At 33.1% G+C, this 57,671-nt stretch carries 48 protein-coding genes and 2 tRNA genes (1 of these 50 cut by a window edge); 20 read left to right on the top strand and 30 right to left on the bottom strand.

Features of this window, described 5'->3' with window-relative positions:
* Positions 1–281: the start of a hypothetical protein gene (locus ACNRYB_RS05545; RefSeq protein ID WP_129745932.1), read on the bottom strand. 328 nt of this gene lie to the left of the window's left edge; only the first 281 of its 609 coding nucleotides appear in the window; its start codon is at positions 279–281; the stop codon falls past the left edge of the window.
* A 323-nt stretch (positions 282–604) separates the two neighbouring features.
* Here ACNRYB_RS05545 and ACNRYB_RS05540 point away from each other — a divergent pair, with 323 nt between their 5' ends.
* Positions 605–1,543 carry an L-threonine 3-dehydrogenase gene (locus ACNRYB_RS05540; protein WP_473729469.1) on the top strand — a complete coding sequence of 313 codons (939 nt, stop codon included), beginning with the start codon at positions 605–607 and terminating at the stop codon, positions 1,541–1,543.
* Positions 1,544–1,624: 81 nt separating this feature from the next.
* Here ACNRYB_RS05540 and ACNRYB_RS05535 read toward each other — a convergent pair whose 3' ends face one another.
* From ACNRYB_RS05535 to ACNRYB_RS05515, 5 genes are all read right to left on the bottom strand, one after another.
* Positions 1,625–1,888 carry a hypothetical protein gene (locus ACNRYB_RS05535; RefSeq protein WP_473729468.1) on the bottom strand — a complete coding sequence of 88 codons (264 nt, stop codon included), beginning with the start codon at positions 1,886–1,888 and terminating at the stop codon, positions 1,625–1,627.
* Positions 1,889–1,890: 2 nt separating this feature from the next.
* A complete protein-coding gene (locus ACNRYB_RS05530) occupies positions 1,891–2,337 on the bottom strand; it encodes a hypothetical protein (RefSeq protein WP_308067657.1) in 447 nt (148 codons plus the stop codon).
* Positions 2,338–2,346: 9 nt separating this feature from the next.
* Positions 2,347–2,895: a Panacea domain-containing protein gene (locus ACNRYB_RS05525; protein WP_308067658.1), complete on the bottom strand. Its 549-nt coding sequence runs from the start codon at positions 2,893–2,895 to the stop codon at positions 2,347–2,349.
* A gap of 147 nt (positions 2,896–3,042) precedes the next feature.
* Positions 3,043–4,923 carry a M1 family metallopeptidase gene (locus tag ACNRYB_RS05520; protein WP_473729467.1) on the bottom strand — a complete coding sequence of 627 codons (1,881 nt, stop codon included), beginning with the start codon at positions 4,921–4,923 and terminating at the stop codon, positions 3,043–3,045.
* 64 nt (positions 4,924–4,987) lie between these two features.
* Positions 4,988–6,622, bottom strand: a complete 1,635-nt coding sequence (locus ACNRYB_RS05515; RefSeq protein WP_473729466.1) for a S8 family peptidase — start codon at positions 6,620–6,622, stop codon at positions 4,988–4,990.
* Positions 6,623–6,926: 304 nt separating this feature from the next.
* Here ACNRYB_RS05515 and ACNRYB_RS05510 point away from each other — a divergent pair, with 304 nt between their 5' ends.
* Positions 6,927–12,971, top strand: coding sequence for a T9SS type A sorting domain-containing protein (locus ACNRYB_RS05510; protein WP_473729465.1), 6,045 nt, complete (start codon positions 6,927–6,929; stop codon positions 12,969–12,971).
* A 3-nt stretch (positions 12,972–12,974) separates the two neighbouring features.
* A complete protein-coding gene (locus tag ACNRYB_RS05505) occupies positions 12,975–13,676 on the top strand; it encodes a glycoside hydrolase family 78 protein (protein ID WP_473729464.1) in 702 nt (233 codons plus the stop codon).
* A gap of 84 nt (positions 13,677–13,760) precedes the next feature.
* On the opposite strand, the gene ACNRYB_RS05500 is transcribed toward ACNRYB_RS05505, so the two are convergent.
* Both ACNRYB_RS05500 and ACNRYB_RS05495 read right to left on the bottom strand, forming a co-directional pair.
* A complete protein-coding gene (locus tag ACNRYB_RS05500) occupies positions 13,761–14,618 on the bottom strand; it encodes an MBL fold metallo-hydrolase (protein ID WP_129745925.1) in 858 nt (285 codons plus the stop codon).
* A 74-nt stretch (positions 14,619–14,692) separates the two neighbouring features.
* The gene (locus tag ACNRYB_RS05495) at positions 14,693–15,613 is read right to left on the bottom strand and encodes a coiled-coil domain-containing protein (protein WP_473729463.1); all 921 of its coding nucleotides are present in this window, start codon (positions 15,611–15,613) and stop codon (positions 14,693–14,695) included.
* A 333-nt stretch (positions 15,614–15,946) separates the two neighbouring features.
* On the opposite strand from ACNRYB_RS05495, the gene ACNRYB_RS05490 reads away from it, so the two are divergent.
* The 4 genes from ACNRYB_RS05490 (at position 15,947) to sufD (ending at position 20,060) form a co-directional block, all read left to right on the top strand.
* On the top strand, positions 15,947–16,276 hold the full coding sequence (locus tag ACNRYB_RS05490) for a HesB/IscA family protein (RefSeq protein WP_008466073.1): 330 nt from the start codon (positions 15,947–15,949) through the stop codon (positions 16,274–16,276).
* An 85-nt stretch (positions 16,277–16,361) separates the two neighbouring features.
* Positions 16,362–17,810 (top strand): Fe-S cluster assembly protein SufB, encoded by a 1,449-nt coding sequence (sufB, locus tag ACNRYB_RS05485; RefSeq protein WP_008466071.1) that lies wholly within the window; start codon positions 16,362–16,364, stop codon positions 17,808–17,810.
* Between the two features lie 120 nt (positions 17,811–17,930).
* Positions 17,931–18,677, top strand: a complete 747-nt coding sequence (gene sufC / locus ACNRYB_RS05480; protein WP_029271512.1) for a Fe-S cluster assembly ATPase SufC — start codon at positions 17,931–17,933, stop codon at positions 18,675–18,677.
* Positions 18,678–18,743: 66 nt separating this feature from the next.
* Positions 18,744–20,060, top strand: coding sequence for a Fe-S cluster assembly protein SufD (gene sufD / locus ACNRYB_RS05475; RefSeq protein ID WP_129745923.1), 1,317 nt, complete (start codon positions 18,744–18,746; stop codon positions 20,058–20,060).
* Between the two features lie 61 nt (positions 20,061–20,121).
* On the opposite strand, the gene ACNRYB_RS05470 is transcribed toward sufD, so the two are convergent.
* The 4 genes from ACNRYB_RS05470 to ACNRYB_RS05455 are packed head-to-tail and all read right to left on the bottom strand — an operon-like array spanning position 20,122 to position 23,948.
* The gene (locus ACNRYB_RS05470; RefSeq protein ID WP_129745922.1) at positions 20,122–20,505 is read right to left on the bottom strand and encodes an ASCH domain-containing protein; all 384 of its coding nucleotides are present in this window, start codon (positions 20,503–20,505) and stop codon (positions 20,122–20,124) included.
* A 3-nt stretch (positions 20,506–20,508) separates the two neighbouring features.
* Positions 20,509–22,026 (bottom strand): PIN domain-containing protein, encoded by a 1,518-nt coding sequence (locus ACNRYB_RS05465; RefSeq protein WP_129745921.1) that lies wholly within the window; start codon positions 22,024–22,026, stop codon positions 20,509–20,511.
* The gene (locus tag ACNRYB_RS05460) at positions 22,026–22,547 is read right to left on the bottom strand and encodes an ATP-binding protein (RefSeq protein ID WP_129745920.1); all 522 of its coding nucleotides are present in this window, start codon (positions 22,545–22,547) and stop codon (positions 22,026–22,028) included. Before ACNRYB_RS05460 ends, ACNRYB_RS05465 begins: the two co-directional genes overlap by 1 nt.
* 51 nt (positions 22,548–22,598) lie before the next feature.
* Entirely contained in the window at positions 22,599–23,948 is a 1,350-nt protein-coding gene (locus tag ACNRYB_RS05455) for a serine hydrolase domain-containing protein (protein ID WP_473729462.1), read from the bottom strand.
* Between the two features lie 219 nt (positions 23,949–24,167).
* Here ACNRYB_RS05455 and ACNRYB_RS05450 point away from each other — a divergent pair, with 219 nt between their 5' ends.
* The 7 genes from ACNRYB_RS05450 to ACNRYB_RS05420 all read left to right on the top strand — a co-directional run bounded on the left by ACNRYB_RS05450 (position 24,168) and on the right by ACNRYB_RS05420 (position 28,855).
* Positions 24,168–25,382, top strand: coding sequence for an aminotransferase class V-fold PLP-dependent enzyme (locus ACNRYB_RS05450; protein ID WP_473729461.1), 1,215 nt, complete (start codon positions 24,168–24,170; stop codon positions 25,380–25,382).
* 14 nt (positions 25,383–25,396) lie between these two features.
* On the top strand, positions 25,397–25,822 hold the full coding sequence (locus ACNRYB_RS05445) for a hypothetical protein (RefSeq protein ID WP_473729460.1): 426 nt from the start codon (positions 25,397–25,399) through the stop codon (positions 25,820–25,822).
* Positions 25,823–25,824: 2 nt separating this feature from the next.
* A complete protein-coding gene (locus ACNRYB_RS05440; RefSeq protein ID WP_012023259.1) occupies positions 25,825–26,250 on the top strand; it encodes a SufE family protein in 426 nt (141 codons plus the stop codon).
* A 174-nt stretch (positions 26,251–26,424) separates the two neighbouring features.
* Complete coding sequence (locus ACNRYB_RS05435) at positions 26,425–26,787, top strand: GxxExxY protein (RefSeq protein ID WP_473729459.1); 363 nt, start codon at positions 26,425–26,427, stop codon at positions 26,785–26,787.
* A gap of 132 nt (positions 26,788–26,919) precedes the next feature.
* On the top strand, positions 26,920–27,243 hold the full coding sequence (locus tag ACNRYB_RS05430; protein ID WP_008466058.1) for an SUF system Fe-S cluster assembly protein: 324 nt from the start codon (positions 26,920–26,922) through the stop codon (positions 27,241–27,243).
* Positions 27,244–27,315: 72 nt separating this feature from the next.
* Entirely contained in the window at positions 27,316–27,825 is a 510-nt protein-coding gene (locus ACNRYB_RS05425) for a DUF2480 family protein (RefSeq protein ID WP_008466057.1), read from the top strand.
* A gap of 79 nt (positions 27,826–27,904) precedes the next feature.
* A complete protein-coding gene (locus ACNRYB_RS05420) occupies positions 27,905–28,855 on the top strand; it encodes a DUF3078 domain-containing protein (protein WP_008466056.1) in 951 nt (316 codons plus the stop codon).
* Positions 28,856–28,998: 143 nt separating this feature from the next.
* Here the strand turns inward: ACNRYB_RS05420 and hflX are convergent, their stop codons facing one another.
* From hflX to ACNRYB_RS05385, 7 genes are all read right to left on the bottom strand, one after another.
* Positions 28,999–30,231 carry a GTPase HflX gene (gene hflX, locus ACNRYB_RS05415; RefSeq protein ID WP_129745914.1) on the bottom strand — a complete coding sequence of 411 codons (1,233 nt, stop codon included), beginning with the start codon at positions 30,229–30,231 and terminating at the stop codon, positions 28,999–29,001.
* 165 nt (positions 30,232–30,396) lie between these two features.
* Positions 30,397–31,254 (bottom strand): hypothetical protein, encoded by an 858-nt coding sequence (locus ACNRYB_RS05410; protein ID WP_129745913.1) that lies wholly within the window; start codon positions 31,252–31,254, stop codon positions 30,397–30,399.
* A gap of 137 nt (positions 31,255–31,391) precedes the next feature.
* Positions 31,392–32,726, bottom strand: coding sequence for a DUF5689 domain-containing protein (locus tag ACNRYB_RS05405; RefSeq protein ID WP_473729458.1), 1,335 nt, complete (start codon positions 32,724–32,726; stop codon positions 31,392–31,394).
* Positions 32,727–32,745: 19 nt separating this feature from the next.
* Positions 32,746–35,565 carry a TonB-dependent receptor domain-containing protein gene (locus ACNRYB_RS05400; RefSeq protein WP_473729457.1) on the bottom strand — a complete coding sequence of 940 codons (2,820 nt, stop codon included), beginning with the start codon at positions 35,563–35,565 and terminating at the stop codon, positions 32,746–32,748.
* Between the two features lie 216 nt (positions 35,566–35,781).
* A complete protein-coding gene (locus tag ACNRYB_RS05395; protein ID WP_129745910.1) occupies positions 35,782–37,002 on the bottom strand; it encodes an MFS transporter in 1,221 nt (406 codons plus the stop codon).
* A gap of 486 nt (positions 37,003–37,488) precedes the next feature.
* Positions 37,489–38,532, bottom strand: a complete 1,044-nt coding sequence (locus tag ACNRYB_RS05390) for a Gfo/Idh/MocA family oxidoreductase (protein ID WP_473729456.1) — start codon at positions 38,530–38,532, stop codon at positions 37,489–37,491.
* Between the two features lie 217 nt (positions 38,533–38,749).
* Positions 38,750–39,820: an NADH:flavin oxidoreductase/NADH oxidase gene (locus ACNRYB_RS05385; protein ID WP_473729455.1), complete on the bottom strand. Its 1,071-nt coding sequence runs from the start codon at positions 39,818–39,820 to the stop codon at positions 38,750–38,752.
* A gap of 201 nt (positions 39,821–40,021) precedes the next feature.
* On the opposite strand from ACNRYB_RS05385, the gene rseP reads away from it, so the two are divergent.
* The 3 genes from rseP to ACNRYB_RS05370 all read left to right on the top strand — a co-directional run bounded on the left by rseP (position 40,022) and on the right by ACNRYB_RS05370 (position 41,635).
* Positions 40,022–41,365 (top strand): RIP metalloprotease RseP, encoded by a 1,344-nt coding sequence (gene rseP / locus ACNRYB_RS05380; protein WP_473729454.1) that lies wholly within the window; start codon positions 40,022–40,024, stop codon positions 41,363–41,365.
* 83 nt (positions 41,366–41,448) lie between these two features.
* Positions 41,449–41,522 (top strand) — tRNA-Asn (locus ACNRYB_RS05375).
* A gap of 39 nt (positions 41,523–41,561) precedes the next feature.
* Positions 41,562–41,635, top strand: a tRNA-Asn gene (locus ACNRYB_RS05370).
* A gap of 523 nt (positions 41,636–42,158) precedes the next feature.
* Here ACNRYB_RS05370 and ACNRYB_RS05365 read toward each other — a convergent pair.
* A complete protein-coding gene (locus ACNRYB_RS05365; protein WP_473729453.1) occupies positions 42,159–42,839 on the bottom strand; it encodes a hypothetical protein in 681 nt (226 codons plus the stop codon).
* A gap of 118 nt (positions 42,840–42,957) precedes the next feature.
* Positions 42,958–43,236 (bottom strand): hypothetical protein, encoded by a 279-nt coding sequence (locus ACNRYB_RS05360; RefSeq protein ID WP_473729452.1) that lies wholly within the window; start codon positions 43,234–43,236, stop codon positions 42,958–42,960.
* 179 nt (positions 43,237–43,415) lie between these two features.
* Here ACNRYB_RS05360 and ACNRYB_RS05355 point away from each other — a divergent pair, with 179 nt between their 5' ends.
* From ACNRYB_RS05355 to ACNRYB_RS05345, 3 genes are read left to right on the top strand one after another with little or no spacing between them, the layout of a single operon-like run.
* A complete protein-coding gene (locus ACNRYB_RS05355) occupies positions 43,416–43,805 on the top strand; it encodes a helix-turn-helix domain-containing protein (RefSeq protein ID WP_473729451.1) in 390 nt (129 codons plus the stop codon).
* 53 nt (positions 43,806–43,858) lie between these two features.
* The gene (locus ACNRYB_RS05350) at positions 43,859–44,128 is read left to right on the top strand and encodes a hypothetical protein (protein WP_473729450.1); all 270 of its coding nucleotides are present in this window, start codon (positions 43,859–43,861) and stop codon (positions 44,126–44,128) included.
* 16 nt (positions 44,129–44,144) lie between these two features.
* Positions 44,145–46,304 (top strand): hypothetical protein, encoded by a 2,160-nt coding sequence (locus ACNRYB_RS05345; RefSeq protein WP_473729449.1) that lies wholly within the window; start codon positions 44,145–44,147, stop codon positions 46,302–46,304.
* 167 nt (positions 46,305–46,471) lie between these two features.
* Here ACNRYB_RS05345 and ACNRYB_RS05340 read toward each other — a convergent pair whose 3' ends face one another.
* The 9 genes from ACNRYB_RS05340 to ACNRYB_RS05300 all read right to left on the bottom strand — a co-directional run bounded on the left by ACNRYB_RS05340 (position 46,472) and on the right by ACNRYB_RS05300 (position 57,325).
* Complete coding sequence (locus ACNRYB_RS05340; protein WP_091128896.1) at positions 46,472–47,668, bottom strand: C1 family peptidase; 1,197 nt, start codon at positions 47,666–47,668, stop codon at positions 46,472–46,474.
* A gap of 213 nt (positions 47,669–47,881) precedes the next feature.
* Positions 47,882–49,042: a BamA/TamA family outer membrane protein gene (locus tag ACNRYB_RS05335; RefSeq protein ID WP_473729448.1), complete on the bottom strand. Its 1,161-nt coding sequence runs from the start codon at positions 49,040–49,042 to the stop codon at positions 47,882–47,884.
* Between the two features lie 47 nt (positions 49,043–49,089).
* Positions 49,090–50,055, bottom strand: a complete 966-nt coding sequence (locus tag ACNRYB_RS05330) for a SphA family protein (protein WP_473729447.1) — start codon at positions 50,053–50,055, stop codon at positions 49,090–49,092.
* Positions 50,056–50,120: 65 nt separating this feature from the next.
* The gene (locus tag ACNRYB_RS05325; protein WP_473729446.1) at positions 50,121–51,296 is read right to left on the bottom strand and encodes a helix-turn-helix domain-containing protein; all 1,176 of its coding nucleotides are present in this window, start codon (positions 51,294–51,296) and stop codon (positions 50,121–50,123) included.
* A 127-nt stretch (positions 51,297–51,423) separates the two neighbouring features.
* Positions 51,424–52,002: a DUF4136 domain-containing protein gene (locus tag ACNRYB_RS05320; protein ID WP_008466016.1), complete on the bottom strand. Its 579-nt coding sequence runs from the start codon at positions 52,000–52,002 to the stop codon at positions 51,424–51,426.
* A 272-nt stretch (positions 52,003–52,274) separates the two neighbouring features.
* Positions 52,275–53,654: a DUF2252 domain-containing protein gene (locus ACNRYB_RS05315; protein WP_473729445.1), complete on the bottom strand. Its 1,380-nt coding sequence runs from the start codon at positions 53,652–53,654 to the stop codon at positions 52,275–52,277.
* A 44-nt stretch (positions 53,655–53,698) separates the two neighbouring features.
* Positions 53,699–54,502, bottom strand: a complete 804-nt coding sequence (locus ACNRYB_RS05310; protein ID WP_129745896.1) for a hypothetical protein — start codon at positions 54,500–54,502, stop codon at positions 53,699–53,701.
* 63 nt (positions 54,503–54,565) lie between these two features.
* Positions 54,566–55,579 (bottom strand): HAD family hydrolase, encoded by a 1,014-nt coding sequence (locus tag ACNRYB_RS05305; RefSeq protein WP_473729444.1) that lies wholly within the window; start codon positions 55,577–55,579, stop codon positions 54,566–54,568.
* Positions 55,580–55,645: 66 nt separating this feature from the next.
* Entirely contained in the window at positions 55,646–57,325 is a 1,680-nt protein-coding gene (locus tag ACNRYB_RS05300) for an arylsulfatase (RefSeq protein ID WP_473729443.1), read from the bottom strand.
* Between the last annotated feature and the right edge of the window lie 346 nt (positions 57,326–57,671).

Genomic DNA, 57,671 nt, shown 5'->3' with positions numbered 1-57,671 from the left:
GAAATAGCTGCCGACTTCTTCTGAAATGCACCAATGGTCTTTCTAGGCTTTTCTCCAATTTCTTTTATAAATTCACGCCACTCGTTCCAAGAATTCAATTGCGATTCTGAGATTTCATTGATAGGTTCATCTAGAAAAGTCCAGCCTTTATTTATATTATTAAAAATAGCTTCTTTCTTTTTCGCTTCTTTTGCATTTTCTGCAAGGCGTTTTTCATTTTCATTTTGGCAAGAAAATAACACAGTTGTCAAAAGCAGAAAAAGAGATATTTGGTATTTCATTGATAAAATATAGTTAGGCTGCAAAGTTACGAAGTAAATTTACAATTATGAATTCTGTTTTTTGCTAAAGATTCTATAAATCAAGGTTATTTTTTTGTCTTTTCATGATAATTTGAATTACAATTTTAAATATTTCATTTGGTGGTTTTTCCAATAAAATAGCGCTTTTTCACGGATTTTCAAAAAAGGCACAAAGACACACTTTTAAAAGAGAATAATATAACAAACAAACTTTTTAATTATTGAATTTATAATTTATCCTTTAAAAAAGCGCAAGTAATTGCGAAAACGTTATATTTGTGTCTCTAAAAAATCATCAAAAAATGAATCCTAAAATATTGATCATTGGCGCCTGCGGTCAGATTGGAACAGAACTGACGCAAAAACTGCGTAAATTATACGGAACTGATAATGTTATCGCTTCTGATATTAGAAAATTAAATACTGATGTTGTTAATTCAGGCCCTTTTGAAGTGGTTAATGCTTTAGATTTTAATCAGATTGAGCATTTGGTTGAAGTGCATAAAATTACAGATGTATATCTGATGGCGGCACTTTTATCTGCAACTGCCGAAAAAAACCCAGCTTTTGCTTGGGATTTAAATATGAATTCGCTTTTTCATGTTTTGAATTTAGCCAAAGCAAAAAAAATTCAGAAGATTTTCTGGCCTTCAAGCATTGCTGTTTTTGGACCAACAACTCCAAAAGAAAATACTCCGCAATATACTGTAATGGAACCTTCAACAGTTTACGGAATCAGCAAACAAGCGGGCGAAAGATGGTGCGAATATTATCATAATATTTATGGCGTTGATGTTCGCAGTATTCGTTATCCAGGCTTAATTAGCTGGTCTACTCCTCCAGGCGGAGGAACTACAGATTATGCTGTTGATATTTTCTACAAGGCAATTGCCGATAAAAAATATGAGTGCTTTTTATCTTCTGAAACCAAAATGCCAATGATGTATATGGATGATGCCATTGATGCAACGATTAATATCATGAAAGCACCGGCTGAAGAAATCAAAATACATTCTTCATACAATCTGGCTGCAATGAGTTTTACTCCAACTGAAATTGCTGCCGAAATCAAAAAACATATTCCTGAATTTGAGATTACTTATAATCCAGATTTCCGCCAAAAAATTGCAGATAGCTGGCCAGCAAGTATTGATGATACTGAAGCAAGAAAGGATTGGGGATGGAATCATAAATTTGATCTTGAAACTATGACAAAAGATATGCTGGAGCATTTGAGTTAAATCTTCGATTATCATAAAAAAATCCCGTTTAGAAATAAATTCTAAACGGGATTTTTTTTATACAAACAACATGTATTATGATTACTTATTCGCATTAAAATATTCAATAAAAGAAGTAATTATTTCTTTATTTATTTCTCTAATTTGTTCGATTTGTTCTAAATTACAATTGTTTTCTTTGATATATTTATTTCCCAAATCTTTTAATACAATATCAGCTTCTTCCAAGACATCCCGAAAAATTATCAACCTCGTTTTATATTGACTTACTGTTCCATTATGAACAGGCATCAAATCTTTCTTATTCTTAACTGCTTTGTTTGCTATTTCTCTGTAATCTTCCATAATCAACTAAAATATAATTCAATCTCTTCGACTGTCAAAACACCTGACGTTTTTAATGCTAATGTAATTTGTGCGAGATCCTTTGCACAAATTTTTCCGATAACCTTACAAGATTTATCTTGTATTTTACTTTGGATATTCTCAGAAGATGATTTTATCGGAGAATTACATGATGCAAAAGAATCATGATGTAAAAATGGATTATCTGACTTTAGTATTGGAATTTGAAGGTCTAATAATTTTTTATCCTTAGCAATAAAAGGATGAATACTAGAATTTATATATACCGAACATGTGTAAACAATATCCTGAGAAATTCCTATTACAATGAACATTTTTAAATGATCAATTCCTGGAAAATCATGTAGAAAAACATCTCCTTTACTCAATCCTGCATTAAATATTTTCTGCAATTCATCACCACCAAATAAATCTCTGAACTTACTCATTAATATTATCTATTGAAGATGGTTTTTTAACAAGTTTTGCTCTTTCAGGTAATCAATATAGCTTTCATCAGATTCAATTTCCTTTAAAATATCTACAAATGAAATAGCTGAATTATTAACTGTATTAATCCATGCTTCACCATGCGATAACTCTCTAATTTCGTTCCATGACATATTTCCATATTTGTCTAAAGAAATATTCAATTGTTGCAAATCTGTTTGAGATAATTTATTTAGATTTGGCTCCGATTCTTCCTTTAATAAGCAACCTTCAACTACAGAAAAATATTTTGAAAAATGTCCATTATCCTTAAAATAGCCATTACCTTTTACTGATTTAAAAATATCGTACAAATAAGAAGGAACTGGTCCATCATTCATCGCAATATAATTATCTCCTGTAATAGTTCTTCCGTACTTTAAAAGATGTTCTCTATCGGCAAAAAAAAGAATTTTAAAAATTTTATGAAAATCTTTTCTACTTAATTTTGTAAGAATGTAAAGAACTGCATTGATAGCTCTATCCTCATCAAATACTATTTTGAAATCTTTTATCATTTTACAAAGTTAATAATTTTTTAGAATTTTAAAAAGCAAGATGTTATTTGAAAGAAAAAGATTATGTTTTATATTAAGTTATTAGGAATAAAAAAATCCAAAGCCAGAAACTAGCTTTGGATTTTTTTATTTGAAATTTTTGAATCTTTACTTCACTTCAAAAACATTATTTGTTTGTTTTACATCAGCCATTAATCCGCTTGGATCGATAGTGATTTTTTTGATTGACGTTTTGTTTTTGTCAATTGTAAAACTATAGTTTTGCTGTGCCCAAGCCCAATCTTCTAGAACTGTTCTTTTTTCGTTCGGATTTGGATTTGGTTTAATGAAGTTCATCATTCTTAACGGAATATAGAATGCCTCAGATGTTCCGTCTGTATAATCTACTTTTAAATCGATTGGCATTGGCATTCTTCCAATCCTTTCTAAAGAAATTGTTGTTTTTCCTGCATTATCAGCAACGTCTTTAATTCCGTAATCGATCGTATTTGTAGTTTGTGTCCAATCAATTAAATACCAGTCTAACTCTGCTCCAGAAACTCTTTCAGCTGTTCTTTTAATGTCGTTTGGAGTTGGATGTTTGAATTTGAAATCGTTGAAATATCTTTTTAAAGTCGCATCAACATTCTCTTTTCCAATTACATATTCTAACTGAGAAAGGAAAAGACTTCCTTTTACGTAAGAAGAAATGCTGTAAGGACGATTTTCATCATAACGATCTCCGTGAGTTGTCTGTGGCTGTTCTTTTCCAGAATTTACTAAACTGTAATATGCTTTATAATTTCCAGCAAAAGGGTTTACTTCTTTTTTGTCTCCTTTTAATTCATTCAAAGCACTGTCTTCGATGTAAGTTGTAAAACCTTCATCCATCCAAGGGTGTTTTGATTCGTTTGAAGCCAGAATGTGTTGGAACCAAGAGTGTCCTAATTCGTGCGTTGCAGTTCCTAGAATTCCTTCTAGAGTTCCGTTTCCTAACATTAAAGTACACATTGCGTACTCCATTCCACCGTCTCCACCTTGAATAAATGAATATTGTTTGTATGGATAAGCTCCAACTCTCTGGTTGTAATATTCCATTACCCTAACCATTAACGGCTCTAATTGTTTCCAGTTTGCCGTTGTTTTTTCGTTGTTCTTGTAGAAGAAATGCAAATCAACATCATTTGGTCCTTTTATAATATCATGTGTATATTCCTTGTCAGCAGCCCATGTAAAATCGTGAACATTTGGCGCAATAAAATGCCATGTAATTGTTTTAGCTTTTTTAGGATATGTAACCGTTACACCTGCATCTTGGTAACCATGCCCAATTGAATTTTTGTCTTGCAAATATCCTGAACCACCAATTGTATAATCTTTATCGATTGTAATTTTTACATCAAAATTACCCCAAACGCCATGAAATTCTCTTGCGATGTAAGGATCTGCGTGCCATCCTTCAAAATCAAATTCAGCTAATTTTGGATACCATTGTGACATAGAAAGTTCAACTCCTTCAGAATTGTTTCTTCCTGAACGACGAATCTGAACTGGAACTTGTCCGTCAAAATCTAATGTAAAAATCGTTTTAGAATTTGGAAGGATTGGTTTTGCCAAAGTCACTTCTAAGATTGTTCCTGAAACTCTCGTTTGAGCAGTAACACCATCTTGTTTGAAGTTTGTGATTTTTAAATACCCAATTTCGTTAGGTTTTAAAGTTTCAATACGGCTTTGTTTTACTTCTTTTCCGTCAGCTTGTTTTACTTTGTTTACCATTCTTCCGTCTGGATCTTTAATAAAATGAAGACGCGCATCCATTTCGCTTCCTGGTTGAAAAGCATTTGGATATAAATGATAGAATACTTTTTTTAGAGTATCAGAAGAGTTGTTGGTATAAACCAATTCTTGTTTCCCTTTGTACTGATAGTTTTTTACATCCATCGAAACCTCCATTTTATAGTCAGCGTGCTGCTGCCAATATGGGGCGCTTTGTGCAAAAGCCGAATTAAAACCTAAGCTTAGGAAAGAAAGTAAAATAATTTTTCGCATGTTAATATGTAATAGAAAATGGAAGAGCTCTCGCCCTTCCATTGGATTAATAGTGTATTATTGTTTATTTTTTAGACATCTTTTCAGCCATTAATAAAGCGTTGTAAGCATTTACCATCTTAGCCGTTTTTGATGATTCTACAGAAGAAACTGGTTTTGGACTTTCATCTGGATTTTCGCTTTCACCCAAAACAACCATTGAAGGAAGTGCTACTCCAGAGTCCATCAAAATCTTTTTAACCTGAGCGGCTTTTAATTTTGGATAGTAAGAACGAATCAAAGCGGCTACACCTGCTGCATTTGGAGATGCCATTGATGTTCCTTGCAAATATTTGTATTTGTTGTTTGGCACTGTCGCATAGATTTCTTCACCTGGAGCAAAAACGTCTACGTTTATTTTTCCGAAGTTTGAGAATGGTGCCACAACGTTTTCTCCATAAGATTTATTAATAGCTCCGATAGTAATTAAATTGTCCGCAAACTCTTTTACGTTGTCTTTAGAATCGTTCGGATAATTGATGTTTTTAGTTTCATCAATATTGTAACCATCGTTACCTGCTGCATGAACAATTAAAACGTCTTTTTTAGCTGCATAGGCAATAGCATCATAAACCCATTGTTTATGCGGAGAAAAGCTTTTTCCAAAACTTCCGTTGATTACTTTTGCTCCATTGTCTACTGCATAACGAATTGCTAAAGCAATATCTTTATCGTACTCGTCTCCATCTGGAACTGCTCTAACAGTCAAAATTTCAACGTTTGTTGCTACTCCGTCTCCACCTAAATTATTTCCTCTAATTTGAGCAATAATTCCCGCAACGTGCGTTCCGTGAAGTGCTTTTTCTTTATCTGGACCAAAAACTACATTATTACCGTAATGATTGTTTTTAATGTCTTCTGGATTATCACCAACTATTTTTCTTCCGTCAAAATCTTTGTTCAAGTTATAGTTTAACTGATCGTCAACTTGTTCTTTGTATTCTGTGAAATCAGCTTCGGGATCAAAAGTTGGCCCTGCATTTGTAAAAATCTGAGTCATAATTGCCTTACTTCTTGCCACTTTCGGATCTGTAGAAGTAATTGCACTTAAGTCTTCTATTTTATATGTTGACTTATTAAGCTCTTTTTTAATAGTATTATGAACCTCAAGCAAAAAGTCTACTTGCTGTTTATCTTTTAAAGCTTTTTCATATTTCTCTGTGTATTGCGCCAAAGCTGCTTTATATTCTGGAGAACCATCATCAGCTTTTTTTACGATACGTGTCATTTCTAGATTTTCATGAACAGCATCTCCAAGGAAGTTCCATCCGTGAACGTCATCGATAAATCCGTTTTTATCATCATCGATTCCGTTTCCTGGAATTTCTTTTTTATTTGTCCAAATCATTCCCTGCAAATCTTCATGCTCGATATCGACACCAGAATCTACAATTCCAACAATTACTTTCTGCCCTTTTTTACCTTGCAGTAATTCAGCATAAGCTCTGTCAACACTCATTCCCGGAATAGAGTCTTTTATTAAATCTAGATGGCTCCATCTTTTTAATTCATTTTCGCTAACAGGCACTTTTTTTACAACTGCCGCAGGCGCTGTAATAAACTCTTTTGAAGTAGAAACCTGCGCTTGAACTGTAGCGCTGCATCCTGCTAAAACAAGCATTGCAAAAGCAGATAATTTAAGGGGTTTTATATGACTCATGTATGTTTAAATATTAAGTAAAGTTAAAAGATGGGTCTAAATTATGCTTTTTTGTTACAAAAAGCTAACTGTTAACAATGTGTTATGAAATTTTGATGAAAAATACTGAAAACTATAACATCTGCAAACATTTACCTATCAATTCATTATAAATATAAATGCCATAAATTAGAAATATACTTAAATGCAATTATTTGTGTGCGAATGGTAAAAAATAAACAAATAATATAGTCTTTACGGCTTCACGTAAGGTTTGCCCATTTTATTAACCTATACTTGCGCAACCTAATTCTAAACTTATTCTATGAAGACAAAACTACTCTTGTTATTCTTATTGACGAATTTTTCTATTTATGCCCAAATTAATTTGGTCCCAAATGGCGGACTTAATTCTTGGGCGGGATTTACACTTCAAGACTGGACCACGGAAAATAGTGTCTCCAGAAGAAGTGCCAATTATGAAGGGGCTTTTAGTGCAGAATTATCATATATAAGTGCTTCTCCTAAAATTACTGCGCAAGTGCCATTACAAGCAGGTGTTACTTATACAATCAAATTTAAGTACCTGTACGCAGATAACAATTATAATGGAAGCCATCCTATTTCATTAAACATCTCAAAAAACGGAAGTTCTAGTACTTTATCGTCAAGCACTATTGCTACCAACAATTTATGGAATGAAAAAGAAGCAACTTTTACCCCTGATGCAAATCTTTCATATGATTTATCAATTTCTACTTTTAGTTTTGATAATGCTCCTTTCACTGTTTTGATCGACCACGTTCAGGTATATGTAGCGGGAACAGAACAATACACAAAAATTCCTGATATAAATTTTGAAAATAAATTGATTTCCTTAGGCATTGATTCTGGAGCGCCTGATGGAAAAGTACAAACAAGCAATATTAATACAATAACATCATTGGATGTTTCAACCAGTAATATTACTGATTTAACAGGGATTGAAGACTTCGTTTCGTTAACTCAGTTATATACAATGTCGAATAAATTGACAACATTGGATTTGTCTAAAAATGTAGAGTTAACAACCTTAAGATGTGATTCAAATTATAGTATAACAAGTTTAAACGTCTCTAAAAATACTAAACTTATCAATTTATATTGCGCCGACAATAAGCTCTCTAGTTTAGATGTTTCTGCTCTTCCAGACTTAATAGATTTATATTGCAGTAGTAACCAACTAAGCAGTTTAAATCTTTCTTCTAATACAAAATTACAATATCTGTATGTAAATGGAAATCTTTTGACGTCTTTGGATTTAAGTAAAAATACGCTTTTAAATACTATACAATCTCAAGACAATAGCAGACTTGAAACCTTAAATCTTCAGAATGGGCAAAACACTCTGATAAAAAAAATAAACTTAAACTATACTCCAAGCTTATATTGTATTCTAGTTGATGATGTAGCATATTCTACTGGTAACTGGGAATCATTTAAAGGAAGCAATGTTGATTACTCATTAACTTGCCAAACTCCCGAATACATTATAATACCTGATCCAGAATTTGAAAAAGCTTTAATGACTAATAGTTTGGACGGTGTAGTAGACGGTAAAATTCTAAAATCTAAAGTTTTAGCTACCGAAAAACTAAATCTTAACATCGAGAATGTAACCGATGTAACAGGTTTAGAATCTTTTAAAAACTTAAAAAAATTAGAACTTACGGCATTCTCGAAAGCCAGTACAATAACTAAATTTGATATTACTCCTTTTACTCAACTTACATCTTTCATTTGCCGAACTAGAAGCCTATCTGAAATTAATGTATCGCAGAATGTAAATCTTACAGAATTAAATTTAAGCAATAATAAGCTTACTAAGCTTGATGTGAGTTCAAATTTGGCTTTAGAAACATTAATAATTTCATCAAATGCAATTACTGAACTTAATGTTACTCAAAATACAGCATTAAAAACACTAGGTTGTGGAGAAAATCCTTTAACAGTAATTAATGTTTCTAAAAACACTGCACTAGAAAGCCTTTACTGCTACAATAACAAAATCAAAACTTTGGATATCACAAACAATCCTGCTTTAAAGAATTTAGATGTTGAACTTAATGATTTAAAATTACTAGACATTTCTAAAAACTTACAGTTAGTGACTCTTAATTGTGATCAAAACGATTTTAAATCGTTAGATATTTCGAAAAATACTTTAATAGCAAAATTTTCTTGCGGTTATAATAACGATTTGTCTTATTTAAACCTTAAAAATGGTAATAATAAAAACTTCATAACAAACACCTCAAACTATAGAGGTTTTAGAAATACAAGATTAAGCTGTATTGAAGTAGATGATGTTGCGTACTCTAATGCAAATTGGGCAACATTAAAAGATGCCTCTGCGACTTATTCTTCTTCATGCGATGTAGTACTTGCATATACCACAATCCCTGATTCAAATTTTGAAGAGGCATTAATTCTACAAGGAATTGACAAAGATGGTAAAAATGGTAAAGTTTTAACTTCTGAGATACTTAATCTTACTTCTTTAAATGTATCTAACAGTAACATTAAAGACCTAACGGGAATTCAGGATTTTGTTTCTTTAACTTCATTAGATGCTTCTAAAAATAATTTGACTGCATTAAATGTATCAAACAATACGTTCTTAACTGAATTAAAATGTAGCAATAACACTCTTTTTTCATTAGATGTATCTCATAATACAACACTGACCAACTTAAGCGCAAGTTTTAACAAAATAGTAAGCTTAGATCTTTCTGCAAACAAGAGTCTAAAAGAAGTTGACTGTGCTTCTAATAACCTGCACAATCTTAATTTGAAAAACGGTAATAACGCAAATATGCAGCGTATGATTTTCGGCAATTTCACCGAAAACTCACATTTAGTATGCATTGAGGTTGATGATGCAGCATTTGCTGAAGCAAACTGGATTGCAAAAGATGCAAGTGCAAGTTATTCATCTCAAGCATGTCCGCTAAATGAACAGCAAACATTAATTCCGGACTTAAATTTTGAAAAAATATTAATTGCTAAGGGTATAGATAAAGATGGGGAAAATGGAAAAGTACGTACTTTGAGCATTTTAACATTAACAGATTTAACCTTAAATGACACAAATAATAAAGTTTCAGATCTAACTGGTATCCAAGATTTTAGAGCTTTGACCTCACTTAATGCAAACAATAATAATATTAAAACAATTGATCTTTCTAGCAATACTGCATTAATTATTCTAGATCTTGACAATAACCAACTAACTGAAATTGATGTATCAAACAATACTTCTTTATGGGCTTTGAGCTTAAACTATAATAAATTAACTACGCTTGATATTTCTAAAAACACAAGATTAGGATCTTTAAAAATACAAGGAAATCGATTTACAGATCTTAACATTTCAAAAAATACAAATTTAAGTACATTAGATGTTCGAGACAATCAATTAACCGCTTTAGAACTTTCTAAAAACACGATCTTGAGCAGGTTATATTTAGGTAGTAATAATCTAAAAACCATCGATTTGTCTCAAAATGCAAAATTGGATTATTTATCTATTTACGACAATTTGCTAACATCCCTAGACGTTTCAAACAACCCGCTTTTAGTGGCACTACAATGTGCTCAAAATCAGATCAGAACCTTAGATTTGTCTAAAAACAGCAAACTGGCCCAATTATATGTAAACGATAATAAGATATACAATTTGAATTTGAAAAACGGAGCTAATAGTTTAATAAATACTACTTACTCAGACTTCAAAAGAAACCCTTATTTAACTTGTATTGAGGTTGATGATGTGGCTTTTTCAAACGAAAAATGGAATACATTAAAAGACGTAACTGCTAGTTTTTCATCAGCAACATGTCCAAATGGAGAACCTTTTACATTAATTCCTGATGTTAATTTTGAGAATAAATTAATCGCTCTTGGAATTGACAAAGATGGTCCAAACGGAAAAGTAGCAACTTATAGCATTGATGCGGTAACTTCTCTAAACGTATCAAAGAGTAATATTACTGATTTGACAGGATTAGAAGATTTTACTGCGTTAACTTCATTAGATGCTGCTGATAACAAATTGACGACAATTAATATTACTAATAATAAATTGTTGGCCAATTTAAATGTAAGCAAAAACCAATTGTCTTCTGTAGATGTCTCTGCAAACTACAAATTAGCAACCTTAAACTGTAGTGCAAATAAAATCACGGCTTTAAATCTTTCCAATAATTATCTATTGAGTAATTTAAACTGTAGTAATAATACAATTACAACATTGGATGTGTCTAATCAATTAGAATTAACTAATTTAAACTGTAGCACTAATGCTCTTACGGTTTTGAATCTTTCAAGAAATACCAAACTAACAGCATTAAGTGCTAGTATTAATAAATTGGAAAGTTTAGATGTTTCTAAAAACACAATGCTGAAAGAAATTGACTGTGCAAGTAATGAGTTATACAACTTAAACTTGAAAAACGGGAACAATGCTAATATGGAAAGAGTAATTTTTGGAAATTTCACAGAAAATCCGAACTTACTTTGTATTCAAGTTGACGATGCCGCATTCTCAAATGATAATTGGATTGCAAAAGATGCAACTGCAACATACTCTTCTGAAGCATGTCCTGTAAACGGGAAGTACACTTTGATACCTGATCCAAATTTTGAAAAAATATTAATTGCTAAAAACATTGACACAGATGGTGAAAACGGAAAAGTACTTACCAAAAGTCTTTTAAAAGTTACCTATTTAAATGTTAGCGACGGCAGTCTGAAAGTATCTGATTTAACAGGTATTGAAGACTGTACAGCATTAGAAACTTTATATTGTTATTCTGCCGCATTGACTAATTTAGATGTTTCTAAGAACGTAAACTTACAAACTTTAGACTGTTCAAATAATAAATTAACTACTTTGAACTTGTCAAAAAACAGTCAATTAAAATCAGTAGATTTTTCTAGGAATGATTTAACATCAATAGATCTTTCAGCAAATACTAATTTAACTCGTTTAACTGGAAGCAACAATCAGCTTTCAGCATTAGATCTTTCAAAAAATGAAGCGTTGGAAACAGTATCTGTTTATAATAATAAACTAACCGATTTAAATATTGCTGGGAATCTTTACATAACCAATTTAACGGTTTCAAAAAACCTTCTAACATCAATAGACCTTTCAAACAACGCAAGTTTAAAAGCTGTAGACATTGCTGAGAACCAGTTTACAACAGTTGATTTTTCTAAAAACCCTTTATTAGTATCAATATTTGCAAGCAAAAATAATCTAGAGAGTCTAAATCTTAGCAATAATACCTTGTTAACTTCATTGCATTTGCAATACAATAAACTCTCAACTCTTGATATTTCTACAAATAAAGTTTTAAGTACCGTTTTTCTTTATGACAATATGCTGACCTCTTTTGATATAACTAAAAATTCTGCAATAAATACTTTAAACTTAGACAGTAATCAATTGACAAATTTAAATTTAAAAAACGGAAAAAATAGCTCGATAGCTGTTGTTAGTATGCGTCAAAACTCAAAATTAAATTGCATTCTTGTCGATGATGTAATTTATGCTAATACTAATTGGAATACTAGTAAAGATGAAATAGCAACTTACAACACAGAATGTACTGGCGAATTAGTTCTAGCTCCAAGCAATTTTACTGTAGAAACTAAAGGAGAATCTTGTTTAGGTGAAAATAACGGAGAAATCAGTATTGTTGGAAAAGCTTCATTTGCTTACAATGCAATGATAAACGACAAATCGTACACTTTTACAAATAATGCTTTAAAAGTTTCTGCATTAACTCCAGGAGTTTACAAAATTAAGATTACCATTCCTGAAATGATTTTCGAACAAAATTTCAATGTAACCATTCAAAAAGGCGCAACTATTACAGGAAAATCTGATGTAAGCGCAAAGAATCTAAATGTTGAAATCACTGAAGGAACTGCTCCTTTTACTGTATTTATTGATGGTACAGCACAATTTCAGACAACAGACAACAATTTTACAGTTTCTCTAGATAAAGCTGGATTAGTTGAAGTGGCAACCGCAAAAGCTTGCGAAGGCATTTTTGCTAAAAAAGTTACTTCTTATGAATTAGGCACAATGCTTTCTGCTTATCCAAACCCTACTTCTGGCAGTATCGAAATCGAAATTCCAAGTACAAAAACTGAAGTTAGCATTGATTTATACAATTTTGGCGGTCAATTGGTTTCTCACGGAACTTATAATATTGAAAATGGAAGAGCGCTTTTAAATCTTGAAAAATTGCCTTCAGGAATTTATGCTGCTAAAATCAACTTGGAAACTCCAGAATACATTAAAATCATAAAAAAATAAAAAATGAAGAACTCTATATATTTATCAATAATCTGTTTAGTATTTACGGCCTGCGGAAGTGGCGGCGGAGATGACCCAGTTAATCCTCCAGTAGAAAATACAGCTCCGTCTGTTCCTGTTTTAACTCTTCCGGTTGACAATAAATTATGTTTAGACAATACTGTTTCTTTTCAGTGGAATGCTTCAACTGATGCGCAAAAAGATGCAATCGTTTATCAGATTCAAATTGCAAAAGATAACGGATTTGCTCAAATCGTCAATACGCTTGATAATTCGTCTCTTTCTACCAGTGCTTTAGCTTTAGAGAAAAATACAGCTTATTATTGGAGAGTTAAAGCAACAGATGCTAAAGGATTATCTAGTGCTTATTCTTCAACATTTAAGTTTTATACGGCTGGCACAGCTGTAGTGAATCATTTGCCTTTTGCTCCAGAATTGATTGCTCCAGCAATCAATGCAGCCTTGAGCACGTCAACTGCAACTTTAACTTGGAATGCTTCTGATGTTGATCTTTCTGATGTTCTTACTTATGATGTTTATTTTGGAACTACAAATCCGCCAACAGCAAAAGTAAGTGAGAATGCAAGTTCAAAATCATTTGAGATTACGCTTCAGCCGACAACTCAGTATTACTGGAGAGTCGTTGTCAAAGACAATAAAGGCGGTGAAACCATAGGCCAAGTTTGGAAGTTTAAAACAAACTAGGCTTTGAAAATTACAATTAGTTAAATCAAAAATCCCATTTTCATTCATGTGAAAATGGGATTTTTTACGTTCAATATATTTTGCTTAAAGAATCTCTTCGCAAGTAAAAACATCTTTCAATCGAACCCCTTTTTCGGTATGTTCAACAGTAATAATTTGATTGTGTGCATCGTGTTCTAAAAACAAATAATGATTATTATCTGCTGCCAAATTCAAGAATTTTGATTTCTCCGGCATTGTCAGCAAAGGTCGTGTATCGTAACCCATTACATACGGAAGGGGAATATGTCCCGCTGTTGCTAATAAATCGGCACAAAAAACAATCGTTTTATCTTGGTATTTTATGTACGGAATCATTTGTTTTTCGGTGTGGCCATCAACATAATAAATATCAAAACCAAGTGCTGCCGAAAAACCAAAATCAGATTCAGGTCTTTCAATAAAATTCAACTGTCCGCTTTCTTGCATTGGAAGGATATTTTCAGATAAGAAAGATGCTTTTTCACGGGCATTAGGTTTTGTTGCCCATTCCCAATGATTTTCGTTTGTCCAAAATTTAGCATTTTTAAAAGCTGGCTCATAACCCGTTTTATTGGCATTCCATTGAACACTTCCTCCGCAGTGATCAAAATGAAGATGCGTCATAAAAACATCCGTAATATCATCTCGATTGAATCCGTATTTTGCTAAAGATTTATCTAAAGAATGCGAACCCCAAAGCGAATAATACCCAAAAAACTTTTCTGATTGTTTATCGCCCATTCCTGTATCAATCAAAATAAGACGATTTCCGTCTTCGATCAATAAACATCGAGCAGCAATATCAATTAAATTATTAGCATCGGCAGGATTTGTCTTGTTCCAGATTGTCTTCGGAACAACACCAAACATTGCGCCTCCGTCTAGTTTAAAATTTCCGGATTCTATTGGGTAAAGTTTCATGAGAATAATTTTCTAAAAGAACAAAGCTAGAAAATTCAAACTCCTTTTGCTAAATTTTAAAGTCAAAAAAACTTTTATTCTAAAGTTACCGAAGTGCTTCCCATTATTTCCTGCTTATCAAAGTAATTCACAAAATAAGTTCCTTTCTTAAACTGATCTGCATTTAAAATTCCGTACGCATTTACCGACTTGCCCTGAAAATCTGTACTTACTATAAAACTGTAAACAAGCGCTTTATCATTACCAAATTCAATTAGTTTATTATCACCTAAAACAGTGTTTTTCTGATCTAAAACCTGAACATAAAAAACTCTTTTTCCTGTTTTTGCAACGGCATTTCCATTAACAGTAAAACTAATTTTAAGCTTTTTGGTATTTTTTGCTTTCGTTGTTTCCAATTCGGCTCCAGAACTTTTTTCACGAAGCGCAATTGCTTTAAAATTGCTTAGATACAATTTTGAAGCATCTTTTAAAGTCGATTCTAACTTTTTTTGTTTAGAAACCAATGTGTCGTTTTCCACCTTTTGTTTATACATGACAACATTCTGGCTTTCAATTTCGGTCAATAAATTTTTATTTTGAGATTTCAGTTTTTTAATTTCCTGAACTCTGCTTTCTAATGATGCATTCAAATCTGAAAGCTGATTTCGATAAACTTTAATCTGCTCCGCCGATGGATTATTAGAAGCTTTAATAATTGCGACTAAGTTCTCAACATTTTTACGCTCTAACTCTAATTCTTTAGATAAAGCTGTTTTTTCTAAAATAGCCTGATCGTATGCATTTTTTAATGTATTTAGAGAATCCAAAATATTCTTCTGCTCACTTGTTTCTTTACTTTCAATTGAGATGGTATTGGCAATACTTTCCTCTTTTACTTCGCTATTATTCTTATCAGGTTCACTGCTAAAAACCCAGACTACAGCACCTACTCCTAAAACAAAAATTATAGCAAACAAGGGTTTAAACCACTTTATTTCATTTTGTTTTTTCATAATTACTCCAATTTTTTTGCAAAAATAATTGAATAAAAAATGGCTTTAATCAGTAGAAATACTTGTTTTTTAACATTTAGGAGCGATATTTGCAGCTTAATTTCAAAAGATTGGTTTTCCTGTAAATTTGAAACTGCTTTTAAGAACGATTTTGTCAAAATAAGTATTATCTATTTTCTCATTTGTTATAATAATGTGAACCGTTATGGAAAAAGGTTTTTAAGTCGTATCTTTGCAGAAAATTTCTATTTAACATTGAAAATTAGCGTTTTAAATCTGTAATAATTTTTATACAGAAGTAAAATGTTCATTAAAAACAAACATCTAAGAACCATGATAAAAGTTTCTGATACTGCCAAAAAGAAAATCATCGACTTAATGAAAGACGACGGTTTTGATGCTGCGCACGACTACGTAAGAGTTGGTGTTAAAAGCGGCGGATGCTCTGGTTTATCATATGAGTTAAAATTTGATAAAACCAAAAACGACGACGACAAAATATTTGTAGACAACGATATATCTATTGCTGTTGAAAAAAAATCATTCCTTTATTTAGCTGGAACAATCTTAGAATTTTCTGGCGGATTAAACGGAAAAGGATTTGTTTTCAATAATCCTAACGCGAGCAGAACTTGCGGATGCGGAGAATCATTTTCTCTTTAGTCAAAAGCTGAAAGTTCTCAAGTTGTAAAGACTTCGATTGACTTTCGAATTTTAGACTTCAAAACATTAGACAACAACAAAAATAATGAGCAAATACACCGAAGACGATTTAAAGATCGAACTGGAAACTAAAGAATATGAGTACGGATTTTATACCAATATAGAATCTGAAACTTTCCCTATTGGCTTAAACGAAGAAATTGTAAGAGCTATTTCTCTTAAAAAAGAAGAACCTGAATGGATGACCGAATGGCGTATTGAAGCTTTCCGCGCTTGGAAAGAAATGATCGAACCAGAATGGGCAAACGTAAGTTATGAAAAACCAGATTTTCAGGCAATTTCATATTATTCAGCTCCAAAACAAGTAGATCCTAATAAAACGCTGGACGATGTTGATCCAGAATTATTAGAGATGTACAAAAAGTTAGGAATTTCTATCGACGAACAGAAAAAAATGAACAATATCGCAATGGATATTGTAGTCGATTCTGTTTCGGTAGCAACAACTTTCAAGAAAACTTTGGCTGAAAAAGGAATTATTTTCTGTCCGATTTCTGAAGCTATTAAAGAACATCCTGAATTAGTTAAAAAATATTTAGGAACTGTTGTACCTCAAAAAGACAACTTCTACGCAGCGTTAAACTCAGCAGTTTTCTCTGACGGAAGTTTCTGTTATATTCCAAAAGGCGTTAAATGCCCAATGGAACTTTCAACTTATTTCAGAATTAATCAAGCAGGAACTGGACAATTCGAAAGAACTCTAGTTATAGCTGATGAAGGAAGCTACGTTTCTTACCTTGAAGGATGTACAGCTCCAAGCCGTGACGAAAATCAATTACACGCAGCTGTAGTTGAATTAATCGCTTTGGATGATGCTGAAATTAAATATTCTACCGTTCAAAACTGGTTTCCTGGAAACAAAGAAGGAAAAGGTGGAGTTTACAACTTTGTAACCAAAAGAGGTTTATGCGAAACAAACGCTAAAATTTCTTGGACACAAGTTGAAACAGGTTCTGCCGTAACTTGGAAATATCCTTCTTGCGTATTAAAAGGAGATAATTCAGTAGGAGAATTTTATTCTATTGCTGTAACCAATAATTTCCAACAAGCTGATACTGGAACAAAAATGATCCATTTAGGTAAAAACACTAAATCGACTATTATTTCTAAAGGTATTTCGGCTGGAAAATCACAAAATAGCTACCGTGGTTTAGTGCAAATCTCGCCAAGAGCAGAGAATGCAAGAAACTTTTCTCAATGTGACTCATTATTAATGGGTAACAATTGTGGTGCACATACTTTCCCTTATATCGAAAGTAAAAATCCAACTGCAAAAATCGAGCACGAAGCAACTACAAGTAAAATTGGAGAAGATCAGGTTTTCTATTGCAACCAAAGAGGTATTCCGACTGAAAAAGCGATTGCCTTAATTGTAAACGGTTTCAGTAAGGATGTCTTGAACAAACTTCCAATGGAATTTGCTGTTGAAGCTCAAAAATTATTAGAGATTTCTTTAGAAGGATCTGTAGGTTAAGAACCGAGTTTTTAACCATTAAAAAAGAATTTTATATCATATTAAAATAAAAGATTTTTCAAAGTTTTGTTTTTCAGCACAACTGAGAACTTGAAACTTGAAACTTTAAACAAAAAAAAGATGTTATCAATAAAAAACCTTCACGCCTCAATTGGTGATAAAGAAATCCTTAAAGGAATTAATATAGAAGTTAAAGCGGGAGAAGTTCACGCGATAATGGGGCCAAACGGTTCTGGAAAAAGTACACTTTCTGCTGTTATTGCAGGAAACGAAAATTATGAAGTTACAGACGGAGAGGTAATTCTTGACGGAGAAGATCTTGCTGATTTAGCTCCAGAAGAAAGAGCACATAAAGGTGTTTTCCTTTCTTTTCAATATCCTGTAGAAATTCCTGGAGTTAGTGTAACTAACTTCATGAAAACGGCTATCAATGAAACTCGTAAAGCAAACGGACAGGAAGAAATGCCTGCAAACGAAATGCTAAAAGTGATTCGTGAGAAATCTGAATTGTTAGAAATCGATCGTAAATTTCTTTCTCGTTCTCTTAACGAAGGTTTTTCTGGAGGAGAGAAAAAAAGAAACGAGATTTTCCAAATGGCAATGTTAGAGCCAAAATTAGCTATCCTAGACGAAACAGATTCTGGTCTTGATATCGACGCTTTAAGAATTGTTGCTAATGGCGTAAACAAATTAAAAAGCGACAAAAACGCGATTATCGTAATTACACACTACCAGCGTTTGTTAGACTATATCGTTCCTGATTTCGTTCACGTTCTTTACAACGGAAGAATCGTAAAATCTGGCGGAAAAGAGCTAGCTTACGAGCTAGAGGAAAAGGGTTACGATTGGATCAAAGCAGAAAACTAGTTTACAGTTACAGTTTACAGTTTGCAAAAACTCATAACTCATAACTCATAACTTACAACTAAAGAAATGGATTTAAAAGAAAAATTAGTATCGTCTTTTATGGCTTTTGAAGAGCGTGTCGATGTACATTCAGATTTACATGACATACGCACAAATGCTTTAAAAAACTTCGAAAATAAAGGTTTCCCAACCAAAAAAGAAGAAGCTTGGAAATATACATCGCTAAATGCCATCTTAAAAAATGACTTTACGGTTTTTCCAAAGCAGGAAAATGCAATCGAATTCAATCAGGTAAAAAAATACTTTTTACACGAAATTGATACTTACAAATTAGTATTTATCGATGGGGTTTTCAGTTCGCATTTGTCTTCTACAACACATGACGGAATCGACGTTTGTTTGATGTCATCTGCATTGACCAAACCAAAATACAAAATGGTTATTGATACGTACTTTAATCAAATTGCTAGTAAAGATGATAGTTTAACTTCATTGAATACGGCTTTTGCAATTGAAGGTGCATTTATCAATATCCCAAAGAAAAAAGTAGCAGATAAACCAATTGAGATTATGTATTTCTCAACTGGTGCAGAATCAGCTTTAATGGTGCAGCCAAGAAATTTGGTTATTGTGGGTGAAAATTCACATGTTCAGATTATTGAGCGTCACCAAAGTTTGAATGAAAATCCGGTTTTAACAAACTCTGTTACTGAGATTTTTGCTCAAAAACGTGCAATTGTTGATTATTACAAAATTCAAAACGATAATAACGAAGCGAATTTAATTGACAATACTTACGTTTCGCAACAACAAGAAAGTCATGCTTATGTGCACACTTTCTCTTTTGGTGGAAATTTAACTCGTAACAACTTAAACTTTTATCATTTTGGAGAGAGATTAACAAGTACGCTTAACGGAATTTCGATCTTAAATGATAAGCAACACGTTGACCATTATACTTTGGTAAACCACGCACAGCCAAACTGCGAGAGTTTCCAAGATTATAAAGGTATTTTCTCTGATCGTTCAACAGGAGTTTTCAACGGAAAAGTTTTGGTAGAAAAAGAAGCTCAAAAAACAAATGCTTTCCAAAAAAGCAACAATATTTTATTGAGTGATAAAGCGACTATCAATGCAAAACCGCAATTGGAAATTTTTGCTGATGACGTAAAATGTTCTCACGGATGTACAGTTGGACAGCTTGATGAAACAGCAATGTTCTACATGCAGTCTCGCGGAATCCCGAAAAAAGAAGCTAAAGCTTTATTGATGTACGCATTTTCAAATGCCGTTATCGAAAGCATCAAAATACCGGAATTAAAACAAAGAATTACTAAAATCATTGCCATGAAATTAGGCGTGAATTTAGGGTTTGATTTGTAATAAATTCTATTTTAGAAAACTAGAAAACCGATAAGCTTTAAAAGTTTATCGGTTTTTGTTTTTATCTTTTTTCATTTGACCAGTACGCAAATGATTGAGGTGGCGTTAAATTATAATCAGTCTTTAAACATTTAGGTTCTTCAAATTTATTTTTATTTTTTATCTGAATAGCAAACCCTTGCTGTCTATTTTCGAAATATTCATAAAAATAATCTTCGGTTATACCTGAATATTCTTTGGTTTTATCCCAAAGTTCTTTAAGATCAAGATTAAATATTTTTTCTATTTCGAATTCTCCAATCACTTTTTGAACAGGTGATGAAGCATAAACCAAAACTGAAGTTACATTTTGGTTTTTAAAAATAGCTTTTCTGAATTCAAATTTTTTTGTCCCATCAAATATCTTGTTTGCAAACTGGGGCTTAATTGATAGTACTACTTTCATATGTTATAGTTTATATGCAAATTTAATCAAATCATTAAATTGCTCATTTGATATTTTAATAAATCCTCTAGGCATATTCAATATATCTGGAATAATACCTAATTTATTCAAGTCGTCTAAAGTTGGTTTTGGAGTCGGCAAAGAATGAGCATATAAAAAGTTAATAACAAATGGCCTGTTTTTAGGAAATTTATTCCACCATTTTGTTTCCAAATCTTCTTTTGAAATCATTGTCCGCCTATTGCAAGCTTCAAAAAAATCCTTAAAAGAATTAAAGTTATTTTGCACATTTTCAACGATACAAATAGTAGTAATGGTACTAGAATATTTTTTTGGAGTAGTTTCACCCATACGATAGATAATGAGTAAATCACCTGTTTTCAAATTCCGATCAAAAGAATGCGAAATATATACTTTACTAATTCTATTTCTATGAGGCTCATTCTCTGTATATTTCTTAATGTCTTCCCTAGTATTTATACTATCTGGAAAAAGCTCAGTATGATATTGTGGTTCAATTTTGATTATATATTTATCCGTTTTTCTAGATAAAAATGGAAATGTTAATTTTGGATTTTCCAGATTTACTGGAGTTTCTCTTTCAAAAGACCTTATGTAAACTTTTTCGTCTCCATTTTTTGTTGTTTTTAATCCATGATAGACGAAACCCCATTCCTCTAACATGTCGATTAATTGTTCTTGCTCTGGTCTTTTAGTAAAAAGGGTAACATAAATCTCTTTAACTTTAAACTGAATTGCATTATCAAAAATAGTTTTTAAAAATCTTTCTCCTATTTTATATCCATTCCCTGTAACTTTCAAAGTTCCAATCTTCAATCGTCTTTTTGGCTCAAAAACAGGATTTATATTAGAATAATTTTCTTCTTCATTTTCAATCTTTACAAAAAGAAATGCTGTTAAATGTCCATCACTATAACAAACATAACATGGGTTTTCTGATTTACTATTAAACCAAGAATTGAATTCTTTATAATCAAGTCTGAAACTATCAAAAAACTCGTCATTAATATTAACCTCCGCAAAATCAACTTTCTTAACAGCTAAAACTTTATAATTAACCAATTCAGGATGTTCAGCTATTACTTTTTCTAAAAAAGTTTGAATTTTAAATATCTTATTCGAAATCCCTAATAAATTTGCTTTTGTGTGTATCTTTTTGTCTTCTGAAATTAATATATCAACCCTGCCTTCATAAACTTCGTTTAGAATTTGTGTATCATTAATGTCATTTTCTTGATTATCTACTCTCTTACTTATTTTTAGAATCTCTTCGCCTAAGGGTGCTTGATGTTTAAGTAAATTATAGCTTTCGATTTTAATACTTATAGTGTCGAGAGCATTTGGATCTTGATATCTTTTTAATTCTTCAACAGTCAGAGGATGAATGTATTTTGAATATTTAAGATTATCTATCCATTTGAAAAGTTGACCAATTTCTGGTTTATATATTTTATTTGCTTCTCTATGAATAATAATATTTGTGTCTAGCAAAACTTTCATTACCTAGTGATATTTAATAACTGTTCATAATTATTATCCATAATCTCGATAAATGGAACAGAATACTTTCTCGAAAGATATTTTGCATATTCAATTTCCATATTCTGTAATTCACTCAAAACTTTGATGTCGTATTTTTTATCATCTCGATTTTCTAGTCTTTTTGCTATTTTTTCTACATCATCTATAACAATGGAAATCACTCTTGGATTAAGAATATCAAAAGTTTCTTCATCAATTTTGCAAGGAACATTTAATGAATTCAGCAAACAAAAATGTCCATCAAGTAAATACTTTTTATCCCTATCGACTAAATTATTTAATCCAAAAATTAACTTTTCTTGTGTTGAAGAAATATTTTCTACCAACTTATTATCAGAAGAACTTATTTCACTCCATTTTAAAACTTCACTTGCCGTTATATGTATCAATTCACTTTTATAAGCAATTTCTTTACAAATAGTTCCTTTTCCAACTCCATGAATACCACCAATAAAAAATATGTTATCAAACGACTTCATTACTAATATTTTTTTAGCAAGTTACAAAAAAGAACGAAATGTATTACAAATTTATTTCTTCACACTCTCAATAATCCCCTTCAAAAACCCATTAAAATCAAATCCTGGTTCTTCTTCTCTCACTCCCATTCTCACTATTACCATATCTTTTGATGGAATAATCGCCACCATTTGACCTTGATATCCACTGCAATAAAACATATCTCTTGGAACATCAGAGAATTTACCTCCAGCATTTAGCCAGAATTGTGCGCCATATTTACCTTCCGAAGTATTCGTTGGAGTTGCAGTATATTTTACCCAACTTTCATCAAGGATTTGCTCTCCGTTCCAATTTCCTTTTCTGAGGTATAATAATCCGAATTTTGACCAATCTCTTGGCGTTGCCCATCCGTAAGATGAACCTACGAAAGTTCCAGACATATCTTGTTCAACAATCATGGAGTTCATTCCGATTTTGTCGATTACGGCACTGTACCAAAAATCTAGATATTCTTGCTGTGTTTTAAAATGTCTTCTTAAAATCAGTGACAATAAATTGGTTGTTCCTGAAGAATAATTCCAATGAGTATTTGGTTTGAACTGAGCCGGTTTTTCCAATTGCACTTTTCCCATATCTTCGGCTTGAAAAAGCATTTTTGTTGCATCGCAAATCGTACTGTAATTTTCTTCCCATTCTAAACCAGAATTCATGTGAAGCAAATCGTTGAGCGTAATGTTTTTTCGTTCATCATTTTGCCATTCTGCAACTGGTGCAGGTTTATAAATATCAATTTTTCCTTGTTTAGCCAAAACTCCAAAAGCCGAACTTGTTATACTTTTGGTCATCGACCAACCCAAAATTTTACTGTCTTTATTGAAACCTGTATCGTATTTTTCGGCAATTAAATGATCTTTATATAAAACCACAACTGCACGAGTTCTTTTAATTCTTCCTCCTGTTTTATCAAAAGCATTATCAACCGCTTTTTTCAATTTGGAATAATCAATATTCGTGAAAGTAGAATCTTTTGGTTCGTTGTTTCCGTATGGAAAAGGAAGATTGTTTTCTAATTTTGTTCTTTTTGGAAGCAGATATGGCTTTGTAATATCAAAATCATCATTAATCAAAGTTGCCCCAAGACCTTCGCGATAAATGGCTTTTCTTTCTTTCAATCCGTAAACAGAAGAAATAGCAAATTTTCCAGCATCATCGATTGAGTTTTTAGCCAAATCAACCAAATTGATATCATTGTCGGTTTTCTGAATTAAATCCAACGAACGATTGTCAATAAAATGCCCTGACGCAACACTTTTTGCAGAGAAACCAGAAATCAAATCAAGCTTCGGATAGGTCGTAAATCCGAAATACAAAAAGGCAAGAACCACTACAAGCAAAAGTACTTTGAGAAATTTTTTCATGGTGAGTTAGTATTTTTATTGCAATATAAATAATTTATGTTCACGATTTTAGAACTCAATTTAGAATTCTGTTTCAGATAATTCAGAAAATCCCATCAATTTTTACGGAATCAGTATTTGCAACATCTGACAATCGTATCATAAAAGGAAATTATAGAATTCCTGTATAAACAAATTTAGTTTTAGTACTTTTGTAAATAGATTTTTTCTAAATAAGACATGCTAGATATTCAAAAAATAAGAGCTGATTTCCCGATACTTTCACAAACTGTAAACGGAAAGCCATTAGTATATTTCGACAACGGAGCTACTTCGCAAAAACCACAAGTTGTAATTGATGCTGAAGTAAAATATTATAATGAAATCAATGCCAACATTCACCGTGGCGTTCACACTTTGAGCCAGTTAGCTACTGATGCTTATGAGGTTGCTCGCGGAAAAGTAAAAGATCACATCAACGCAAAACATGCTCATGAAGTTCTTTTTACTTCTGGAACGACTCATGGAATTAACTTAGTTGCAAACGGATTTGCTTCTATTTTAAAACCTGGCGATGAAGTTGTGGTTTCTTCATTAGAACATCATAGTAACATTGTGCCTTGGCAAATGTTATGCGAAAAAACAGGGGCTGTTTTAAAAGTTATTCCAATCGATGACAATGGAGAATTAATCATTGAGGAATTTGATAAATTACTATCGGATAAAACGAAAATCGTCACTGTAAATCATATTTCAAATGCATTGGGTGTAATCAATCCAATCAAATATATTATTGATAAAGCACATGCTGTAGGTTCTGCAGTTTTAATTGACGGCGCTCAAGCTGTTCCGCATTTAAAACCAGATGTTCAGGAATTAGATTGTGATTTTTATGCTTTTTCAGGACATAAAATGTGTGGCCCAACGGGAACTGGAATTCTTTATGGAAAAGAAGCTTGGCTGAACAAACTTCCTCCTTATCAAGGCGGTGGCGAAATGATCAAAGAAGTTACGTTTGAAAAAACTACTTACGCAGATCTTCCTCATAAATTTGAAGCTGGAACTCCAAATATCGCTGGCGGAATTGTTTTAGGAACTGCAATTGATTATTTAAACGAAATCGGTTTTGATAAAATTCATGAATATGAAAATGAATTGTTAGAACACGCTACAAAACGTCTTAATGAAATTGAAGGCATCCGAATTTATGGAAACACTGAAAATAAAGCTTCAGTAGTTTCGTTTAATATTGATGGAATACATCCGTATGATGTTGGTTCTATTATAGATAAATTAGGTATTGCCGTTAGAACCGGACACCATTGCGCACAGCCAATTATGAATTTTTTCTGTATTCCGGGAACAATTCGTGCTTCATTTTCATTTTATAATACAAAAGAAGAAATTGACGCAATGGTTGATGCAGTTAAGAAAGCACAAACTATGTTAAGCTAACAAAAACAAATTATATGCGAATAGTATCATTATTGCTCCTGACGCTTTTTATTGCTACGGGATGCTGCAGTCAAAAAAAAGCAGACATGAAATCTACTCAAATTGAATATTCTGCAATGTCGAGAGGCTATTACAAGAGTATTGTAGTTCAAAACAAATCGGTTTCTATTGTTAAAGAACGTAACGCCGAAGCTGTTAAAAGCAAAATTAATGATGCAAAATGGAACGAGATTGTTGATGCCTATTCAAAAGTAAATTTAGAAAATCTTTCCACCTTAAAAGCACCAACAGACAAACGAACTTATGATGGCGCAGCGATAGGAAATTTAAAAATAACTAAAGATGGAAAAACATACGAAACTGCAGGTTTCGACAATGGTTTTCCGCCAAAAGAAATCGAAAAACTAGTAAATTTATTAGTTGATTTTTCTAAAGAATAATTATGACAATAAAAGAAATACAAGACGAAATAATAGACGAGTTTTCAATGTTCGACGACTGGATGCAGCGTTATGAATACATCATCGAGCTAGGAAAAAGTCTTCCGTTAATTAAAGAAGAATACAAAACCGACGATAATTTAATCAAAGGCTGCCAATCTAAAGTTTGGTTGCAAGGCGAACAAAACGATGATAAAATTGTTTTTACAGCAGATAGCGATGCCATTTTGACCAAAGGAATTATTGCAATTTTAATTCGTGCTTTCTCTAATCAAAAAGCAAAAGATATCTTAGAAGCTGATACTGATTTTATAGACGAAATTGGTTTAAAAGAACATTTATCTGCAACACGAGCAAACGGTTTGGTTTCGATGATAAAAAACATCAAAATGTACGCTTTAGCTTTTGACGCTAAAAACAAAAATTAAGAAATTTTAAACCATATAAGTGATGCAAGAAAATTTAAGTTTTGGAGCTTAGATTATTTAGATAGTGAAATATAAGCAAAACATTTAAATAAACTTACATTTCTCAATATGGTGAAAAAGAAATAAAGTAAGTTTTATCTTTCTTTTTTATTTCTTATTATTGCTAAAAAAGTAATGATTACAAAGAAATATTTGACCGATTTAATTTATCAGGTTAATGGAGCCGCAATTGAAGTTCATAAAAGTATTGGAGCACGGCTTTTAGAAAGTATTTATCATCAATGCATGATCAAAGAATTATCATTGAGAGGAATCAATTTTAAATCTGAATTGGTTATTCCTGTCGAATATAAAGGTTTAGAATTAGAATCAAATCTGAGATGCGATCTATTCATCGAAAATTGTTTAGTTCTTGAATTGAAATCAGTCGATCAAATTATACCAATTCATGTTGCAAAACTGATGTCTTATATGAAACTTTTAAATTCACCAATTGGTTTAATGATAAACTTTAATGTAACAAACATTTACCACTAAGGCCAAAAAACATATGTCAACGAGCTATATCGCTGGCTAGAAGATTAAACATAAAAACAAACATCATCATTAATTATTAAGTTTAATTTTAAATGAACTTATATAACTTATATGGTAAAACAAAAACAAAAAATGGAACAAGAAATAGATACAAACGAATTAGGAGAATCAATCGTAAGAGTTTTAAAAGGCATTTACGATCCTGAGATTCCTGTAGATATTTACGAATTAGGATTAATTTACGACGTAATGGTAAATACAGATTACGAAGTAAAAATCCTTATGACGCTGACTTCACCAAACTGCCCTGTTGCAGAAAGCTTGCCAAGAGAAGTAGAAGAAAAAGTAAAAGCAATCGAAAACATTAAAGATGTTGATGTTGAAATTACTTTTGATCCGCCTTGGAGCAAAGATTTAATGAGCGAAGAAGCTAAATTAGAATTAGGAATGCTTTAAAAAAGTGTACAGTTTACAGTCACAGTCTCAGTTAAAAACTGCTACTGTGACTGTGACTGAAAACTAAAAAAAATGGAAGAAATCATCAATAAAGTTGCCAATAGTGCTTTAGAAGTTTTTGATCTTGAGGATTATTACCCAAAAGGAATGCGAGTGCAGATTGACATTTCGCAATGGCTTTTGGAAGGATTTTTATTGAAAGAAAAGGACTTTAGAGAACATCTTAAAAATCACGATTGGTCACAATATCAGGATCAATATGTAGCTGTAAACTGCAGTACAGATGCGATTATTCCGGCTTGGGCATTAATTTTAGTTGGTGTTCATCTGGCTCCTTTTGCTAAAAAAGTAGTAAACGGAACTATAGAAGATCTTGACGCAAGCCTTTATGAAGAGCTTTTAAGCAAAATAGATTACTCTGTTTACAAAGGCAAACCTGTTATTGTAAAAGGCTGTTCTAGAAAGCCGGTTCCTATGCGCGCTTACATTTTAGCTACAAATTATTTACAGCCATTTGCCCGCAGTATTATGTACGGCGAAGCATGTTCGGCAGTGCCTTTATACAAAGAGTCTAAGAAATAACCTGCAATAACACTACAGCAAACCTTAACTTTCCATTGGTTTTTAGTATATTTGGTAATACACTTCTAAACTAAAGACCATGAGAAAGCTAACCCTATTACTTTTCATTTTAGTAAATTTCACATTTGTACAAGCCCAAAATTCAGAAAAAGAGTTAATTCAAAATACTGAAAAAGCAGTAAAAAAAATTAACGATACTATAGAAGGAGAAGGGTGGAAAACAAAAGGAACTGTTTCCCTTTTATTAAACCAATCGAGTTTTAACAACTGGATTGCAGGTGGAGAAGATAGCTTTTCTGGAACATTAGGAATCAATTATGATTTCAATTACAAAAAGGACGATTTAACTTGGGACAACAAAATTTTAGCATCGTACGGTCTTCTTCAAACCAAAAATGATGACTTCACAAAAAAAACAGATGACCGTTTAGAATTCAATTCTATTCTCGGAAAAAGAGCCTTTGGAGAATGGTATTATTCATACTTCTTAAATTTTAGAACACAATTTTCAACTGGCTACATTTATGATCAAGATGCCAATGGAAAGCAAATAAGGACTGAACAAACCAAATTTATGTCTCCTGGATATCTTACCACAGGGCCAGGTATTTACTGGACAAAAGATGACAATCTTAAAATAAATTTTGCTCCGCTAACTTCAAAATTCACTTTCGTAGACAGCGCCTATACAACTGGAATTGATAGATTTACAGGATTGCCATATGTAGACGGCAGTTATTTTGGCGTTGATGAAGGCAAAAGCATACGTTACGAGCTTGGTTTTTATGCTTCAGTTTATTATAAATTGGCGATCATGACAAACGTGACTGCCGAAAACACACTTAACCTTTATTCCAATTATCTCGAAGACCCACAAAATGTCGATATAAATTATTCCCTAAATGTTATAATGAAAATCAACAAGTTTCTATCTGCTAATTTATCGTTTCAGGCTATTTATGATGATAATGCATTTGCCGGACTTCAAACTAGAGAAGTATTTGGTCTAGGCGTTAATTTTGGGTTTTAATTATTGCATGAGCAAGATTTCAACAAATAGATTTAAAAAAATATGAATACCGCAGATTAAGGAATTATTTAGATTAAATTCTTTTAAATTTTTAATCTGCAACAAAACAAAAAACGGCTTTTGATTTCTCAAAAGCCGTTCCTTTATTCTTCTTCATCCTTTTCAACTGCATCCTTATAATCTGGATACAAAAAATTGTTGTAAGGAAAACGCGTAATATGAATCTGGCGAACCGCTTCATAAACTGTTTCTCTAAATTCTTCGAAATTCTCTTTGTTTCTGGCAGAAATAAACAACGCTTTATCCTGCCCTACATTACTCATCCAAGTTTGTTTCCACTCGTCAAGTGTCCAGTGTTTTCTGGTTCTTTCTGTAATCAAATCATCTTCATCGATAGTAAGATGTTTGTAGGCATCGATTTTATTAAAAACCATAATAGTTGGTTTGTCGTTGCTTTTGATCTCTTGTAAAGTCTTATTTACAGACTCGATATGATCTTCAAAATCTGGATGAGAAATATCTACGACATGCAACAATAAATCGGCTTCACGAACTTCATCTAAGGTACTTTTAAAAGAGTCAACCAATTGTGTTGGCAGTTTTCGAATAAATCCAACTGTATCAGAAAGTAAGAAAGGAAGATTTTTAATAACCACCTTTCTAACGGTTGTATCTAAAGTTGCAAACAATTTATTCTCAACAAAAACATCACTTTTACCAATTGCATTCATCAAAGTCGATTTTCCAACATTGGTATATCCAACCAAAGCTACACGAACCATTGCACCGCGATTGCTTCGCTGAATGCTCATTTGTTTGTCGATCGTTTTGATTTTCTCTTTCAATAACGAAATTCTGTCACGAACAATACGTCTATCGGTTTCAATCTCTGTTTCTCCAGGTCCACGCATACCAATTCCCCCTTTTTGACGTTCAAGGTGTGTCCATAAACCAGAAAGTCTCGGAAGCAAATACTGACATTGTGCCAATTCTACCTGCGTTCTAGCATAGGAAGTTTCAGCTCTTTGCGCAAAAATGTCTAAAATTAAGTTTGTTCTGTCTAGAATTTTACAATCGATAATTCTTGAGATGTTTTTCTGCTGTGACGGCGTTAATTCATCATCAAAAATTACAGTCGATATTTTATTTTCTTTTACAAAAAGATTAATGTCATCAATTTTCCCCGTACCCACAAAAGTCTTCGGATTAGGGCGTTCCATTTTCTGCGAAAAGCGTTTAATAACTTCACCTCCAGCGGTAAAAGTCAAAAACTCCAATTCGTCTAAATATTCATTTAGTTTTTCTTCACTTTGATTCTGAGTAACAATACCAACAATTACTGTTCGCTCAAAATTTATAACTTCTTTTTCTAACATAGTCTTGAATAAGGTGCAAATTTAATCATTTGTCAGCTACAATCAATTATACAATTTTGTTTTTACATTTATATTAGCAGAATAAACTGCAAAAAAAAATGGAACCCGTCAAGATAAACTCAACAAGGTTCCACTTACTCAATAAATGGTCTAAGTTTAAAACGTTTATTCGTAAATAAAAGTTTTTTCCGTTTTCACAATTCCGTTTTCTTCTATCTGAGAGCAAGAAATCGGATAGTTTAATTTATTGTATTTGTATTTTCTACTCACCGCAACTAAAGCTGTTGATGACGGGCTGAAATTCATCTCATTATTATAAGAAATAGATTCAAACTCAAATTCTTCTTCATGATACGAAATCATCGGAACGATTACTTTGTAATTGTCTCCAAAAAGACTTTGAACGATTAACTGATCAACCGATTTTTTATCATCGTAAGTATAAGATTTAGAGATTTTATCTCCAACCAATCCTTTATGTCTCGACACATTATCATTCACATAAACATATTCCAGCTTTCCAATAATTGCTTTGTTTCTATCACGTGAAGTACGTCTTACAATAATTCCGTTTTCTACGAGATATTCAATATCGTCTACCAGATTTTGGTGATTGGTGCTCTTTTTTGTGGTTACTTTTATTCTTGCTCCTTCATAAACAAATGAAACCACTTTAGTAATATAATTAGGTCCTTCCTGATATTTTTTTACAAATTTGGTAATGTTGTTATCGGCATCGTAAGTATAATTGATCACTTCTTTCCAGTCGCTTCCTACTTTATCTTTTACCGTCATGTCTAACAAACCATTTTTGTTGTAATAAAAATGCTGTACAACATCTGAAGTGGTTATTGTTTGAAGTTTACCATCCTTAAAAACCATTGTTTTGTTAACAATTTCGCCGTCTTTAGAGTTTTGGTAATTTGTTTTTACAATGTTGATCTGCTTTAGCTTAACGTTGTCTTGACTGTGCATCAAGAAAGGAAACACCATCCATAAGATGGCAATAAAGTAGGTTCTCATATTTGTTTTTGTATTGATTTGGGACGACCAAAATACAAAATTCAATTAGATTTTAACAATTTGAAATACAAAAACTACAAACTTTTCAATAATACTCTAAAATTCAGCCTATTAATTTTCTTTTTAAAAATTACCGCTTATTTTTCACCAAATATCTTAATATCATCAACCATAAAAGCACCATTTAATGTTTTGTCTTTTCCGGATCCGATGTACTTAAAGGCAATATTTATGTTTCCAGAATAAGCCGAAAGATCGATTCCTCCAGAACTGATAAACTCACGCGCAGGAGTTGAAAGTGTTGGAACTTTTGCTTCCAGTTTTGTCCATTTTGCTTTGGTCACGCTTGCGCCATCAAAATTAGTAGAGACATAAACTTCTAGTGTATTTAACGGAGAATCGACTTTTAAATCGTGTTGCGCGCTTCTAAAAGAAAGCACAGCATTTTTATATCCTGTTAGATTTATTTTAGGCGAAACAAGCCAAGCTATATTCTCAGCTGCAGTTGTGCTTGTAGTGTTAAATTCTGCGTAGCCATTTCCAGAATATACCATACTCTTCCAGAGTTTTGTGGCTTTTTCTACAATATTACTCCAGCCTGGAAGCGCAAAATTGACATTGTTTTTAACCGACTGAAAATCCTCTGAAAAAAATGGAGTATTTCTTTTTCCGTTCATCACAATATCGCTTTCATATCGAACCATAAATTGATAGTCAGTGCCGAACTTGGTTAGAATTCCCTTTACTTTTCCACTTCCTTCTGGAACATCGTGATCTGCAAATTTTGCATAACTGCTGGTTCTAAAAATAACTTGATTTCCTGTTTTATCTCTCAAATACCAGTTTGTTGAACCTCCAACATTATTAGATTCTTCAAAGTAATGACGTCCTAATGCTGCTTCGGTAAATTCCACATCTTTTAATTCGATTAATGTATTTAGTTTAGAATCTGAAAGAGCTTCTTCTACAGAAAGTGATTTAACCAACTGGTTCTCGTCTATATTTGTGCACGAAGCGTTTAATACATTTTTATATTCGTTTTGAGAAATTCTTCCAATTGTGGGGTCACCGGCATTACTCACATACAAACTTCCAATTCTTAAACCGCCATAATACAAATCTGTAAATTGATTTTTCAGTTTTACAAACACTTTATTCCCTACGCGATAATCAATATAGGTATTTGTTGCATCAATAGGAACACTAAAACCAATTGCTGGCGCTTTTTCAGTTTGTTTTGTCTGCAATGAAATAGTCTTAAAAAAATTGCCACCTTCGTCACTCGAAACTACGTAAGCTTCTATAATGTCGTCATACAAATATTGTTTCGCTGTAGTACCCGAAAGCTCATAGACTTTTTCTACGCTTTTATTTACAGTAAGATTGGGCTGCGTGCAAGCTAATTCCGGGGTTTCGACTTCTTTACTGCAACTAATTAGAGATAGTGCAAAAAGTAAAATTAGTTTTTTCATTAGAAATAAATTTTTCAGTTTATAAACCGATTGTAAGATTCAGAAAATAAGTTCGTCCATAGCCATAATAATATCTTGGGCCAAAAGATGGCGTTCCGCTTGAAACATCTTGATTCAATGCTCTAAAATTGGCATTTCTTGCCTGTTCAAAACCGCCAGTTTTGTACATTAAATCCAAAACATTATTTACGCTGGCAAAAAGTCCCACATATTTTTTATGAATACGCCAAGATTTTCCTCCGTTAAAATTCAGCAACATGACAGGTTGAAATTTTTCTTGTTTTAGCAATTCATTCCCTCTTTCGGAAGTTGCCTCAGGAAAAGGAAAACCATTGGCTGGATTGATGTAAAATTGAGATGTTCTAGAAATTGACGAAACATCTATATAACTCTCTGCCAAATAATTGATATTGCTACCAATCCACCAAAACTTCGGATCTCGATATTCTAGTCCAAACGAATACGCCTGCTGTGGAGTTCCCGGCTGTTTATAATTTTTTAAATAAGCGGGGCCAAAATCAAAAGTGGTTTGCGCTCCTTCTTTTGCTCTATTGGCATCGTTTACAATCATAACATTTGGATTGTTGCTATAGACGTAATTTCCAAATGCTGCCGATAAAGTTGTTTTTAATGTTGGCCAAATTTGATATTCAAAACTTAATTCTGCTCCCGTATTTTTCTTATCCAAATTGGTTAAAGTCTGACTGACAAATGCATTTGTCGGATCATAACCCGCGCCATTATCGAAAATTCCTTCGGCATAGAAATAAGAAGTTTTCGAAGTATTTTTAATTGTGGTATAATATGCTGTTAACCGCAATTTGAGTTTTGCTGAACGATATACATAATTAGCTTCTGCACTACTGATATTCTCGCTTTCAATTCCATACACAACATTATTATTCAATCGTGAATTCGAAAAAGTATTTCGTAGTGAAGGCGCTCTTGTAAAATGTGCGGCATTAAAAAACAACAATTGTTTTCCTGAAATTTTATAAGTGAAACCGCCTTTGAAACCAAAATTCTCAAAATTTACTTTCTCACTTTTTCCTAAAGAATTTGTCGGATACAACCCATTTTGATACAATCCTTCTCTTTGATAATCTGACATGGAATAGGATTGTGCTAAGAAAAATTCTGTTTTATTATAACTAAATTTAAACTGCCCAAAAACATCTAAAGTATTAGCCAATAAATTGTAATTGTATCCGTAAATATCTCCAACTCCAACTTGGCGATTTGGATGCAACAAATCTGATTGCGAAAGATTTCCTTTGTAAAAAGTGTCGATATCTTCAAAATACGCTCCGCCAAGAAGGTCTAATAAATACTGAAAATTATGCGATTTTAATTTCTTAAAAGTAAACCCTCCATCAAAAGAAATATTAGAAGTTATCTGTGTATTTATATTTGAATTTACTGCCAAAGTTCGATCATTTGTTCTGTCTTCATACAGCACGTAATGGCTCTGCGCAGGCACATAACCATTTTGCCCTATTTTTTGATTGGCAAAATACATTTCGTCCCAATTGATCTGCGGATTGGCTAAAAATGCTATTTTGTTTTTTTCTGCATTTTCATAATCTGGAGTAAATTCACCCGAAAACTCTCCTTGATCTTTAGCATACAGCGAACTAAAATAACTTGGCATTTTTTTATAGTAAAAAGGATCGGGACTATCAGCATTTTGGTAATCGATATTGCTGTTTCCAACTTTTCCGAATTGATACATAATAGCAGAATTCAGATTGGTCTTATCATCAATTTTAAAATAATGATTCAGCATAAAGAGTGGCTCTTCTACATTTTTTGTTTTTGCATTTCTCTTTTCTCCGTTCTGAAATCCCCAATACGAATTGTATTTTTCGCCCATTAAATCGGTAACCTCAGCTGTATTAGAAGAATTCTTTCCTCGTGAATTTGGCGTATAAAACCCTGTAAAATTGATTGAATTTCTCTTATTTAATTTCTTTTCAACACTAAGAAAAAAAGAATCCGCATCGAAATTTGTGCCTTCAAAGTAACCTTCGTCAGCCCAGCGTTTTCCAGCTGAAACCACAAAAGCCCATCCAGAAGCATTCATTCCTGACGCATAAGTTCCGTTTGCTCGCCATAAATAAGTAGTATTGCTTCCTGAAAACGTGAGCGACGCTCCTTTTCTATACAAAGAAGCGCGTGTAAAAATCTGCTGTGTGCCTAAAACTCCTCCAAAAGTGTAATTGGAAGCTGCTGTTCCAACTGAAAATTCCTGATTTCTAAGTACATTGTTTAAACCTCCCCAATTGCTCCATTGCGGTCTTCCATCGTAGATTTTGTTCATTGCCATTCCGTTGAGCATCGTGATTGCATTTTCGCTGTCTAAACCACGCATACGAAATCTAGCTTGTCCCCAATTGAATGCTGCTGCCTGCATAAAAGCATCTCTTGACGATTGCAAAAGTCCAGATGTCATTTCAGACGAACTATTATCTTCTGAGAAATCGCTATCTGATAAAGTGATTAATGCAGCAGGAACCTCATCTGAATAAGCGTCCTCTAATTGCAATGTTCCAAGATTGATATTCTGTCCAGCGTTGGACTTCACTTTCAAAAGAAAATCTTTGTATCCCTGACTTCTAAGCAAAAGCAGTTGCTCTTTTTTGGGAAATATATGAAGTTCAAATTTTCCCGATTTTGAAGTAAGCTGCATCACAGCCGTATTTTGTATTGTCACCACTACATTTTCTAGCGGATTCTGCGTTCGGGCATCGATAACAATTCCTGTAACCGTTATTTCCTGCTGTGCAAAAGCAAAATTGAAGAACAAAAAAATAAAGAAGAATGCGTAATTTTTTACCATTAAAACCTATTATTAACTTTTAAATATTCTTAGGATTGATAATCCTTAATTCAAAAGATAAAATTGGTTTTTGGAAAAAGAGAATCTTAAACCTTTAACGTCTAAGTTAGAAATTCAAAAGTAAACAAATTATTTAATTATAAGTAAATTCTTTCAAGTTTATTTTGATTTATTGAAAGAATATTTAAATAATGGCAATTTTACAAAGGTGATTTATTATGCCTCTGTTCTAATTTTAGAAACCATAAAAGCGATCAGCACTCCAAAAATTCCGATAAAAGCAAAAGAAAACTGCAATCCGAAACTTTGTGCAATGTGCCCAATTACAGGCGGCCCCATTAAGAAACCAAGGAAACTTACGCTAGAAACAATCGTTAAAGCTTCGCCCGCTGGAACAGTCGGGTTTTTACCTGCAATACTATAAACTGTAGGAACAATTGTAGCAACACCTAAACCTACAAACATAAAAGCAATGGTACACGGAATGATATAAGGAAGAAAAACAGCCGTAAAAAGTCCAGCCGAAATCATAACACCGCTAATCTGCATGACACGCTCGCGACCAAATTTATTGATTAATCCGTCGCCTAAGAATCTTCCGCTCGCCATCATAATCATAAAAGATGTATAACCTAAAACCACCAATGGTCCAGGCGCTTTTACAATATCTTTAAAGTAAACTCCGCTCCAGTCAAACATAACACCTTCACTCGCCATACTGCAGAATCCGATAACGCCTAGCCAAAGCAAAGCCGTATCTGGTTTTACAAATAGTTTTTTGCCTTCTTCTTTGGGTTTCTTTTTTTCTTTGGCTCTAACCAAAAATTTAAAGTTAAAAGCTACCATCAATAAAACGATTCCAGCTACAATTATAAAATGATGCAGCGGACTCAATTTTAAAGCCAGCATTCCTAAACCTACCAAAGCACCTGTAAATCCTGCAAAACTCCACATTCCGTGAAACGAAGACATGATTGTTTTTTTAAATAAAACTTCGGTATAAACGCCTTGCGTATTTACGGCAATATTGGCAAGGTTTCCGAACACACCAAACAAAAATAATCCTAATGACAATTGTAACGATGTTGTCGCCAAACCTAAATTAATAAGACACAAAACATACATTATCAAGGAGAAAATCAGAATGCGATGACTTCCAAATTTGGTAACCATTTTACCCGAAAAAGGCATAATAATCAATTGTCCTACCGGAAGCGCAAAAAGTATAGAACCCAAATCGCCTTCTGTTAAATGCAAAGCCGTTTTGATATCTGGAATTCTACTGGCCCATGTCGCAAAACTTAAACCCATTCCGAAATAAAACATTCCGACAGCAAAACGAATGCGATTTAAATAGGAAGCTTTGGCTTCTCTAAATACTTTCTTGATTTTTGCTTTGGTCTGAAAAAGCGATAATGGATTAATGTTTATCAGCATATTGAATTTTTATTGGAATGTTGTCAAAAATACTAAAAACGCTCGTCAAAGTGCATAAAGCCTAAGGTTATACACAATATACAACGTTATTGTTTATAAATTCAAAGGTTTTGATTTGAATTTAGCCTATTAAAATTACAATTTTTCGGGTTTAGTAGAATCATAATTTGTTTCATTTTTTTATATATACAAAAAAGGGGATTCTCAATTTTTGAGATATCCCCGTTCTATTTACATTTCGTTGTTCCGTAGGAACATTTCATCGGTAGAAAAAAAAATATCGTTGTCGATGTTTTTACGTTCCACAGGAACGTTTGACACATTCGGTTATTAAAAAATGGCATCAAAATCAAACGTTCCTACGGAACGTAAATGCCTCCGAATATTATTTTTTTCTACCAACGAGACATTCCTACGGAATGTATTATTGTATACCTATTCCCTTTTGCTGGGCATTGCTACCGATCAAACATTCCTACGGAATGATTATGATATACCTATTACCTTTTGTTGTGCGTTGCTCGCAATCGCAGCTTCTATAACCTGCATTACTTTTACGCCTTCATCTGCAGTAACTGGTTCTTTTTTATCGTTTGCAATCGAGTCGTAAACTCCATCAAAGAAACTGAAATAATTACCTTGAAGCGTTGGGATTTTTTCTCGCACAATTTTACCGTCAATTTCGGTGTGCAAAAGTCCCTGCAAACTTTCGTCTTCTGTTCCCCAAGAATCTAGGTTTGGCTTTTTGCCAATTTTCAATTCGTCTTCCTGTACATCTCCACGTGGTTTTAAAAATGAACCTTTTTTTCCGTGAAGTGTGTAGGCTGGGTTCGCTTCTCTCACAAAAAAACCTGCTTTTAATCGGACTCTGAAATTAGAATAAAACAAAGTCAAATCGATCCAATCGTCTACAACAGAATTTTCTCTCGTTACGCGAATGTCTCCAAAAACAGCTTTCGGACAACCGAACAAACTTATAGCCTGATCAATAATATGCGGACCTAAATCTTTTAGAACTCCAGCTCCGTCATTGGCAGTTTCTTTATGCGCTTTTGGGCTTAACAATGGATTATAACGGTCAAAATGAAATTCGGCTTCAACTAAATCTCCTAAAACGCCGTCGTCGATTACTTTTTTTACGGTTTTAAAATCACTGTCCCATCTTCTATTCTGGAAAACAGCCAATTTCAAGCCTTTTTCTTTTGCAATTTTTGCCAATTCTTTTGCTTCTGCAGCCGTTGTTGTAAAAGCTTTTTCTACAACAGCATGTTTTCCTGCCAAAAGCACTTTTTTGGCATATTCATAATGCGTTCCAACTGGCGTATTTACAATTACCAAATCGACATCGTCGCTTAATAATTCGTCTAGCGAAGCGTAGCTTTTTACGTATGGATAATCTCCCTGAATTAATTTTTTACTTCTTTCCCAAGAACCTAATAATTCAAATCCTTCGTGAATATCTAAAAATGGCGCATGGAAAACTTTCCCCGACATTCCGTATGATAATAGTGCTGTTTTTATTTTCTGCATGTTATTACTTTTTTTGCCACAGATTAATGTGATTAAAAAGGATTTTTTTGTTTGCCACTAATTTCACGAATCTACACGAATTATTTTAAGTTTCTGAACGCAACGATTTGTGCAAATTCGTGCCATTGATTCGCCTGTTCGCTATCGCTCGGGTCGTGGCGAAAAAAAATTAAAAAAAATCATTTTAATCTGTGTAATCTGTGGCTAATAAAAATATTTAAAGTTTAGCTCTTTCGTATTGTTTTGGCCATTGAATATCGTCGTTTAATGTAGTGGCAAAATCCAAAGGCAAGTTCGGATTTCTCAAAGATTCTCTGGCGAATAAAATCAAATCGGCTTGATTTTTATTTAAAATTTCTTCAGCTTGTTTTGCTTCTGTAATTAATCCGACTGCTCCTGTTGCAATTCCTGCTTCTGCTTTCACTTTTTCTGCAAAAGGGACTTGATAGCCTGGCCCTAATGTTATTTTCTGATGCGAAACCAATCCGCCTGACGAAACATCTATTAAATCTACTCCTTTTTCTTTTAATATTTTAGAAAGCTGTACAGATTCTTCTGGATTCCAACCATTTTCTGCCCAATCTGTTGCCGAAATTCTAACAAACAATGGCAAATCTGAAGGCCATTCTGACTGAACCGCTTCTACAATTTCTAATGTAAAACGGATTCTATTTTCGAAACTTCCCCCATATTCGTCTGTTCTTACATTTGTTAATGGAGAAAGAAACTGATGCAATAAATAACCATGAGCCGCATGAATTTCTACAACCTTATATCCTGCTTCGACCACTCTTTTTGTTGCCGATTTAAAATCTGAAATTACTTTTTGGATTCCGTTTTTATCTAAAGCTTCTGGAAGAAACGGTTCGCCTTCATGATACGGAATCGCGCTTGGCGCAACGGTCTGCCATCCGTCTTGAGCGAAATCTAATTTCTTATTCCCCAACCATGGAGCCGAAACACTCGCTTTTCTTCCTGCGTGCGCTAACTGGATTCCGGGAATCGAATTCTGCGAAACTATAAAGGCATTGATTTGTTTTAGTTTTTCGATATGTTCATCTTTCCAAATTCCTAAATCGGCTGGAGAAATTCTGGCTTCAGGAGAAACCGCTGTGGCTTCTTGAATAATAAGTCCGGCACCTCCGCTGGCACGGCTTCCTAAATGAACCAGATGCCAATCGTTTGCAAATCCGTCAATTGCAGAGTACTGGCACATTGGCGAAATCGCAATTCTATTTTTTAAGGTGATATTTTTTATGGTAAAGGGAGAAAATAATTTCGTTGCCATATACTTGTAACTTTTAATGAGTTTATACTACCAATTGAGTAAGGCAGTGTTCGAAAAGTAAAGTTACGGCATCTTGTTAAAACGAGAAATCGAAATGTTTATTAATTAACAAACATTTAAAATCTTAAACACTATCTTGCATACTTATATTAAAATAGAAAACGCTACTTTTGTGCGTTAAATACGAATTAAAAACAACAAATGGATATAGTTATCAAACTGTCTCAATTTCTATTGAGTTTATCTTTACTTATTATTCTTCATGAATTAGGGCATTTTATCCCTGCTAAATTGTTTAAAACTAGAGTCGAAAAATTTTATTTGTTTTTTGATGTTAAATATTCACTTTTCAAAAAGAAAATCGGAGAAACAGAATACGGTATCGGATGGCTGCCACTGGGTGGTTATGTGAAAATTTCTGGAATGATTGACGAAAGTATGGACAAAGAGCAAATGGCTCTGCCTCCTCAGCCTTGGGAATTTCGTACTAAACCAGCTTGGCAGCGTTTAATTATTATGCTTGGCGGTGTTACTGTAAACTTTATCTTGGCTTTTATTATCTATATCGGAATGGCGTTTGCTTACGGAGATACTTATATTGCAAATGCTGACTTAAAAGATGGTGTTGCAATTGAAAATCCTGCTATGCTTAAAGCTGGTTTTAAAACGGGCGATAAAATTATTTCTATTGATGGAAAAGCTGTAGAAAATTTTGATAGCGATATGAATATGAATGTGATTATGGCTAAACATATCTTGATCGAAAGAGACGGAAAACAGCAAACTATTACAATGCCTACAGATTTTGTGGATCAGCTTTCTAAAACAGAAAAAGGAATGCTTATCGATATCCGCAGACCTTTTGTTATTGGAAAAGTTGCAGAAGAATCGCCAAACCAAAATTTAAAAGCAAAAGACTTGATTCTTTCTCTTAATGGGCAAAAAGTTAAATATTTTGATGAAGCAAAAACAATTTTAGAAGCAAACAAAGGAAAATCAATCCCTGCTGTTGTTTTACGTGATTTAAAAGAAATACCTCTTACTTTAAAAGTTAGTTCTGAAGGAAAATTAGAGGTTATGCCTGGTGGCTTAGATATAAAATCATTGGAGAAATTAGGATACTATAAAATAAGCACTAAAGAATATGGTTTCTTCGAATCTATTCCAGTTGGTCTTCAAAAAGGAAAAGATCAATTAGTAGGTTACGGAAAACAATTGAAAATGATTTTTAATCCAGAAACCAAAGCTTACAAACAAGTGGGTGGTTTTGCGGCTATTTACAACATTTTCCCTAGTTCTTGGAGCTGGGAAGTTTTCTGGTCAATCACGGCTTTATTGTCAATTATGCTTGGAGTTATGAATTTATTGCCAATTCCGGCTCTTGATGGTGGACACGTAATGTTTTTATTGTATGAAATTATTAGCGGCAAAAAACCGAGCGACAAATTCCTAGAGAATGCGCAAATGGTTGGTTTTGTTTTACTTATTTCACTGCTACTATTTGCTAATGGTAACGACATTTACAAAGCCATTGTAGGCAAGTAAAAAAAAGTCAAAAAAAGAGTAAAAATGTTTTTGAGAAACTAAAAATAGTTTTATATTTGCACTCGCTAAAAAGAGCAACACTTTCCTCCTTAGCTCAGTTGGTTAGAGCATCTGACTGTTAATCAGAGGGTCCTTGGTTCGAGCCCAAGAGGGGGAGCAACTTTTTTTAGCAAACATATTAACCTTTTAAGGTGATTCCTCCTTAGCTCAGTTGGTTAGAGCATCTGACTGTTAATCAGAGGGTCCTTGGTTCGAGCCCAAGAGGGGGAGCTTAAAAAAAGACGATCAAATTTGATCGTCTTTTTTTTTGTTCAAATTCCAAAGTTTTAAAATTCCAAATTCCAATATTTAGAGTTGCTTATTTAACCGCAAAGTGCGCAAGGTCTTTACGCAAAGTGCGCTAAGATTTACGCAGAGGTCGCTAAGAGTTTTTTTTTCGAGACTTAATAGGAATCTATAAAAGAGATCGCAAAGGGTGCCAATCTTTGTCGATATGCGAGTGTGATCCTTCGTTCCTCAGGATGACAAACTGTACGCTTTACACAATCTTGTCATCCTAACGAAGGAAGGATCGCACTAGAAACCCCACAAAGTATTTCCCCAACCTGTGTCGATATACGAGTGTGATCCTTCGTTCCTCAGGATGACAAACTGCAAGTAAAACAAAAAAAGCTCGCAGAGCTTTATCTACATAAAGCTTTGCGAACTTAATCTTTAGATTTATCTCAAATTACCCTTAAAAACTTTAAACCTTTGCCCCTCTGTAGCTCTGTCCCTTTAAACCTTTGAAAATCTATTTCATACTCAAAGTTTCGCTCTTAAACCTTTTCATCAATGTATTTGCTTTTTCATCTTCATTTATTGCTTTTAAGGACTGGGCGTATCTGTAATAATATATAACATCCAAATCTTTGGCTTGGTCAAATAATTGGGTGTAATAGCCCGCTGCTGCGGTTAGATTGCCTTCAAAATAAAAACGGTCGGCTACTTTTTTTAGCATATCGATAGATTTGTAACCTTTATCAATAACTCTTTCGTAAGTATCCACCATATTTACGGTTACATATTTTGTATTTGTAGCGGCTGGAGGTGTAACTTCTACCTTAACAGGCGTTACCGAAGCATTCGCACTTGCAACAAGCGTTTTTGTCTCTATTGTATTTGGAGCAACTTTAGGTTTTCTTTTTACGTAATTCGGAATTACGGTTCTAGTATTGTTAGGACCAAGATCGTAAGTATCGACCATGTCCAATTTTGAAACTTGGTAAGTAATAATTCTACCTCCAAAAAGTTTATTTATTCTTTCCTCAACATAATACGATTGTATAACCATATCATTTGTAGGGAGACTATCCGTCAATAATGTCGTTTTTCCTGGTGCCGAAGAAGCAGAGGCACTGTTTGTGCTCTGAGCAAAACAGCCGAGAGAAAATACGAACGCAAGTGTACATAAAATTGCTTCATACTTTTTCATGATTTTTGAATAAAATTAATGCTCCTATTAAAAAACTCACATTAAAGATACTGATTTTCTTTTAGTTAGCTTTTATTCTGACCATGAATTACTTAGAAAGCCGATAAAGTACTTCTTTTTACGCATTAATCATTTTAACGCAGGCTTTTTGCACTTCTTCGTCTGAAAATGGTTCTAATGCTTTTGCCAACATTTTACTGGTTCTAATGCAGCTTAGCATTTTAATTCGTAAGGAACGGCTGTCTCCTGATTCTGTTTCTAGAAGATGCTCAAAAATCTCGGTTAAGTATTCTGGATGATTTTTATATTCTCCGTCGAAACCAATATCTGATATCAATCTAGCTATCGATTCTATTATTTGGTTCTCATTGGCATTGCTTTCGTTTTCTGTTTTCATGGCGTTTATTTTATGGTTTTGGTTACGAATAATTATTGTACGAAAAATTGTATTTTTACCTCAGCTAAATAAACGATAGAATACATTCTAACAAAATAGATTGCGATTTTATCTCACAACCAAAAAGATTGTATTTTACAGCATTCCTAATTTTTAAGGATTTTTAATATCTTTGATGTATGAGCACAGCAACAAAACCAAAACATATCGGGAGAAACATAAGCCGTATTCGTGAGCTTAGAGGAATGAAACAAGAAGCACTTGCGATTGCAATAGGCGTAAGCCAGCAATACGTTTCTACTATTGAAGGAAGCGAAAATGTTGACGATGAAAGACTAAACTCTATTGCTGAAGCTTTGGGAGTTTCGGCTGAAGCGATTAAAAACTTCTCTGATGAAGCTGTTTTAAATATTATGGGTAATACATTACACGACAGCAGCTTTATTAATGGAAATAACTATAACTGCACTTTCAACCCAATTGATAAAATTGTGGAACTTTATGAACGTTTGGTTCAGGCTGAAAAAGATAAAGTGGAGTATTTGGAGAGGTTGATGAAGGGGAAGTAAATTTATTTTTTGATCATTTTTATAAATTTTGAAATTTAGTCAGTTAAAAAAACATGGAAAATCCATTTCAAGAATATTTGAACATTAAAATTAATGAATTAAATGCAAAAGGAGAATATAACCACCTTTCAATTAATGACAAACTTGGATTAATAAAATTGGAGATTCTTGGAACTGAATTATTTCCAATTATAAAAAATTTTGAAAAAGCAAATGTTGATCCCATTATCGAAAAATGCATTTACATCGAATGCATAATAAATGGATTAAATCCCATTCAAGCTTTAGATGAAACAAAAAAGCAAATGGAGGACAGAAAATAATATTAATTTATTAAATATGAAATTTACGGATAATACTTTTTTAAAAATAGAAGGAGTTTTTTACCCTGGTATATTTCAAGAAGTTAAAAAAAACAGTAATCCTCTACAACCAATCTTTGAATCCTTTACAAATTCATTAGAAGCCATTGAATTAAAAAAAGAAAAGTCTAAAGATGAACAAATTATTATAAAACATTACTTAAAAAAGAATCTTTTAAATGAACTAGAGTTCGATAAAATTGTGATACGTGATTCTGGAATTGGTTTTAATGATAAAGAATTTGAAAGATTTTTAACATATAAAGACAACCGTAAGGGGTTTAACAATAAAGGCTCAGGAAGATTACAACTAGTACATTTTTTTAATACGTGTGAATACGTTAGTGTATTTGAAGATCAAAATGGATTTAAAGAAAGAACATTTAATATTTCAAAATCTGACAAATATATATTATCCAATAATACTATTACATTCCTTAAACAAACTACAAATAGCGAAAGTAAACTGACTGGAACTTCAGTTACAATTAGCAATTTGATAGACGAAAAAGATAATCAATCTTACATTTTTTTAATTGAAGAATTAAAAAATAAAATTATACACCATTATTTACAGTTTTTTTGCCTGAATAGCAATAGATTACCTAAAATAAGTATTCAACAATATATTAATGAAAATTTTACTAAAGAGGTTTTTATAACTTCAGATGATATACCTAAAGTAGATAATGAAGTTGAATTCAATGTAAATTACAGCAGACTCTCTTTAGATGCCAAAAGCATTGAACAAATTGATAAATTTGAAGAATTTAAAATTAAATCATTTAAAATCAATAAGAATCATCTTGATGAAAATGAATTAAAATTAACCAGTAAAAATGAAATTGTTGAGCCAGAAAAATTCAAACTTGAAATCACATCTCTATCTAATAAGGATGTAATAAATGATGAAAGGTATTTATTTTTAATTTCAAGTTCGTATTTAAATGACAGAGATAGTGATACCCGAGGTGATCTAAAAATCCCAACCAAAGAAAATTATAAAAAAGAGCTAAACTTATTTAGTTCAGAAGAGATTTTTTTAAATGACATTCAAGATAGAGCTAATGAAAAAATTCTTGGACTGTATCCAGAAATTCAAATAAAAAAGGAAGAAAAAAGAAACAGAATTGAAAAATTAAAATCTATGTTTCTTCTGAATGATGAATTTTTAGAAAACATTTCAATTTCTTTGAATGATACAGAAGAAAAGATTCTTGAAAAAGTATATACGGCAGAATCTAAAGTAGTTGCCAAAGTAGACTCAAAAATTAAAAAACAAATAGAAGAGCTAGAAACATTAAATCCAATTTCAAAAAATTACGAGGAGGATTTTAACATCCAAATTAAACGATTAGTAAAAGAAATACCTTTACAAAATAGAATTGCATTAACACATTATGTTGCTAGAAGAAAATTAGTTTTAGAATTATTTGATAAAATTCTTGAAAAAAAACTAAGTGTTCAAAATTCAACAAATAGAAATAATGATGAGGCGTTGCTTCATAATTTAATTTTCAAGCAACATTCAAAAAATACCGATACTAGCGATTTATGGTTAATAAACGAAGATTTCATTTTATTTAGCGGAAATTCAGAAATCCAGTTAAAGAATATTGAGATTAATGGAACCAAAATATTTAAAGAAGATACTGAGTTAACTCAAGAGCAAATAGATTTTAGAGATTCACTTGAAGAAAAACGATCAGATAAAAGACCTGATATTTTATTGTTTCCTGAAGAAGGCAAATGCATTATAATTGAATTCAAAGCTCCTGATGTAAACGTTTCTGATTATTTAAATCAAATACAAAACTATGCTACTTTAATTAGAAATTTTTCAAAAGATGAATTTCAAATAAATACTTTTTTCGGTTATCTAATAGGTGAAAAAATCAATGCATTTGATGTTATTTCCAAAGACCCCGACTTTATACAAGCTGCAAAATTTGATTATCTTTTTAGACCAACAAAAATTGTCGCGGGATTATTTAATGGAAGAGAAAATGGTTCTATTTATATGGAAGTTATAAAATATTCTACTCTTTATGAAAGAGCAAAAAAGCGCAATGAAGTTTTTATTAAAAAGTTAACTGAAAAGAAAGATAGTCTTCACGATGATGATATACCTTTTTAAAAAAAGCACCACAATTTTCATTACAGCGCTTTTCTATTTTCTATAAAACTCTCACATATTTTTAATTCCATCGAATTCGATGGAATTAAAATATAATTAAATTAAAAAAAGCGCCACAATTTACATTCATTGTAGCGCTTTTCTGTTTCTGTAAAACTCTCAGGTAATTAAACCCCTAATTTCTTAGCAATTTCAGCAGGAATTCCTCCTTTGTTTACTAGTAACGCAGTAGTTTTATATTTTACGAAGTTCTTAGTTACAAACAAGAAACCTTTGTAGTCGTTTGTTTCTCCCCAAGAATTTTTTACGATATAGTATTCTTTACCCGTTTGATCTTTTGCAAGACCAATAATGTGCATTCCGTGGTCGTCTGTTGTTGTGTAGTTATCAAACGCAGCCTGACGCATTTCTGGGGTAATTTCTGGTTCAGCTTTTGGTCCGTTAAACATGTCTGCTTTTTCTTCAGCCGTCATATCGTCGAATTTTTTAGACGCTACGTAAGCTACACCGTTTTTCCAGCTAAAGCTTTTCTCGCTAACATCTGTTGCCCAAGCTACAGTATATCCTTTTTTAAGCGCATTGTCGATAACGTCTGTCATATCGTTCAATTTTACGTTGTAAACTTGATCCAATGACCAATTGTCTGGCACCATCATAGTTGTTTTTTGGTAGTAAGGCGCATTTGTAAAAGATGACATTTCTACGTAATCGTCTGGGTTAATTCCCACTACTTCTTTAGCAAAAGATTGCGGCGTATAGTTTTTTCCTTTGTATGTAAAATTATCTGGCACTTTTCCTAAGTAAGAATCAATAACAGCTGAGTATGCTTTTTGCCAGTTTGGAGTCAATTCTCCGTTCGGGTTTTTCACCACTGCTGCCAAAACACCTTCTATAAGGGCACTCATTTCGGCAAATTTGTTTTTGTCTGTTCCGTAGTTTAATCCTGTGTAAACTTCTCTTGGCACAGTTCCGTATTTTTTGTACATATTAATTACATCGTGAAGAGCTCCTCCATCTCCAAGCGTAATTGCTCCGTGCATACGAACATAGTTAATTCCTTTTTCTACATACACGTTTCTTGCAGAATAAATTTGAGAAAGCTCAACAGGCTGTTTTCCTAAACGAATCATTTCTGACTCTAAGAATGAGTTTGTTGAGTAGCTCCAGCAAGTTCCAGATGATCCTTGAGATTTTACCGATGTTGTTCCTAGGTTAATTACTTCTGTAAATTTGAAGTTCTCTTTACTTTTGTCGCTAGCATTTAGTTTAAGTGAATTTACTAAAATGTCTTGCGCAAAACAGCCTGCAGTTCCAGCCAAAAATATTGAAGCGGCAAACACTGATTTGAATGAAAATGTATTCATAAGTTATGTTTAAGATTTTATAAAATTAGTCTCAAATGTTTCCAATTTGTTACAAAACAATTAAATAATATACAATTTGTGTAATGTTTGGTTGTTAATATTTTCTTAATGGGCCTGATTATTAAGATATTTAACACAAAAAACCTCGATACAGGCGCATCGAGGTTTTTTATTTTACAAACAACTTCTTACAAGTTTTTTTGGTTTCTGTATTTATCGCATCCAGTTGCTTCCAAAAACGATGTAGTAAGCCCATTCTTCGTTTCCTTTTGCAACATCGACACCCATTCTGAGTTTAAACTTTCTAGCAATGAGATATCTAAAACCTGTTCCGTAACTGTACACAACGGGTTTGGCAAAAGCTTGATCCCAATCGTTAAAAGCGCTTGCGAGACCTCCGTAGCCCATAAGACTCCATCTTCGGTACAAATCCCATCGAAATTCTAACTCGCTTACAATACTAGTGTTTCCCATATATCTGGCAGCGGGAATTCCTCGCATATTAATTCCAGGTTTTAAATAAAAAGGCGGACTCCCCAACGCCTGCTCCCCTTCAATCCTTAGTCCGCCAATTAGAGTTTTCGCCAACGGATAATATCCTATTGCCGATAAATTGATACGCCATGCCTGATAATCGCTCCCCAATGCTTTATCTGACCAGAAAAAATCACTTTGGATTCGTATTCCTTTATCTGGCGTAAATATGTTGTCACGCCCGTCAAACTGGAATGCAAGTCCTAGCTGGCTTATGGTGCTTTTAATATCTTTCGGGTCTACAAATGGCGGCGGAAGATCTAAATCGGGCAGGTTTATTTTAGAATTTAAAAATAAGTACTGCGGTCCTGCGCTCCATTTTGCATTATTAAATTGTTTGAGCCATTGCGTATAAAAAATGGTCGATTTAAAATTGAGTTTAAATTCTTCGTCATTATGATTCGGCAGATTATTGGCATAAAATGACAAATTCATGTCGCCATAAGCTGCAAAAGCTCGATATAATATTTTGGGTTTTACCAATGTTGCCGAACGAAAAGCTCCTGCAAGCCAGCTTTTATTGGCTGTATACATTCCGATTCCTCCTGTAATATCTGGATTTATAAATCGTTTTTTTCCGTTTTCATCCACAACAGGAGCACGTTTTTTTAAGAAAATCGGCGCAACTGCACCTCCAAATCCTCCAACGGCGGGTTCTGTAATAATGGTGGGCACTACTATGAATCCGTTGGCGTAAATAAGAAAATCACTTAAATCGAAAGCGCCGTCTAAAGAATCTTTCATAACGGTATGATGCTTTTGTGCATTTAAAACATTACAAAACAAAAGAATCAAAAGCGAGAATAAGACGTTTCTTCTTGAAGGTTTTCGGTTTTTCATAAGAATCGGAATTTTTAGTGCGGTTAAAAATTTATCTTATTCTAAGTCTATTTTTTCTTGAAACTGAAAACGTGCGCTAGCGTAATGAAAAAAGTATTTCCTTGAAATCTGTTTACGGCACCCAATTCTGAAACCCATCTAAAACCCGCCTGCGTCATACAGCCTAAATGAAGGTAATTAACCTCGGTACCAAGCGCACTAACATGATCTTTGTCTGGTTCTAGCAGAAAGGTTCCAACTGGAATTTTATCATCGGATACTTTGAATTGGAAATAATAAATCAATCCAGTGTTTAGTATTCCTTTTGGCGCTGTTTTTTCTGCATTCATACAATAGAATGTTTTTCCGAGTCCGCCTTCTATGCTCAAAATATCTCCCGTTTTTATGTCCGTATCTTTCTTTTTACTGTTGATTTCGTAAGCGGCCAATGCTGAGAAATGGAATGTTTTTTTGTCATTAAAGAATAAAGTTGTTCCTGCCGAAAACTCATTCATAAACATTCCCAGTCCGCTATTGTTGCTTCCGCCATATTCATATGTTCCTGTTGGGAGATACATTTGATAGCTAAAAACAAAATCGGCTCTCTTGTTATGCCAGCCTAACTGAACGGGTTGCACCAGCATATCTGTAAACGCAAAATTGCTCTTAGAATCGATAAAACTTCCTTGAATTGTATTGGATGCAAATGCCACTAAAACTGTAGCGCCATAATTGGCTCCCAGAATTTTAAAATCGCTTACATAATTGGCTCCAATTCCAGTTAAAAACATATTTAAATCAGGATTTCCAGTTTTATCGCCATCGGCATTTCGCAGACAATTTGCCGTGTAGATATAACCAGGCACATACAAACTCAATGTTTTTTCTGGTGCCTGTGTACCCGACTGCAGTCCCGAAGACCCAAGAATATGCCCTCCTTTTAATTGCGCATTACCATAAAGTGAAATTAAAAACAGAAACACTGCATAAGCCAATTTCATTATTTTATCAGAATGATTAATCTTTAATTTCATGGCAAATTATTTTGAATTAATACTGCGGCAATAGCCTCTCATAATCACTTGATACAAAAGAATCTTTACTTAAAATAATACGATCCGGTGCGATCAGGATTTATTCGGATGGTTTTAAAATATTCTGAAGGAGATTTTCCAGTGTGTTTTATAAAGGCTCTAAAACATGTCGTTCGAGATTTAAAGCCAGAACCCCAAGCCATGCCTTCTAAAGACAAATCTTTCCATTCTGGATCGTTTATTTTGTCTTTAAAATATTCGATTCTTTTAAGATTAACATAATCCTGAAAATGAAGACCAAATTCAGAATTAATTAAATTGGACAAGTGATGCACAGATATTCCTGTTTCGTCTGCCAAATCTCTGATTACAAAATCTTTTTTTAAGAATAGATTTTTAGTAACTAAAACATGTTCTAGTTTTAAAAGGTATTCTTCTCTTTTTTCTATCGTCAATTCGTTTGTTATTGGAAGTGTATTTTTGGTTTCTTTTGTTTTTACCGCCATTGTATTGTCTACAACAAAATCGAATGTTTCTTCTTCGTCATGAAAAATTTGCGGTCTGAAATACAGCCAACCGACTGTAAAAAACAAGACAGAAGAAATTAAGAAATAGCAAGACAAATCTACAGCACCCACTTTTCTTGATAAAAAATGATGAACAAAAAGTGCCGAGAAAAGAAACAAAATCATGAGGTTATAAACCCTGATCCAGTTTATTACTTTGGTTCTATGAAATTGGTTTCCTTTAAATTTTTTCAGATCATAGTTTAAAATCAACATGGTTTGAAAAAAGACATAGAAAAGCCAAATCGTCAAAGTGAAAATAGAAAATGGGTTTTTGATTTTAGCCGCTATAAAATCGACAATTTTTAGGTTAGTAAAACTTCCAACATATACAAAAAGCGTTAAAACAAAGTATATCGCAAAAGGAATAAAATGCATCCAATCGTATTTTCTGAAACTTTTATTTGATGATAAAATATTTCGAACATATAAGAATGAACATGGTGCTGCCAGAAAAATAAATGATTTGGTAATAATAAATAAATCTGGAAATTCTTTAAAGATATTGGCCGACAGATAAAAATTGTAGATACTTACTACCGCCAGACTCAGTAGAAACATTCCCAAAAAGAAACTTTTGGAATAATTTTTTTTGGAAAATAAGACCATAATAGCAGTAGCAAGACCGGCAATTATGGCTATAAAGAAGAAAAGTGAGAGTAATATATCGATCATTTTTTTAAGTTTAATTGGTGTGGTATTATTTTTTCTTAAAATCTTAAAAATAGAATACGATGGGGGCGTATGTAGAAGGATAAATAATTGTACTCGCCATTTGGGCAAGTACAATTATTTTTTGCAATTATTTTTTGACTGCTCCCGGAGGGAAACCAGCTAGTATTTTTTTGATTGCATCGTTGATGAATTGTTCAGGATTATCTGGTTTACTGTCAATTTCAGCATTTCCGATTCCTTGCCAAACTAGTTTATCGGTTTTTGTAGATACGATATCTATTACCAATGAGCCGTCAACATAATCATAGCTGTTGAATGTTGTGGTACCGCCGCCCATCATGGCGCCTCCACCCCAATATCCGTATGGACGATACATTCCGCCATAGCCATAAAAATTAGTATCGGCTGTCACTTGAGTTTTGTTTTTTAATATCGAAACCGCATTTACCTTTAAATCTGGATTACTAGATTCTGTAAATCCTTTTGCGAGCATTTCGTTTCGGATTGCTTTTGCAACACGATCAACATTTAACTGATTTACTTGGCCTTGCTGTGCTTTTAAATCATAAACAGCAAAAGTTTTGTATTCGCTGAAGTTCGCAGCATGATCATAATCAGTTGTAACTTTTACAGTTGGAGAGCAGCTGTAAAACAAACCCAAAAATAAGATTGGGATTATACGAAGACTTGTTCTTTTAATATTCATGTTGTGGTATTTATTTAAATTAATAATTAAATCAGTTTAACTCGAATGTATTAAAATCATAAAAATCTTGAACGAGGAGTGTAAAACATATAAATAATTGTAAAAATAACACAAGTACCTATTAAACAATTACTTAGATTACTCTCAAAGATAAATCATTTTATTTAATTAACAGTATTAAATAAATAAAATCTTACTTTATAATTTTTTAGATGCATTAAAGCAAGATTTTTGCTCATTTTTCATTTCTATTTGCCTTGCATGGCTAGATGCTAAATTTCGCTCGCTATAGGCAGTTTACCGTGTTTTATTGCTTCTAGCATTTTGTTGTAATCCACTTCGTTTTGATCAGCATATAAAACCGAAAACTCCGAAATGGCATCGGCAAATTCGTCTGTATCTCCAATATAGCCCGAAATCATAGAAGGATCACCTGAGCGTGCATGCGCCCTTGCAAGCGCCCATCCGCAGGCTTTGGTATAATCTGCCATATTTTTGGGTTTCATAACTTCTAAAACCGGTTTTATTTTGGCATCTCTAAGCTGTCTGATATAAAAGAATCTATCCTTACTATCGTCTGTCCAGCCCAGAAACATATCAGACGCAGACTGCATTAGCTTTTGCCCCATTACAATTCGTTCGCCTTGATGCGTATATTTACCTTTAATTTTTACATATTCTTCGAGAACACTTTTTCTGGCTTCTTTAAACTGTAAAAAAATAGGCTCGCCAGTAGCAGACATTAGCAAACTAATCCCGCAAAGAGTTCCAACACTTCCTACGCCCACCACTTTTATAACAATATCATGAAGCTTATATCTGCTGAGCAAAACCTGCTTTTCTTCTGAAAGAGATTCTATATACCTTTTATGAATGATTTCGCCTTCTTTGGCAACCAGTTTTTCAAGATCTCCGCTTGGATGAAAAATCAAAGGCGGTTCGTCTTTTATACGTGCTCTGGCTCCGTCAAAATAAGTCATCTTTGCAAACTCCTTTTCGTGAGCGGTATATTCCGATGCTTTTTTTATTCTTTTTTGGTCAAACTCTTTGAGTTCTTTATCATGGCCTAATTCAATCAATTCTGCTAAATCAATATCTGCATACCAAATTTGAAGCGCAGATAATTTACTGTAATCCAACATATGCCGTTTGTAACTGTCGGCAACATGCCAAGCAAATTCTTTACAATTTTTATTGGAAAATTTTCGCCATCTTCCTGCAATAACAAAACTGGCTGCCAATCGTTTTACATCCCATTCCCAAGGGCCTGGATATGTTTCGTCAAAATCATTGATATCAAAAACCAATTTGCGTTCGGGAGTTGCAAATCCGCCAAAATTCATTAAATGACAATCACCGCAAAGCTGTAAATTTATTCCCGATGCAGAAGTATGAGCTAAGTCAGCAGCCATAATCGCAGCGGCTCCTCTGTAAAACGCAAAAGGCGATTCCATCATTCTGCTATAGCGAATTGGCACCAGACTTTCAACTCGTCCCACACTGGTCTGAATTAAAATGTCTACAGGATTTTTTCTATTCTTAGAAGAATTCCATTCCTGATGCTTTTCTAAAGGAACTTTTTTTCTAATTGAAGCTCCTTTTTCATAGCGTTCTGTTTTTGATTCAATGGGGTCAAAAGGTTTTTCTGCCATTTGTAAGAATTTAAAATAATCTTTTCTAAAACTCTTATGCAGAATTACTGCGGAAATATAAATGCTACCACCGCTCGTAATCCCCAATCTGGTCTTATGTTTGAATGGCCTACAACCGGAATTAAAGGCATAACAGCAAATTGCATGGTCTGACCTCCTAATTTCGTAATTGCCCCAACGTTTGGACTAACTGTAATAAGGGTTGTATTGCCCTGCCAGTTTTGAGTAATTTCTGAGGTGATTCCTAAACTCGCTCCACTTTTGTAACTATGCGTTAAGAATATTTGCGTGTAGAACTGATTGAAATCTGCTCTATCTGCATTTCCTGCAACAGACCAAATTTGATTGGCTAAAAAACCAATAGAAAGTCCTTTTCCTTGGTGCATTACCAAAACGCTGGGTCCAATTCCAAATTTTTCTGTTCCTAAAAGTTTTTCTGTGGCAGTTGGCACTAAAAAAGCAGGACCAACTCCTAAGATTAATCCTTTTGTTTTAGGAGCAAAAAATGCTGTCACGGTTGCATCGCTTAAACCAAACTCATGAGTATTTTCTCCCGTAACATCCTGCTGATCTACAACTGGAAGAATATAACGTGTAATCAAGTTTAGATTTTCACTTAACTTGAACGGAACAACAGGCTGTATATTGATCTGATATTTTGATCCATTATAAGCGCCAATTCCATAAGTAAGATTGTTTTGCAACGGAACGCTAATTAAACTTGCCACAGGATTTGCCATTTTATCGGCTAGTTCCTGTGCGCTGTTTCCCGGTTTTGCAGGTTCTTCTTGAGCTGAAATTGTAAAAGTGACAAATAGCAGTAATATTGCTAGAAAAGAATTTTTCATACGGCTCAAATTTTATTAATTAGAAAAACTTCAACTATTTGATCTGCAAACAATTTTTTTCTCTTACTCTGCAAAAACTTTTTTCCAATCTTTCTGCATATCAATAACATGCCATTTATTTTTTGCAGCTATATTTAATGAAGCATTATCTTTTTCCTGATATTTATACTCTCGTATTGAATCATTGTGATTTACAAGCAATTGAAAAGATGGATATTTATTTCCCTGCGAATAAGTTAGCATTGCAATATCTCCTGCTCCGCCTTCGTTACCGCAGGCAAAAACTGGTCTTTGCCCAATATGTAATTGAATGCCAACAGGTTTTCCTTCTTTATCATTAAAATGATCTAAAGCCGCTTCTCGTTGAACCGCATTTTTAGTGGCATCATATTTATATTTAAAAGAAGTTCCGACAACTTGATCTTTTGGAATTCCGTAAAAATCTTGAGAAATTGCTCTTACCACTTCTATTGTTCCGCCAGTAACGATGTACGTTTTAAATCCGTTCGCGCGTAAATAGTTTAACAATTCCAATTGCGGCTGATAGCGTATTTGCTTCACAGGAACATTTTTACCAGGATATTTTGCGCCTTTAAAGAAATCATTAACTGAAGCTTCAAATTCATCTTCTGTCATTCCGGTATGAGTTGCTGCCACCAATTCTATAAGCGCTTTATCTCCTCCTTTTTCAAAGAAAGTTTTGTCTTTTTCTATTACTGCTTTAAAAGGCTGTTTTTGGGCTAATTCTGGCTTAGCTTCTACCATTTTCTGTACTCTATAAAAAGCGAAAAGTTCCTGTACATAAGGTTTTTCAGCCCATAAAGTTCCGTCATTATCAAAAGTCGCAATTCTATATTCTTCTGGAATAAAATCTGGACTTCCTTCTTTTGTTACTTTTTCTACATAAGCAATTATATCGCTTTTTAAAGCTCCGTCGTTCCAACTTGGCAATGGATCACCATTTGTTGCAGTAGTTGCTGTACTGTCTTTTGATTTAACATCTGTATTTTCTTCTGATTTTTTACACGAAATAAATAAAACAAGAAGCATCGGAATTAATACTATTTTTTTATGCATAACAAATACTATTAAGTGAAAAGAAACAGGACGTAAAAAGTCCTGTTTCTTGTAATTATCTATGATTTATTTTTTCTTTTTTGAAGCTGCCTCTTCTTCTTTTACCTTAGGAAGAACATTTTTCTCAATATATTGTTGTGCTTTAATATCTTTCATCGCTTCTTCCATAATAGTGTAAGCAGAGAAACTCGGCGGTATTGATCTTGGAGGATATTCTTTGAAAGTTTCGGCAAATACGCCCACATCATATATTGCACCATATACCATCTGAACGTGGTTCATAACCCAATCCCAATAGGTATTTGAAGTAAAATCGGCTCTTTCAAAAGGATCTTGGTATAGATTAAATATTTTTTGCAAACGAAGTTTCGTAAATGGCTCTGCCCAAACTCCAAGTGTACCAGCCAGACGCTGTTCTGCAAAAACATATTTATAATCACCTTCTCTTAAACCAACCAAAAGACCATCATCATCTGTATAGAAGAATTTATCTCTAGCACTTTTTTCTGTTTTTCCTAGTAAAAAGCTACTTTGGTCATAACCGTCTAAATGAACTTTATATGTTTTTCCGTTAGCATTATAGCCTTTTAAAAGCTTATTAACGATATCTGGTTCTCCTGCAATAGAAGCCAAAGTTGGAATCCAGTCATTGTGGCTCATTAATTCATTAGTAACAGCTCCTGGTTTAATATGCCCTGGCCAACGAACAATACAAGGTACACGGAAAGCTCCCTCCCAGTTAGTATTTTTTTCTGAACGGAATGGAGTCATTGCTCCATCTGGCCATGTATTCATATGAGGCCCATTATCTGTAGAATAGATTACAATTGTATTATCAGCAATTCCTAAATCGTCTAATGCTTTTAAGATGCTTCCAATAGTTTCGTCGTGTTCAATCATACCGTCAATGTATTCGCTATCTCCGTGAGTATATCTTCCTCTATGTTCTTTTCTAACGTGCGTGCGAAGGTGCATACGAGTAGCATTGAACCAGCAGAAAAATGGTTTGCCTGCAGCATTTTGTCTCTTGATATAATCAATAGCAGCTGCAGAAGTTTCATCGTCGATAGTCTCCATTCTTTTTTTAGTAAGTGCTCCAGTATCTTCGATTTTTTGTTTTCCTACTCTTCCAAAACGAGGATCAGTTGTCCCATCATCGACATTTGTAGCAGTACATTTTAATACCCCTCTTGGTCCAAATTTTTTCAAATATGCAGGATCTTTAGGATAATCTGGCAATTCTGGTTCTTCTTCTGCATTTAAGTGATACAGATTTCCGAAAAACTCATCAAATCCATTCACTGTTGGCAAGTTTTCATTACGATCTCCAACGTGATTTTTACCAAATTGTCCTGTAGCATAGCCAAGGCTTTTCATAATTCCTCCAATTGAAGGATCTAACTGACTCATTCCCATTGGTGCCCCAGGATACCCCACTTTTGTAAGACCCGTACGAAGACCGTGCTGTCCTGTCAAAAAAGCGGCACGTCCTGCAGTACAACTTTGTTCTCCATAATAATGTAAAAATCTTAATCCTTCATTGGCCAAACGGTCTATATTAGGAGTTGTATATCCCATAAGTCCATCGCTATAGGCACTTATATTAGTTGTTCCAATATCATCACCCCAAAGCACCAAAATATTTGGCTTTTTGCTTTGCGCTATAATAGAAACCCCAGAAAAAAATAGTAACACAAATACCTGTAAGGCATTTGAAAATCCGCATTTTAATTTGACTTGTTTCATGATAAAAAAATTCGTTAATGACCTTGTTATTTATATGAGTTTGAAAATCCAAAAAAATTAATGGGAAAATTGAAGGCTTAAAAAAAAATCGAGGTTGCATTTTTTTGATATGTTTCAAATTCTTTTTACTTAAAAATTTGGAACAAAACATTTTTAACTTTTTCTTAAGTATCTCAAAATTAACTAATAAATAAGCGAACAATCGAATTTATTTGACATGAGCTTGTTTCATTTTATAAAATGAAACAAGATATTTTGAGAATTTGCAACAAAATGTTTCATTTTATAAAATGAAACATTTTGAAAAGTAAGAAAATACACCTATTATATTTTTTTATTAAATGCA

The organism is Flavobacterium sp. CR10, from assembly GCF_055814415.1.
Note: the sequence above shows the minus strand (reverse complement) of the source record. Positions and strands in the feature narration are given on the sequence as shown.

Excerpts from the sequence above, each read along its gene's own strand:
- ACNRYB_RS05540 (WP_473729469.1), top strand. The coding sequence starts at position 605 with ATGAATCCTAAAATATTGATCATTGGCGCCTGCGGTCAGATTGGAACA.
- ACNRYB_RS05535 (WP_473729468.1), bottom strand. The coding sequence starts at position 1,888 with ATGGAAGATTACAGAGAAATAGCAAACAAAGCAGTTAAGAATAAGAAA.
- ACNRYB_RS05530 (WP_308067657.1), bottom strand. The coding sequence starts at position 2,337 with ATGAGTAAGTTCAGAGATTTATTTGGTGGTGATGAATTGCAGAAAATA.
- ACNRYB_RS05525 (WP_308067658.1), bottom strand. The coding sequence starts at position 2,895 with ATGATAAAAGATTTCAAAATAGTATTTGATGAGGATAGAGCTATCAAT.
- ACNRYB_RS05520 (WP_473729467.1), bottom strand. The coding sequence starts at position 4,923 with ATGCGAAAAATTATTTTACTTTCTTTCCTAAGCTTAGGTTTTAATTCG.
- ACNRYB_RS05515 (WP_473729466.1), bottom strand. The coding sequence starts at position 6,622 with ATGAGTCATATAAAACCCCTTAAATTATCTGCTTTTGCAATGCTTGTT.
- ACNRYB_RS05510 (WP_473729465.1), top strand. The coding sequence starts at position 6,927 with ATGAAGACAAAACTACTCTTGTTATTCTTATTGACGAATTTTTCTATT.
- ACNRYB_RS05505 (WP_473729464.1), top strand. The coding sequence starts at position 12,975 with ATGAAGAACTCTATATATTTATCAATAATCTGTTTAGTATTTACGGCC.
- ACNRYB_RS05500 (WP_129745925.1), bottom strand. The coding sequence starts at position 14,618 with ATGAAACTTTACCCAATAGAATCCGGAAATTTTAAACTAGACGGAGGC.
- ACNRYB_RS05495 (WP_473729463.1), bottom strand. The coding sequence starts at position 15,613 with ATGAAAAAACAAAATGAAATAAAGTGGTTTAAACCCTTGTTTGCTATA.
- ACNRYB_RS05490 (WP_008466073.1), top strand. The coding sequence starts at position 15,947 with ATGATAAAAGTTTCTGATACTGCCAAAAAGAAAATCATCGACTTAATG.
- sufB (WP_008466071.1), top strand. The coding sequence starts at position 16,362 with ATGAGCAAATACACCGAAGACGATTTAAAGATCGAACTGGAAACTAAA.
- sufC (WP_029271512.1), top strand. The coding sequence starts at position 17,931 with ATGTTATCAATAAAAAACCTTCACGCCTCAATTGGTGATAAAGAAATC.
- sufD (WP_129745923.1), top strand. The coding sequence starts at position 18,744 with ATGGATTTAAAAGAAAAATTAGTATCGTCTTTTATGGCTTTTGAAGAG.
- ACNRYB_RS05470 (WP_129745922.1), bottom strand. The coding sequence starts at position 20,505 with ATGAAAGTAGTACTATCAATTAAGCCCCAGTTTGCAAACAAGATATTT.
- ACNRYB_RS05465 (WP_129745921.1), bottom strand. The coding sequence starts at position 22,026 with ATGAAAGTTTTGCTAGACACAAATATTATTATTCATAGAGAAGCAAAT.
- ACNRYB_RS05460 (WP_129745920.1), bottom strand. The coding sequence starts at position 22,547 with ATGAAGTCGTTTGATAACATATTTTTTATTGGTGGTATTCATGGAGTT.
- ACNRYB_RS05455 (WP_473729462.1), bottom strand. The coding sequence starts at position 23,948 with ATGAAAAAATTTCTCAAAGTACTTTTGCTTGTAGTGGTTCTTGCCTTT.
- ACNRYB_RS05450 (WP_473729461.1), top strand. The coding sequence starts at position 24,168 with ATGCTAGATATTCAAAAAATAAGAGCTGATTTCCCGATACTTTCACAA.
- ACNRYB_RS05445 (WP_473729460.1), top strand. The coding sequence starts at position 25,397 with ATGCGAATAGTATCATTATTGCTCCTGACGCTTTTTATTGCTACGGGA.
- ACNRYB_RS05440 (WP_012023259.1), top strand. The coding sequence starts at position 25,825 with ATGACAATAAAAGAAATACAAGACGAAATAATAGACGAGTTTTCAATG.
- ACNRYB_RS05435 (WP_473729459.1), top strand. The coding sequence starts at position 26,425 with ATGATTACAAAGAAATATTTGACCGATTTAATTTATCAGGTTAATGGA.
- ACNRYB_RS05430 (WP_008466058.1), top strand. The coding sequence starts at position 26,920 with ATGGAACAAGAAATAGATACAAACGAATTAGGAGAATCAATCGTAAGA.
- ACNRYB_RS05425 (WP_008466057.1), top strand. The coding sequence starts at position 27,316 with ATGGAAGAAATCATCAATAAAGTTGCCAATAGTGCTTTAGAAGTTTTT.
- ACNRYB_RS05420 (WP_008466056.1), top strand. The coding sequence starts at position 27,905 with ATGAGAAAGCTAACCCTATTACTTTTCATTTTAGTAAATTTCACATTT.
- hflX (WP_129745914.1), bottom strand. The coding sequence starts at position 30,231 with ATGTTAGAAAAAGAAGTTATAAATTTTGAGCGAACAGTAATTGTTGGT.
- ACNRYB_RS05410 (WP_129745913.1), bottom strand. The coding sequence starts at position 31,254 with ATGAGAACCTACTTTATTGCCATCTTATGGATGGTGTTTCCTTTCTTG.
- ACNRYB_RS05405 (WP_473729458.1), bottom strand. The coding sequence starts at position 32,726 with ATGAAAAAACTAATTTTACTTTTTGCACTATCTCTAATTAGTTGCAGT.
- ACNRYB_RS05400 (WP_473729457.1), bottom strand. The coding sequence starts at position 35,565 with ATGGTAAAAAATTACGCATTCTTCTTTATTTTTTTGTTCTTCAATTTT.
- ACNRYB_RS05395 (WP_129745910.1), bottom strand. The coding sequence starts at position 37,002 with ATGCTGATAAACATTAATCCATTATCGCTTTTTCAGACCAAAGCAAAA.
- ACNRYB_RS05390 (WP_473729456.1), bottom strand. The coding sequence starts at position 38,532 with ATGCAGAAAATAAAAACAGCACTATTATCATACGGAATGTCGGGGAAA.
- ACNRYB_RS05385 (WP_473729455.1), bottom strand. The coding sequence starts at position 39,820 with ATGGCAACGAAATTATTTTCTCCCTTTACCATAAAAAATATCACCTTA.
- rseP (WP_473729454.1), top strand. The coding sequence starts at position 40,022 with ATGGATATAGTTATCAAACTGTCTCAATTTCTATTGAGTTTATCTTTA.
- ACNRYB_RS05365 (WP_473729453.1), bottom strand. The coding sequence starts at position 42,839 with ATGAAAAAGTATGAAGCAATTTTATGTACACTTGCGTTCGTATTTTCT.
- ACNRYB_RS05360 (WP_473729452.1), bottom strand. The coding sequence starts at position 43,236 with ATGAAAACAGAAAACGAAAGCAATGCCAATGAGAACCAAATAATAGAA.
- ACNRYB_RS05355 (WP_473729451.1), top strand. The coding sequence starts at position 43,416 with ATGAGCACAGCAACAAAACCAAAACATATCGGGAGAAACATAAGCCGT.
- ACNRYB_RS05350 (WP_473729450.1), top strand. The coding sequence starts at position 43,859 with ATGGAAAATCCATTTCAAGAATATTTGAACATTAAAATTAATGAATTA.
- ACNRYB_RS05345 (WP_473729449.1), top strand. The coding sequence starts at position 44,145 with ATGAAATTTACGGATAATACTTTTTTAAAAATAGAAGGAGTTTTTTAC.
- ACNRYB_RS05340 (WP_091128896.1), bottom strand. The coding sequence starts at position 47,668 with ATGAATACATTTTCATTCAAATCAGTGTTTGCCGCTTCAATATTTTTG.
- ACNRYB_RS05335 (WP_473729448.1), bottom strand. The coding sequence starts at position 49,042 with ATGAAAAACCGAAAACCTTCAAGAAGAAACGTCTTATTCTCGCTTTTG.
- ACNRYB_RS05330 (WP_473729447.1), bottom strand. The coding sequence starts at position 50,055 with ATGAAATTAAAGATTAATCATTCTGATAAAATAATGAAATTGGCTTAT.
- ACNRYB_RS05325 (WP_473729446.1), bottom strand. The coding sequence starts at position 51,296 with ATGATCGATATATTACTCTCACTTTTCTTCTTTATAGCCATAATTGCC.
- ACNRYB_RS05320 (WP_008466016.1), bottom strand. The coding sequence starts at position 52,002 with ATGAATATTAAAAGAACAAGTCTTCGTATAATCCCAATCTTATTTTTG.
- ACNRYB_RS05315 (WP_473729445.1), bottom strand. The coding sequence starts at position 53,654 with ATGGCAGAAAAACCTTTTGACCCCATTGAATCAAAAACAGAACGCTAT.
- ACNRYB_RS05310 (WP_129745896.1), bottom strand. The coding sequence starts at position 54,502 with ATGAAAAATTCTTTTCTAGCAATATTACTGCTATTTGTCACTTTTACA.
- ACNRYB_RS05305 (WP_473729444.1), bottom strand. The coding sequence starts at position 55,579 with ATGCATAAAAAAATAGTATTAATTCCGATGCTTCTTGTTTTATTTATT.
- ACNRYB_RS05300 (WP_473729443.1), bottom strand. The coding sequence starts at position 57,325 with ATGAAACAAGTCAAATTAAAATGCGGATTTTCAAATGCCTTACAGGTA.